The sequence below is a fragment of the Variovorax sp. genome (assembly GCF_035634955.1).
GTDB lineage: Bacteria > Pseudomonadota > Gammaproteobacteria > Burkholderiales > Burkholderiaceae_C > Variovorax.
In genome coordinates this window covers 1-57,671 of the sequence record NZ_DASQBZ010000032.1, presented here as the reverse complement: position 1 = coordinate 57,671, position 57,671 = coordinate 1, and the positions used below count along the sequence as shown (strand labels likewise).

General features: G+C 69.6%; 36 protein-coding genes (1 of these 36 running past the window's edge). 17 read left to right on the top strand and 19 right to left on the bottom strand.

Translation table 11 applies throughout. From position 1 onward, the window contains the following. On the top strand, positions 1–2,327 hold the 3' portion of the coding sequence (locus VES41_RS21130) for a GNAT family N-acetyltransferase (protein WP_324821172.1). Its footprint begins 148 nt before the window's first position; only the last 2,327 of its 2,475 coding nucleotides appear in the window; the start codon falls outside the window, past its left edge; it ends in the stop codon at positions 2,325–2,327. Positions 2,328–2,345: 18 nt separating this feature from the next. On the opposite strand, the gene VES41_RS21125 is transcribed toward VES41_RS21130, so the two are convergent. Genes VES41_RS21125 through VES41_RS21110 form a run of 4 tightly spaced genes read right to left on the bottom strand, consistent with a single transcriptional unit; the run spans position 2,346 to position 7,029 of the window. Beyond that, on the bottom strand, positions 2,346–4,205 hold the full coding sequence (locus tag VES41_RS21125) for a glycoside hydrolase family 15 protein (RefSeq protein ID WP_324821171.1): 1,860 nt from the start codon (positions 4,203–4,205) through the stop codon (positions 2,346–2,348). A gap of 4 nt (positions 4,206–4,209) precedes the next feature. Next, entirely contained in the window at positions 4,210–5,487 is a 1,278-nt protein-coding gene (locus tag VES41_RS21120; RefSeq protein WP_324821169.1) for a TRAP transporter large permease subunit, read from the bottom strand. Further along, on the bottom strand, positions 5,484–6,032 hold the full coding sequence (locus VES41_RS21115; protein ID WP_324821167.1) for a TRAP transporter small permease: 549 nt from the start codon (positions 6,030–6,032) through the stop codon (positions 5,484–5,486). Before VES41_RS21115 ends, VES41_RS21120 begins: the two co-directional genes overlap by 4 nt. Positions 6,033–6,036: 4 nt before the next feature. Next, on the bottom strand, positions 6,037–7,029 hold the full coding sequence (locus tag VES41_RS21110) for a TRAP transporter substrate-binding protein (protein WP_324821165.1): 993 nt from the start codon (positions 7,027–7,029) through the stop codon (positions 6,037–6,039). Between the two features lie 251 nt (positions 7,030–7,280). Here VES41_RS21110 and VES41_RS21105 point away from each other — a divergent pair, with 251 nt between their 5' ends. Continuing rightward, entirely contained in the window at positions 7,281–8,210 is a 930-nt protein-coding gene (locus VES41_RS21105; RefSeq protein WP_324821163.1) for a mechanosensitive ion channel family protein, read from the top strand. A gap of 39 nt (positions 8,211–8,249) precedes the next feature. On the opposite strand, the gene VES41_RS21100 is transcribed toward VES41_RS21105, so the two are convergent. Further along, entirely contained in the window at positions 8,250–9,446 is a 1,197-nt protein-coding gene (locus VES41_RS21100; protein ID WP_324821161.1) for a capsule assembly Wzi family protein, read from the bottom strand. 157 nt (positions 9,447–9,603) lie between these two features. On the opposite strand from VES41_RS21100, the gene VES41_RS21095 reads away from it, so the two are divergent. The 3 genes from VES41_RS21095 to VES41_RS21085 all read left to right on the top strand — a co-directional run bounded on the left by VES41_RS21095 (position 9,604) and on the right by VES41_RS21085 (position 11,282). Then, entirely contained in the window at positions 9,604–9,798 is a 195-nt protein-coding gene (locus VES41_RS21095; RefSeq protein WP_324821160.1) for a hypothetical protein, read from the top strand. A 249-nt stretch (positions 9,799–10,047) separates the two neighbouring features. Further along, complete coding sequence (locus VES41_RS21090) at positions 10,048–10,533, top strand: hypothetical protein (RefSeq protein ID WP_324821158.1); 486 nt, start codon at positions 10,048–10,050, stop codon at positions 10,531–10,533. 251 nt (positions 10,534–10,784) lie between these two features. Continuing rightward, positions 10,785–11,282 (top strand): hypothetical protein, encoded by a 498-nt coding sequence (locus VES41_RS21085; protein WP_324821156.1) that lies wholly within the window; start codon positions 10,785–10,787, stop codon positions 11,280–11,282. Between the two features lie 19 nt (positions 11,283–11,301). Here the strand turns inward: VES41_RS21085 and VES41_RS21080 are convergent, their stop codons facing one another. Both VES41_RS21080 and VES41_RS21075 read right to left on the bottom strand, forming a co-directional pair. Further along, positions 11,302–12,810, bottom strand: coding sequence for a class I adenylate-forming enzyme family protein (locus VES41_RS21080; protein ID WP_324821154.1), 1,509 nt, complete (start codon positions 12,808–12,810; stop codon positions 11,302–11,304). A 7-nt stretch (positions 12,811–12,817) separates the two neighbouring features. Further along, on the bottom strand, positions 12,818–14,470 hold the full coding sequence (locus tag VES41_RS21075; RefSeq protein ID WP_324821152.1) for an acyl-CoA dehydrogenase family protein: 1,653 nt from the start codon (positions 14,468–14,470) through the stop codon (positions 12,818–12,820). Positions 14,471–14,728: 258 nt separating this feature from the next. Between VES41_RS21075 and VES41_RS21070 the strand changes: the two genes are divergently transcribed. Beyond that, positions 14,729–15,601, top strand: a complete 873-nt coding sequence (locus VES41_RS21070; protein ID WP_324821150.1) for a hypothetical protein — start codon at positions 14,729–14,731, stop codon at positions 15,599–15,601. 55 nt (positions 15,602–15,656) lie between these two features. Next, positions 15,657–16,592 (top strand): cation diffusion facilitator family transporter, encoded by a 936-nt coding sequence (locus VES41_RS21065; protein ID WP_324821147.1) that lies wholly within the window; start codon positions 15,657–15,659, stop codon positions 16,590–16,592. Between the two features lie 18 nt (positions 16,593–16,610). Here VES41_RS21065 and VES41_RS21060 read toward each other — a convergent pair whose 3' ends face one another. From VES41_RS21060 to VES41_RS21035, 6 genes are all read right to left on the bottom strand, one after another. After that, positions 16,611–18,719, bottom strand: coding sequence for an HlyD family efflux transporter periplasmic adaptor subunit (locus VES41_RS21060; protein ID WP_324821145.1), 2,109 nt, complete (start codon positions 18,717–18,719; stop codon positions 16,611–16,613). A gap of 13 nt (positions 18,720–18,732) precedes the next feature. Next, a complete protein-coding gene (locus tag VES41_RS21055; RefSeq protein WP_324821143.1) occupies positions 18,733–20,085 on the bottom strand; it encodes an efflux RND transporter periplasmic adaptor subunit in 1,353 nt (450 codons plus the stop codon). After that, positions 20,082–20,861: an efflux RND transporter periplasmic adaptor subunit gene (locus tag VES41_RS21050; protein WP_324821141.1), complete on the bottom strand. Its 780-nt coding sequence runs from the start codon at positions 20,859–20,861 to the stop codon at positions 20,082–20,084. Before VES41_RS21050 ends, VES41_RS21055 begins: the two co-directional genes overlap by 4 nt. Next, on the bottom strand, positions 20,858–22,387 hold the full coding sequence (locus VES41_RS21045; protein ID WP_324821138.1) for a TolC family protein: 1,530 nt from the start codon (positions 22,385–22,387) through the stop codon (positions 20,858–20,860). The genes VES41_RS21050 and VES41_RS21045 overlap by 4 nt, the downstream gene beginning before the upstream one ends. Positions 22,388–22,411: 24 nt before the next feature. After that, positions 22,412–33,292, bottom strand: a complete 10,881-nt coding sequence (locus tag VES41_RS21040; RefSeq protein ID WP_324821135.1) for a VCBS domain-containing protein — start codon at positions 33,290–33,292, stop codon at positions 22,412–22,414. A gap of 211 nt (positions 33,293–33,503) precedes the next feature. Beyond that, on the bottom strand, positions 33,504–34,451 hold the full coding sequence (locus tag VES41_RS21035) for an adenylate/guanylate cyclase domain-containing protein (protein ID WP_324821132.1): 948 nt from the start codon (positions 34,449–34,451) through the stop codon (positions 33,504–33,506). A 360-nt stretch (positions 34,452–34,811) separates the two neighbouring features. On the opposite strand from VES41_RS21035, the gene VES41_RS21030 reads away from it, so the two are divergent. Continuing rightward, positions 34,812–35,054 carry a hypothetical protein gene (locus VES41_RS21030; RefSeq protein WP_324821129.1) on the top strand — a complete coding sequence of 81 codons (243 nt, stop codon included), beginning with the start codon at positions 34,812–34,814 and terminating at the stop codon, positions 35,052–35,054. Positions 35,055–35,155: 101 nt separating this feature from the next. On the opposite strand, the gene VES41_RS21025 is transcribed toward VES41_RS21030, so the two are convergent. The 5 genes from VES41_RS21025 to VES41_RS21005 are packed head-to-tail and all read right to left on the bottom strand — an operon-like array spanning position 35,156 to position 40,716. Then, positions 35,156–36,142 carry an LD-carboxypeptidase gene (locus VES41_RS21025; protein WP_324821126.1) on the bottom strand — a complete coding sequence of 329 codons (987 nt, stop codon included), beginning with the start codon at positions 36,140–36,142 and terminating at the stop codon, positions 35,156–35,158. Beyond that, entirely contained in the window at positions 36,139–37,251 is a 1,113-nt protein-coding gene (gene tadA / locus VES41_RS21020; protein ID WP_324821123.1) for a tRNA adenosine(34) deaminase TadA, read from the bottom strand. The genes VES41_RS21025 and tadA overlap by 4 nt, the downstream gene beginning before the upstream one ends. A 2-nt stretch (positions 37,252–37,253) precedes the next feature. After that, positions 37,254–37,895, bottom strand: coding sequence for an FMN-binding negative transcriptional regulator (locus VES41_RS21015; RefSeq protein ID WP_324821120.1), 642 nt, complete (start codon positions 37,893–37,895; stop codon positions 37,254–37,256). A gap of 45 nt (positions 37,896–37,940) precedes the next feature. Continuing rightward, positions 37,941–40,118: an ATP-binding protein gene (locus VES41_RS21010; RefSeq protein ID WP_324821117.1), complete on the bottom strand. Its 2,178-nt coding sequence runs from the start codon at positions 40,116–40,118 to the stop codon at positions 37,941–37,943. Next, on the bottom strand, positions 40,096–40,716 hold the full coding sequence (locus VES41_RS21005) for a response regulator transcription factor (protein WP_324821113.1): 621 nt from the start codon (positions 40,714–40,716) through the stop codon (positions 40,096–40,098). The genes VES41_RS21010 and VES41_RS21005 overlap by 23 nt, the downstream gene beginning before the upstream one ends. Before the next feature lie 299 nt (positions 40,717–41,015). Between VES41_RS21005 and VES41_RS21000 the strand changes: the two genes are divergently transcribed. Further along, on the top strand, positions 41,016–44,888 hold the full coding sequence (locus tag VES41_RS21000; protein ID WP_324821110.1) for a hypothetical protein: 3,873 nt from the start codon (positions 41,016–41,018) through the stop codon (positions 44,886–44,888). Between the two features lie 8 nt (positions 44,889–44,896). On the opposite strand, the gene VES41_RS20995 is transcribed toward VES41_RS21000, so the two are convergent. Then, on the bottom strand, positions 44,897–47,890 hold the full coding sequence (locus VES41_RS20995) for an ATP-binding protein (RefSeq protein WP_324821107.1): 2,994 nt from the start codon (positions 47,888–47,890) through the stop codon (positions 44,897–44,899). Between the two features lie 283 nt (positions 47,891–48,173). On the opposite strand from VES41_RS20995, the gene VES41_RS20990 reads away from it, so the two are divergent. The 8 genes from VES41_RS20990 to VES41_RS20955 form a co-directional block, all read left to right on the top strand. Then, entirely contained in the window at positions 48,174–49,394 is a 1,221-nt protein-coding gene (locus VES41_RS20990; RefSeq protein ID WP_324821104.1) for a CaiB/BaiF CoA-transferase family protein, read from the top strand. After that, a complete protein-coding gene (locus tag VES41_RS20985; RefSeq protein ID WP_324821101.1) occupies positions 49,391–50,413 on the top strand; it encodes a hydroxymethylglutaryl-CoA lyase in 1,023 nt (340 codons plus the stop codon). The genes VES41_RS20990 and VES41_RS20985 overlap by 4 nt, the downstream gene beginning before the upstream one ends. 52 nt (positions 50,414–50,465) lie before the next feature. After that, positions 50,466–51,929 carry an NAD-dependent succinate-semialdehyde dehydrogenase gene (locus VES41_RS20980; RefSeq protein ID WP_324821098.1) on the top strand — a complete coding sequence of 488 codons (1,464 nt, stop codon included), beginning with the start codon at positions 50,466–50,468 and terminating at the stop codon, positions 51,927–51,929. 64 nt (positions 51,930–51,993) lie between these two features. Beyond that, on the top strand, positions 51,994–53,196 hold the full coding sequence (locus VES41_RS20975; RefSeq protein ID WP_324821096.1) for an ABC transporter substrate-binding protein: 1,203 nt from the start codon (positions 51,994–51,996) through the stop codon (positions 53,194–53,196). 48 nt (positions 53,197–53,244) lie between these two features. Further along, positions 53,245–54,165, top strand: a complete 921-nt coding sequence (locus tag VES41_RS20970; protein WP_324821093.1) for a branched-chain amino acid ABC transporter permease — start codon at positions 53,245–53,247, stop codon at positions 54,163–54,165. Beyond that, positions 54,162–56,009, top strand: a complete 1,848-nt coding sequence (locus tag VES41_RS20965) for a branched-chain amino acid ABC transporter ATP-binding protein/permease (protein WP_324821090.1) — start codon at positions 54,162–54,164, stop codon at positions 56,007–56,009. The genes VES41_RS20970 and VES41_RS20965 overlap by 4 nt, the downstream gene beginning before the upstream one ends. Beyond that, positions 56,006–56,734, top strand: coding sequence for an ABC transporter ATP-binding protein (locus VES41_RS20960; protein WP_324821087.1), 729 nt, complete (start codon positions 56,006–56,008; stop codon positions 56,732–56,734). The genes VES41_RS20965 and VES41_RS20960 overlap by 4 nt, the downstream gene beginning before the upstream one ends. 32 nt (positions 56,735–56,766) lie before the next feature. Beyond that, a partial coding sequence (locus tag VES41_RS20955) for a GMC family oxidoreductase (protein ID WP_324821085.1) occupies positions 56,767–57,671 on the top strand: 905 nt, incomplete at its 3' end.

Sequence of the window (57,671 nt, the reverse complement as noted above, 5' to 3'; positions counted from 1 at the left end):
AGCATGCGCAACTGGACGGCGAGCCGGTGTTCGCCAATGCGAAGGCCCTGCCGGCGGTGCCGCAACTGGCGGTGCTGTGCTCGCCGCCGCGCACCATCGCGCCGCTGGTGGCGCAGCTCGGCGCCATGGGCACGCGCGCGGCCATCATCATGACGCCGGGCCTGGACCCCAGCCAGCGCGATGCCGCCCTGGTGGCTGCGCGCCCGTACGTCATGCGCCTGCTCGGCCCGCGTTCGATCGGCCTGCTCAACCCGCATATCGGGCTCAACGCGAGCCTGGCGAACATCGGCGCCAGGCCGGGCGAGCTGGCTTTCGTCTCGCAGTCGGGGGCGCTCGTCACGGCCTTCCTCGACTGGGCGCGCGGCCGCGGCATCGGCGTGTCCAGCCTGGTCTCGCTGGGCGAGCACTGCGACGTCGATTTCGGCGACGTGCTCGACTGGCTCGCCAGCGACTGGAAGACGCGCGCGATCGTGCTGTACATCGAGGCCGTCACCGCACCGCGCAAGTTCCTGTCGGCGGCGCGGGCGGCGGCGCGCAACAAGCCGGTGATCGTGGTCAAGGCCGGGCGCGCCGGCGCCGGGCTGGCCGCCGCCGTAGGGCGCGCCGGCGGTGGCCCGGTGGCCGACGACCGCGTATACGACGCCGCGATCCGCCGCGCCGGCATGCTGCGCGTGGACACGCTGCAGGACCTTCTCATGGGCGCGCAGACGCTGGCGCGCTTTCGCGGCAATCGCAGCAGCACATTGACCATCATGACCAACGGCGGCGGCGCCGGCGTGGCCAGCGCCGATGCGGCCGCCATGGCCGGCGTGACGCTGGCCGAGCCCGGCCCCGGACTGATCGAGGCCGCCGAACGCCTGAAGATGCCCTGGCTGTGCCACAACCCGGTGGACATCGGCGGCGATGCGCCGGTCGAGGCCTATGCCGCCACGCTGACGGCATTGCTGGCCGAACCGCAGGCCGGCGCCGTGCTGTTCCTCCATGCCCCGAGCGCCAACGTGGCGGCCGAGGACATCGCCCGGGCCTGCCTGCCGTCCCTGCAGGAGCGCGGCGTGCCGCGCGTCATGGCCTGCTGGATGGGCGACGCCGCCATCGCCCCGGCACGCGAGCTGTTCGATCGGGCCGGCGTGCCGTGCTATCTGACGCCCGAGAACGCGGTGCGCGCGTTCGCCATGCTCCAGACCTACCGGCGCAACCAGGAAGCGCTGATGGAAGTGCCCGCCGCGTGCGAGAACGCCAGCCCCGACACAGAGGCTGCCCGGCAGCTGCTGGAGCAGGCCCGCGTCCAGGGCCGCGAATGGCTGGACACGGCGCAGGCCCATGCGCTGCTGCGCGCCTACGGCATCGCGCTGGCGCCCACCGGCCCGGATGCGCAGAGCGAACCGGCGCTGGCGAAGGCGGCGCGGTCGCGCCAGGTCCACGTGGCCAGCCGCATCGACCCGCTGTTCGGGCCGGTCATCCTGTGCGGCCACGGCGGCGGCGGCGAAGAGGACATGGCCGCCGGCCTGCCGCCGCTCAATCGCGTGCTGGCACGCGAACTGGTGCAGCACACGCGCGTGGCCCGCTGGGGCGAGCACGGCGACCGGTTCCGGGTGCAGGTGCGGCTCGACGCGCTGTACGACGTACTGATCGCCATTTCGCAATTGCTGGCCGAGCAGCCGCTGCTCGCGGAACTGGACATCGACCCGCTGTGGCTGGACGACCAGGACGCCCTGGCCGGCACGGTGCGGGTGCGCGTGGCGTCGGCGCCGGTGGCCGGCGCGGCGCGCTTTTCCATCGTGCCCTATCCCGACGGCTGGACGCGGCGCCTCGAGTGGCAGGGGCGGCAGATCACCCTGCGCCCCATCCGCCCGGAGGACGAGCCGCAGCATGCGGCCTTCGTGCAGCAGGCCACCATGGAGGACATGCGGCTGCGCTTCTTTTCGCCGCGCAAGGACCTGCCGCACAGCGAGCTGGCGCGCATGACGCAGATCGACTACGACCGCGAGATGGCCTTCATCGCCGAGGGCATCGATGCCAATGGCCAACCCGAGACGCTGGGCGTGGGCCGCACCGTGGCCGACCCCGACCTGTCGCAGGCCGAGTTCGCGCTGCTGGTGCGCTCCGACCTCAAGGGCAAGGGCCTGGGGCGGATACTGCTCAGCGAGCTCATCGCGCATGCGCGCGCACGCGGCTACGAGCGGCTCTACGCCATCATGCTGCGCGAGAACACCGGCATGCTGGGACTGTCCCGGGCGCTGGGCTTCGTGCCCGAGCACGGCCCGGACGACGAGCCGGACACGCGCCGCGTGGTGCTGCACCTGCGCCAGTCGGCCGCGGCCGCCTGAGAAGCCGCCCGGCGCGCGTCAGCCCGCGGCCTTGCGCGCGCCCTGGCGCCGGGCGGCGGCGGATGGCGCCGCAGCCGGGCGCTCGCCTTCGCGCCCGGAGCGCTGGATGCGCTGGCGCGACAGGCCCAGCACGCGCACCGTGTTGACCAGCGCCATGTGGCTGAACGCCTGCGGAAAGTTGCCGAGCATGCGCCCGCTGTCCGCGTCGATCTCCTCGGCCAGCAGCCCCACGTCGTTGCGCAGCGCGATCACGCGCTTGAACAGCGCCTCGGCCTCGGCATGGCGGCCAATCAGGGCCAGCGCGTCGACCAGCCAGAAGCTGCATGGCAGGAAGCTGCCCTCGCCCGGCGGCAGGTTGTCGATGCCGGTGTGGGTCTGGTAGCGCCACACCAGCGGACCGCGCGTCAGTTCTCGCTGCACCGCCTCCACGGTGCCGATCACGCGTGGATCGTCGGGCGGCAGGAAGCCCAGCTGCGGCAGCAGCAGCAGGCTGGCGTCCAGCTCGGCCCCGCCCAGGCATTGCACGAAGGCGTTGCGGCGCCGGTTGAAGCCCTGGCGGCACACGCGTCCGTGGATGGTGCTGCGCAGCGCGCGCCACCGAGCCACCGGCCCGTCCAGCCCGAATTGCTCGACCGACTTGATGGCCCGGTCGAATGCGACCCAGGCCATGACCTTCGAATGGGTGAACTGCCGGCGCGGGCCACGGATCTCCCAGATGCCCTCGTCCGGTTCTTCCCACCGGCGCTCGAGATAGTCGAGCAGCTTGCGCTGGATCTGCCAGGCGTGCGGCTGCGGCGGCACGCCGGCATGGCGCGCCAGGTGCAGCGTGTCCATCAGCTCGCCGTAGATGTCCAGCTGCAGCTGCCGCGCCGCGGCGTTGCCGACCCGCACCGGCCGGGCGCCGTCGTAGCCGGGCAGCCAGTCGAGCTCGTATTCGTCCAGCCGCCGCTCACCGGTGACGCTGTAGAGCGTCTGCATGTCGGCCGGCCGACCGGCCACCGCGCGCAGCAGCCACTCGCGCCAGGCCACCGCCTCGTCGGTGTAGCCGGCCAGCAGCAATGCATTGAGGGTGAAGGTGGCGTCGCGCAGCCAGCAGTAGCGGTAGTCCCAGTTGCGCACGCCGCCGAACTGTTCGGGCAGCGACGTGGTGGCCGCCGCAACGATGCCGCCGGTCGGCAGGTACGTAAGCGCCTTGAGCGTGATCAGCGAACGCTGCACGTCCGCGCGGCGCGGGCCGCGGTAGGTGCAGCGGCCGGACCAGTCGCGCCAGTACTTCTCGGTGTCGGCCAGCAGGCGCTCGGGATCCTGCGGCTCTGGCGCCGGCAGGTGCGACGGGCGATGCGCCAGGTGCAGCGGAATGCGTTCGCCCTTGCCCACCTCGAACTCGGCAAAGGTGCGCATGTGGCGCCCGCGCAATTGCAGTGGCGTGCGCAGCTGCATCGCGTCGGGCCCGGCGGTGGCCAGCAGCCCGCCGTCGACCCGCCGCACCCAGGGCACGATCGAGCCGTAGTCCGGCCGCATGACCAGTTCCATGCGCATGGCTACGCGCCCGCGCACGCCGACCACGAAGCGCAGCACGTCGGAGCGTCCATTGGCGATGGGCATGCAATCGACCAGGCGCACCACGCCGTGGCTCGTCTCGAACTCGGTCTCCAGGATCAGGGTGCCGGGCCGGTAGCGGCGCCGGACCTTGCGCACCGGCACCGCGGGGGCCACCAGCCAGTGACCATGCCGCGCGTCGCCCAGCAGGGCTGCGAAGCAGGCCGCCGAATCGAAACGGGGCAGGCAGAGCCAGTCGATGGACCCATTGCGGCCCACCAGGGCCGCGGTATGGCAATCGCCGATCAGCGCATAGTCTTCGATGGGTTGCGAAGGCACGCCGTCAGAATAGCAGCCTCGGCAGCCACAGGCTGATGGCCGGCAAATAGGTGACCATCACGAGAAACACCAGCAGCACCGCCAGCCATGGCATGGCTGCGCGCACCACCCGCGTTACCGGCATGCCGGTGATACCCGACGTGACGAACAGGTTCAGGCCGACCGGCGGCGTGACCATGCCGATCTCGAGGTTGACCACCATGATGATGCCCAGGTGCACCGGGTCGATGCCCAGCTGCGTGGCGATGGGGAACAGGATCGGCGCCAGGATCAGCACGATGCCGGTCGGCTCCATGAAGGCCCCGGCCACCAACAGCAGGACGTTGACCACGATCAGGAACTGCCAGGGCGCCAGCCCCATGCCCACGATCTGCTCGGCGATGGCCTGCGGAATGCGCTCGGTGGTGAGCACGTGGGCGAAGAGCAGCGCGTTCGCGATGATGAACATCAGCATCACCGTCACCCGCCCGGCGTCGACCAGCACGCGCGGCACGTCCTTCAGGCCGATGTCGCGGTAGACGAACACGGCGATCACGAAGGCATACACCGCCGCCACCCCCGCCGCCTCGGTGGGTGTGAACACCCCGCCGTAGATGCCGCCGAGGATGATCACGAGCAGCAGCATGCCCCAGAGGGAATCGCGCCCTGCGCGCCACAGCTCGGCGCGGCTCGCGCGCGGCTGGCGCGGCAGGTCGATGGCGCGCGCGCGCAGGTAGATGGCGAGCATGAGCATGCAGCCGAGGAGGATGCCCGGGATCACGCCGGCGATGAACAGTTGCCCGACCGAGGTCTCGGTGGCCGCGCCGTACACCACCATCACGATGGACGGCGGGATGAGGATGCCGAGCGTGCCGGCGTTGCAGATCACGCCGGCGGCGAACTCCTGGCTGTAGCCGGCGCGCACCATGCCGGCGATGGCGATCGAGCCTACGGCCACCACCGTCGCCGGCGACGAACCCGACACCGCCGCGAACAGCATGCAGGCCAACACCGCCGCGATGGCCAGTCCCCCCCGCAAGTGGCCGACGCAGGCGACGGCAAAGGCGATCATGCGCCGCGCCACGCCGCCGGTGGTCATGAACGCCCCCGCCAGCAGGAAGAACGGGATCGCCATCAGCGTGTAGTGCTCCGAAGTCTCGAACAGCTTGAGCGACAGCGAGGCCAGGGAATCGCGGCCGAGCACCAGGATGGTCAGCAGCGACGACATGCCCAGCGCAACCGCCACCGGCATGCCGATGAACATGAAGGCGAACAGCAGCACGAAAAGGACGGCGGTGGTCACGGGCGCGCCTCCGGAGCATCGGCCGCGCCGGGCGTGTCGGTGCGCAGTTTCAGCGCATCCTGCGCCTCGTCGCCCAGCAGCGTGGTGGCCTGCCCGCGCAGCACGCGCCACATCAGCTCGGCGAATCGCAGCGTCAGCAGCGCGAAGCCCAGCGGCAGGACGATGCGCGGGATCCATTGCGGCACGGGAATGTCCTGCATCAGGATGCCGACCGCGTACATCTTTTGCAGATAGACGATGCCGCCCCAGGTAAGGATCAGCGCGTAGGCCAGGCACAGGGCGCAGGCAGCGGCAGCAACCACGCGCGCATTGCGCGGCCCGAGCCGTCGCACCAGGAGGTCCACGCCGATGTGCGCACCGACCCGCACGCCGTACGACATGCCTACGAAGATCAGCCAGGCGAAGAACACCGTGTTGAGTTCCAGCGCCCAGGTGAAGCTGTAGTTGAATCCGTAGCGCGCGACCACCTGGCCGAAGGTGACCAGCGTCATGGCGGCCAGCAGGAAGGCGATCACGCCCTCCTCCAGTCGGTGCAGCCAACGCATGGCGCTACTTGCTGTTCGACTTCAGGGCCGCGTCGATCAGGTCCTTGCCGATGTCGCCCTCGAACTTCTTCCACACCGGCTCCATCGCCTTGCGCCACGCGGCGACGTCTTCCTTGGACAGCGTCACCACCTTGGCCTTGCCGCCTTCGGCAATGCGCTTGCGGTCGCGCTCGTTGAATTCGTTGGCGATGCCGTTGCCGTAGGCCGTGGCTTCGGCCATCGCCTCGGACAGACCCTTGCGCACGTCCGCCGGCAGGCCGTCCCACCACTTGGCGTTGGTCACGACCATGTAGTCGATCACGCCGTGGTTGGTGGTGGCGATGGTCTTCTGGACCTCGAAGAACTTCTGCGAATAGATGTTCGACCAGGTGTTCTCCTGGCCGTCCACCACGCCGGTCTGGAGCGCCTGGTAGACCTCGCTGAAGGCCATCTTCTGCGGATTGGCGCCCAGCGCCCGGAACTGAGCCTCGAGCACGTCGGACGCCTGGATGCGGAACTTCAGCCCCTTGACGTCCTCGGGACGCTGCAGCTTGTCCTTGTTGGTCGACAGTTCCTTCATGCCGTTGTGCCAGTAGGCCAGGCCCAGCAGGCCCTTGCCCTTCATCGCGGTCAGCAGGCCCTGCCCCGCCGCGCTGGCCTGGAAGCGGTCCACCGCGGCCACGTCGTCGAACAGGAACGGCAGGTCGAACAGCTGGATCTTCTTGGTGTAGCGGTCGAACTTCGACAACGACGGCGCGATGAATTGCACGTCCCCGAGCAGCAGCGCCTCCAGCTCCTTGGCGTCGCCGAACAACTGCGAATTGGGAAACACCTCGACCTTCACCTTGCCGGGCAGCTTCTTCTCGGCCAGTTCCTTGAACTTGATGGCGGCCTGGCCCTTGGGCGTGTTGTCGGCCACCACGTGGCTGAACTTGATGATGATCGGATCGGCCTGCGCGGGCCCCGACAGCAGCGCGGAAGCGGCGAGCACGAATGTCGCCAACAGCGGTTTGAGCATGGATGTCTCCTGTAGTCTTGCGGCCGGCGGGCCGGGTACCGGCATTATTGAATCTTGCGCTGCACGTAAGATACTTCACGGCCTGCTCGATTTCCCGGACTCGTTTTCCCGGATGACGATCGGGAACTTGCACCATGCGTGCAGGTCTCAGGCCACTGCTTCCCCGAGCCTTTTCGGGCCGGCGCCGCACCTCGTGCAGGCCGTCCGGGCTGCGCGCCATCGGCCTCGACAAACCCAACAAACCTGAACACATGAACCTGATCAACAACATCGACTGGGACCGCTGGGGCGCACCTGCCCTGACGGGATTGCGCATCCTGCTGATCGTCGTGCTGGCCTGGGTTGCCACGCACATGCTCCATCGCATGGTGAGCCTGGTGCGCATGCGCGCCGAACGCCACATGGACTCTGCCGACGCCAGCCGCGCCGCCACGCTGGCGCGCGTCATGCGCTACCTCATCGCCGTGATCGTCGGCGCGGTGGCCTTCATGCTGGTCCTTGGGCAGGTCGGCATCTCGCTGGCGCCCATCCTTGGTGCGGCCGGCGTGGTCGGCCTGGCCATCGGCTTCGGCGCGCAGAGCCTGGTCAAGGACTACTTCACCGGATTCTTCATCCTGTTCGAGGATCAGATCCGCACCGGCGACGTGGTGCGGGTCGCGAACATCAGCGGCGCGGTCGAGGACATCACCCTGCGCCACGTGCGCCTGCGCGACTACGACGGCACCGTGCATTTCATTCCCAACAACCTGATCGACACGGTGTCGAACATGACGCGCAACTTCTCGAACGCCGTGTTCGACGTGCGCGTCGCCTATCGCGAGGAAGTGGACACGGTCATCGCCGTCATGCATGAAGTGGCCGGGCAGATGCGGCAGGACCCCGACTGGAAGGACGTCATCCTCGACGACCTCGAAATGGCCGGCCTGGACCAGCTCGGCGAAAGTGCGGTGATGCTCAAGGCGCGCCTGCGCACCGCCGCCTCGAAGCAATGGGGCGTGCGGCGCGAGTACCTGCGCCGCATGAAGGCCGCCTTCGACGCCAAGGGCATCCAGATGCCCTTCCCGCACGTGACGGTGTATGCCGGCATCGACAAGTCGGGCGATGCGCCTGCGCTGCCCCTGCGCGTGGCGAACGTTGCGCGCGACGGCGACACACCGAAGCCCGGGCAGCAGGCAGACTGAACGCACCACGGGTGGGCCGCCGCCGGTGGCGCGGCGGCCTCAGAACCGCGTCTTGACGAACAACCCTGCACCCACGTCATAGGGCCGCCCGCGCCCACCCAGCGCACTCATGGCGACGCCCAGGTCCGTCTTGCCGTAGCGCCACGAGATCGCCATGCGCCCACCCTGGAAGCTGCCCGGCGCGTGGACGCGGGCGCCCCGCCAGCCGGCCCCGGCGTCGGCGGCGACGTGAAAGACCCTGAAGCCATACCTGAAGTCCAGCGCGCCGCCGGCCGCGACGTTCAGCCCCGCCGAATACATACGCGCATCGCCGTCGATCCAGGCGCCGATGGGCAGGCCGTCGTGCCGAAGCCCGTCCCGAAAGAAGCTGTGCTCGTACGCCACGTGCGGCTCGCCACGGGCCCCTGCCCTGAACGCGCGATTGACCTTGGTGTCGGCCGCCTCGACGTACCAGTGCAGCCGCGCTGAACTCCACCCATGCCTGTACTCGGCACCCAGCAGGCCGATGTACTTGGCGGGCCAGGACCCGGCCTCGTCCTCGCCGACGGCCTGCCCATAGAAAGCCATCGCACTGTCGCCGAACGCCATGCCGTAGCGCAGGTCGAAGCCGGCGATCTCGTTGTTGGCCGGTCGGTCCGGCGAATTGGCGCGGCCGACCAGCGCATCGCCCAGCGACGCCAGGCCCCCTCCATCGCCCCCGCCCCACTGGATGAAGCGCGAGGCGCCGATCTCCAGGCCGCGCATGGGCCGCGCGTAGAGGCGCATGCCGAGGATCCGGGTGCCGGGGTTCGAACGGTAGTGCCGCAACGTGCCGACGGACAGGTCGTAGCCCCACGGGCCGATCCACGAGAGCCAGGGGGAGTCCGGCGCGGTTTCCCTGCCGCGCCGCAGCCCGACGGTCGCAATGGCTTCGGCCGAGTCGGACCAGATGAGGCTCTGGTCCTGGCCCGGCCCCCACCAGCGCGCCAGTTGGCCGGCATAGACGATCTGCCCCAGGAATGCGCCGCTGACATAGCTGCCTTCGAGGTTGGTGTTCGAGTGGGCGGCGCCGCTCGGGTCGGCCATGCCATTGGCCTGCAGCCGGCCGGCCAGGTTGCCCATTTCGCCCCGCGCATAGACGCCCAGCCGGCCACGGGAGCGCCCGTCTTCACCGTCGGCGAGCGCCGGATGCGCACGCGAGACGGCGCCCAGCTCGACGCCGAAAGCTTCCCGCTCGAGTTGCAACAAGCGTTGCACGGAGCGCAGGGCCTCGTGGTCGGCATGCGTCAATTCGACGGGAAACTTGTGAGCAATTGCAAATTCAAGCGCATCAATTGAAACAGGCCAGCTCGATGCGGAAAATTCGATGATCCCGCGGTCGATCAGCCATTGAATGTCCTGCCGGAGTTGCCGATTGTCGGCGTCGATCAATGCGGCCGACGACGCCGCGGCCTCGTTTGCGGCGCAAAGGGCAGCTGCGACCGAGGCCAAGCGGATGAATTTCGTTGCGTCGCCCAAGCGGCGGCGCGCAAATAGTGCAAATGACATTGTTGAATTTCTCCCTGTTCGCACCGCCTTTTATCGGCGGTTGCGCGATCGATCTTATTGACCGAAAAGGGAGAACTCGGCGCCACTTCATTGCAGCCGGACAGCGCGCCACGGAAATATTGAACAGATTATTTTTTTAGAATTTGAATCAATTGCGACTTCAATTCGCTTCACAATCTGTCAGGCCCACGGACGGTCCGGCATGCCGACTACGGATGGCGCCGGCACCCGGACGCCTTGTTGACCGTTGTGAACACTAAAGTCATACTTTTGCTCATCTGTCCTTGAGGGTCATGCCATGTCCCTTGCCTTGCAACTCCCCCCTCGCGATCCGGCGACCGATGCTGCCGCGCGACCACGGCGCGCGGCTTGGCGCCCGGTTCGCCTTGCCGCCCTGGCCATCGCCTTCGCGGCGCCCGCGATCGGATTCGGCGCCGACGACTCGGTGCGCCTGGCCAGCATGAGCGACACCGAACTGCAGACCGGCATGCAAAGTGGTGTGCAGGCCGTGCTGCAGCACGTGCCGATGCGCATGGAAGACCAGTCCGTCCTGGTGGGCGCCGAGTACTCGCCCGAGACCCGCACGGCCACCTACCACTACGTCCGGGTGGCGCGGGTCGATCCCGAGTTGCTGCGCGCGCACCTGACGGCCAAGAACTGCGGCACGCCCAACACGCGCGCGATGATGGCGCGCGGCATCCGGTTCGTTCACCTCTACACCGTCGGGGACGATGTCTACGGCGTGACCATCAGCGGCGACGCCTGCGGCGGCCCCGAGCGCGCACCCGCCAGCTGAGCGGCGCGGCTCCGCCACGCGCGCGCCCCATCGCACGGCGCGGTGCACGGTTGCGCCGTTTTTTTTGCGCCGGGCGCTTCCTGTGCTTCTATAGTGGCGGCTGGCCGCCCGCCAGCGGCTTCCTCGTCACGGCGCCGGCGGCGCCGCGGGATCGGCGGGCGGGACATAACAAGAAGACCTGCTCGCGCATGAAACATGGCTTCCTAACGATCCGGGGCCCGGGCGGCTCGCCCTACGCGCTCGGACAACCGATGCACGTCTACAACCGCGGCGAGTTCCTGGCAGTGCTCGACCCGGTACCCCTGCTGCGCGACGGCACCGAAATCCATCTCGAGGCCTTCGACCCGCAACCGATCGTCAAGGCGGAAGGCCGCCACGTGGGCCGCTTCATCTTCCTGGAGGTCTGCGCCTTCGTGACCGAGAACTTCCCGCAGGTGCAGGCCATCAGCGTCACGTTCTCCCGCCAGATCGACCTGTTCGGCGGCGCGGCCCAGCTGGCGGCGGCGCGCGCGCAGACCCTGCTGCGCATCGGCGCCACCGACGTGCACATCTCGTCCCAGGTCGACGGCCATGCCGGCCGCTTCGTCGTCAACGGACTGTGGCACTACAACCAGCAGAACCTGGAGGCGCTGCACCAGGTGCTGGAAGAGGAGCGCGCCACGTTCCGCGCTCGGCCGATCGGGTCGATTCTCAAGGACAGGCGCACCATGATGGATCGATTCAGGCACGTGGTGCTGGGGCGACGGTAGGCAGTGCCCCCGGCGCCGCTCAGTGGCGCAGCATGAACTTCTGCAGCTTGCCGGTCGGCGTGCGCGGCAGCGACTGCACGAACTCCCATTCGCGAGGAATCTTGTACTTGGCGAGCTTGTCGGCCAGGTAGCTGCGCAACACATCGCCGTCCAGTGCCGCGGCGCCGGCGACAACCACGTGCGCCACGACGGTTTCGCCCCATTCCGGATGCGGCTTGCCCACCACCGCCACGTCGGCGATGCCAGGATGCCCCGAAAGCACGTCCTCCACTTCCTTGGAATACACGTTCTCGCCGCCGGTGACGATCATGTCCTTCATGCGGTCGACGATGAACAGATAGCCATCCTCGTCCATGCGGGCGACGTCGCCGGTCCTGTACCAGCCGTCGTCGGTGAGCGCCTTGGCGGTGGCCTGCGGGTCGTCCAGGTAGCCGCGCATGGTGGAGCCGGCGCGCAGCCAGATCTCGCCCACCTCGCCGGGCCGGGCGTCGCGGCCGTCGTCGCGTACAACGCGCATGTCGACGCCGGGCAAGGCGACGCGGCCGACGGAGCCGGCCTTGGCGACCTGCTCGTCAGGATACAGGGTGGTGCCGGTCGGCCCGGTCTCGGTCATCCCGTAGACCTGGTAGAAGGCGTCGCTGCGGTAGGCCGCGGCCAGCTTGCGCGCGAGGTCCGGCCCGATCGGTCCACCGCCGTAGATCCATGCGCGCACGCTCGACAGGTCGAATTCGGCGAAGCCGGGCACGGCCTGCAGCGGCGCCGCGAACGACACCGGCGCCCCGAAGTACAGGGTGACGCGCTCGCCCTGCACTGCCTGCAGGAAATGCAGCGGGTGGTATTCGCGCAGGAGCACCACGGTGCCGCCCATGTACAAGGTGCCGGCCAGCCAGTTGTTGAGCGGCGAGGCATGCCACACGGGCATGGCGATCAGGGTGACCTCGTCGCGCGTGATGGACAGCCCCAGCGCGGAGGTGATGCCCGACAGGGTGACCGTGCGATGGGTGTGCACGCAACCCTTGGGCCGCCCGGTCGTCCCCGACGTGTACAGGATCTCGGCGACTTCGTCCTCGTGAGGCGGCGCCTCTTCCTGCGGCGCATCGCCGCGAGCGGCGTCGCGCAAGCCGTCGAGATGCCGCCAGCCCGGCACTGTGCCTTCGGTCGACAGCAGGGCCACGCGGCCCGCCAGCGGCTGCAGCACCGTCGCCAGGGCGGCGTCCGCAACACAGACCTGCGCGCCGCTGTGCGACAGGATGAAGTCGACCTCGGGCGTCTGCAGCTTGTGGTTGATCGGCACCACGGCCGCGCCGATGCGCCAGGCGCCCAGCAGCACGTCGACGAAGGCGGGGGTGTTCAAGCACATCAACCCCACGCGATCGCCGCGCCGCACGCCAAGCTCCACCAGGACACGCGCGGCCTGGCGCGAGCGCCGCTGCATCTGCGCATAGCTGATGCCCTGGCCGTCGAAACGCACGAACGCCTTGTCCGGCGTCTTGCGCACGTAGCTGTCGAAGATCGAGACGAGGTTCATGGTCAGCTCAGGCCGGCAGTGCGCGCTGAAGCAGCTTGGAAACGTCGATGGCCCGCGTGTCCAGCGCACCCACCACGCGGCCCCATTGCGGATCCAGGCGCGATGCGATGAAGGCGTCGGCGACGGCCGCCGGCGCATGCTTGCGCAGCAGGACGGCCTGCGCCGTGAGCACCAGGCGTTGCGCGAAGCGGCGGCCCAGGCCCTCGAGTTCATCCGGCTTGGTGGCGAGCATGCCGCGCAATGCCTCGACCTCGGCCTGCACAGCGGCGTCGCCATTGGCGTCGGCGCCGAGCTGGTCCAGCAGCTCGAAGGCCGCCTGCGGCTCGCGGCCGATGGCGCGCATCACGTCCAGGCACATGACGTTGCCCGAACCTTCCCAGATGGAGTTGACCGGCGCCTCGCGGAACAGGCGGGCCATCGGCCCGTTGTCGACGTAGCCGTTGCCGCCAAAGACCTCCATGGCCTCGCCGGTGGCTTCGACCGCGCGCTTGCAGACCCAGAACTTGGCCGCCGGCGTCATCACGCGCTTCCAGACGCGCTGGGCCGGGTCGTCGCCCAGTTCGTAGGCCTCGGCCAGGCGCATGGCCAGCACCAGGGCGGCCTCGCTTTCCAGCGCCAGGTCGGCCAGCACGCCGCGCATCAGCGGCTGCTCGGCCAGCACGTTGCCGAACGCCCTGCGCTGGCGCGCATAGGCGATCGCCTGCACGCTCGCCTGGCGCAGCATGGCCGCGCTTCCCAGCACGCAGTGCAGCCGGGTGTAGGTGGCCATCTCGATGATCGTGGGAATGCCGCGGCCTTCCTCGCCCAACAGGATGCCCCAGGCGTCCTGGAACTCGACCTCGCTGCTGGAGTTGCTGCGGTTGCCCACCTTTTCCTTCAGGCGCTGGATGCGCACGGGGTTGCGGGTCCCGTCGGGTTTCCAGCGCGGCACGAAGAAGCACGAAGGGCCACCGTCGGCGGTGCGTGCGACCACCAGGTGGGCGTCGCACATGGGCGCCGAGAAGAACCACTTGTGGCCGCGGATCAGGAACTCGCCGCCGCGCCCGCCCGCGCCGATGGGCGTCGCCGTGGTGGTGTTGGCCCGCACGTCGGAGCCGCCCTGCTTCTCGGTCATGCCCATGCCGATCCAGATGGACGACTTCTGCTCGATGGGCAGGTCGCGCGCATCGTAGGTGTCGCTCATCAGCTTGTCGCCGTACCGGGCCCACAGGCCGGGCTCCTTGCCTAGCACGGGGATGGAGGCCTGCGTCATCGACAACGGGCACATGGAGCCGGCCTCGACCTGGCCTTCCATGTAGAAGTGCGCGGCCCAGGCCGCCCAGCGGCCGCGCCGCGCCGGCTCGCGAAAAGCCATCGACACCGAGCCGGCTTCGCGGTGCATGCGCATCAGTTCGTGCCAGCTGGGATGGAAGTCGACCCGGTCGGTGCGCCGTCCGCGCGCGTCGAAAGCCTCGAACTCGGGAGTGTGGCGGTTGGCATCTGCCGCCCATTGCCAGGTCTGCGCCGCCCCCAGCCTGGCGCCATAGCCGCTCAGGTCTTCGCCTGCCCAGCCGGCGCCGGCGCGCGCCATCGCCTCGCGCAGCGGGGCATCGGTGTCGTAGAGGTTGTAGTTGGTCAGTTCGTCGAACTGATTGCTGATTTCGTGGGTTTGCCAGTCCATGGGCTCTCCTGATTCGTGCGGCGCTCATGGCACAGGCGCCAACCCTGGAGTCTAAGAATTCCGTGCGTCGGGAGTGTTCGGATTTGCCGGGCCGGCCGGCGCGATGCCTTTCCCTGGGGAAGCCGGCTCCGGGACGGCAGGCCGGCTGCGTCGGTGTTCAGGTTTCGCGTGCTGCCCGCGGCTCGTGCGGGGCTGCATTTGCCCCGCGCGCGCCCTTGTGTTTTGATGGCGGCCGGCAATTGCTCCGGGGACATCTCCATGGATCTTCATGAACTGATCAAGCTGTGCCTGCAGGCCAGCGTCATCATCAATGTCTATGCCATCGGCCTGGAGGCAACGCCGGGCGACCTGCTCTACGTGCTGCGCCGCCCGGCACTGCTGGCACGCGGCCTGCTGGCCATGTACCTCGCGATGCCCGTGCTCGCGCTGGTGCTGGTCTGGCTGTTCGATCTGCCCGGCGCGCTGGAAGTCACCCTGGTTTGCCTGGCCATCTCGCCCATTCCCCCGCTGCTGCCGCGGCGCCAGGGCAAGGGCGGCGGCTATGCGCCCTACGCCCTGGGGCTCATGGTGTGCATGGCGCTGCTGTCGCTGCTGCTCATTCCCGTCTGGGTGAAGGTGCTCGGACTCATCTTCGGACAGACCTTCACGCTCGGGTCGGGCGCCATCGCCCTGACCGTGCTCAAGATGATCGTGGCGCCGCTGCTGGTCGGCATGGCCGTGCGCGCGCTTTTGCCGGCAATGGCCGGCCGCATCGCGCGGCCCGCCATCGTGCTGGCCGGATGGCTGCTGCCGCTGGCCGGCCTGGTGGTGGTGTTCGCCATGCACAAGGCGCTGCTGGAGGTGATGGGCCATGGCACCTGGGCGGTGCTGCTGGTGTTCATCGTGGTCGGCCTGGTCGTCGGCCACCTGCTGGGTGGGCCCGACACCGGCGATCGCCTGGTGCTGGCCGTGTCGACCGCGTCGCGCCATCCAGGCGTGGCCTTCACGCTGGCCGCGGCCAACTTCCCGCAGGACCATGCCGTGCCGGCGCTGATCGCGCTGTACCTGCTGCTGGGCCTGGTCGCCACGCTGGTCTACATGAAGTGGCTGGCACGCAGCGCCGGGCCGCAGGCGCAGGCCTCGCCCCGCTGACGCCGGGCGCCGGCCTCCTACACGATGCCCGCCGGCGCGCGTGCATAGTCGCCCGATGGCCGAATCACGCATTGCGATCTACGGCGCCATGGCCGCCAACGTTGCCATCGCGGTGACCAAGTTCGTGGTCGCAGGCATCACGGGCAGCTCCGCCATGCTGTCCGAGGGCATCCACTCCGCGGTCGACACGATCAACGGTGTGCTGCTGCTGGTGGGGTTGCGCCTGAGCAAGCGGCCAGCCACGGCGGAACACCCCTTCGGACACGGCAAGGAGCTGTACTTCTGGAGCCTGATCGTCGCCGTGCTGATCTTCGGCCTGGGCGGGGGCGTGTCCTTCTACGAAGGCATCCAGCACATGCGGCATCCCGAGCCCATGACCGATCCCACATGGAACTACGTCGTCCTGGCGCTGGCGGCGCTGTTCGAGGGCACGAGCTTCGCGATCGCGCTGCGCCAGTTCCTTGGGCAAAGCGGCAAGCGACCGTTCTGGAACGCGCTGCATTCGAGCAAGGACCCGGCCACCTACACGGTGCTGGCCGAGGACGGCGCGGCCCTGGCCGGGCTCCTGATTGCCGCCGGCGGCGTCTACGCCAGCCACCGCTTCGACATGCCCGAGCTCGACGGCGCCGCCTCGGTGCTGATCGGCCTGCTGCTGGCTGGCGTGGCCGTGCTGCTGGTGCGCGAGTCGCGCGGGCTGCTGATCGGCGAAGGCATCCGCCCCGAGACGGCGCGGGCCATCCGCGACATCGCCAGGGCCCAGCCGCATGTGCACGCGGTCGGCCAGGTGCTGTCGATGTACATGGGCCCGGACGAGGTGCTGGCGGTGATCGACCTGGATTTCGACCCCGGCAGCACCACGGCGCAGGCGGACCGGACGATCGCCGCCATCGAGAAGGCGGTCCGCGCCCGGTACCCGGTCATCAGGCGGCTGTACATCGACGCCGGCGCGCACGGCGCGCCCCTGCCCACCGCGCCGGAAGCGGGCGCCTGACCTGTTCGTCCGGACGGCCTAGAAGCCGCCTTCGCGCCGCAGCACCGCCGCCAGCCGGGTCAGCCCTTCGACGAGGACGCTGCGCCGGGCGCCGTCGATCTGCACCTGGCCGCGCGTTTCCTGGTGCGCCGGCGGCGCGGCGTCCAGCTGCACCAGCACGTGGAACAGCGCCGGCGTCGGTGTCAGCGCCTCGCCCTGCTTGGTGGTGGTCAACGGGCCGCCGTAGCGCGACGAGAGCATCGGGCTTTCCAGCTGGCTGGTGCGTGTGCTGCCGATGGCCAGCACGCGGCCCTCGATCGGCTCGAACTGCCCCTCCGGATAGAAGCGCACGCCGGCGCCCGGTTCGATGCGATGCACCTCGTCGGGCTTGATGTAGGCGTCCACCTGCCAGCTGGACGGGTCGTACAGCACGCCCACCGGCTCGCGCGTGCCGACCCACTGGCCGGGCGCCCATTGCGGGTCGACGTCGCGCCACAGTCCGGCAAAGGGCGCCAGCAGACTCAGGCGCTCGATCTCGGAGCGGGCGGCCCGGCCTTCCTCCAGTTCCACACCCAACCGCTGCCGCGTGGCAACGTCTTCGCTCGATCCGGCCGGGTCGGCCAGCAGGCCGAGCAGGCGCGCGTCGTAGCTGCGCGCGCCGGCCTCGCTGCGGCGCACGCGCTCGTCGATGTCCGGCTGCCCGAGCATGACCAGCCGCTGGCCGGCCTGGACGCGGCCGACCGGGTGGATCTCGCGGATCAGCGCCGGATAGGGCGCGAACACGCGCAACTGACGCTCGGCCCGCGCCATGCCCCAGCCGTGCACCTGGGTCTGCCATGGCACGGCCAGCAGCGCGACCATCCCGCCGAGCAGGGCCGCCAGCAGCAGCCGTCGCGACGCCGGCACGCCGCTGCGCGACTGCCACCAGTGCCCGACCTCGCGCCAGACCGGCCGCAGGATGAACCAGGTGATCTCGACCGCGAACAGGAAGATGCCCAGCACCTTGAAGAACAGGAAGTACACCGCCACCGCGATGCCGGCGAAGATGACCAGCCGGTAGATCCAGGTGGTGACGGCGAAGGCGACAAGCAGGCGGCGCTGGCGCGGCGCGAAGTGCTCCGGCCACGGTTCGTCCAGGCCGAGCAGCCCGCGCCGGATGGCCACCCTCGCCTGTGCCTGGCCGCGTTCGTGCAGGTTCGGAAAATCCAGCAGGTCCGACAGGATGAAATAGCCGTCGAATCGCATGAACGGACTGGCATTGAGCGCCAGCGACAGCACCCAGGCGGTGGTGGCCAGGTAGAAGAAGGCGTCGCGCAGGGGCCCCGGCTCGCTCAGCGCCCAGCCGAGCGTGGACAGCCCCGCGACGGACAGCTCGGTGACGATGCCGGCACTGGCAATGGCCAGGCGCGCGCGCGCGCTGCGCAGCTTCCAGGCTTCTCCGGTGTCGGTGTAGAGCATCGGCCAGAGCACGACGAAGGCGATGCCCATGTGCGCGACTTTCAGCCCCAGCCGGGTGGCGGTGAGCGCATGGCCCATCTCGTGCAGCGTCTTGCCCACCACCAGCGCCAGCGCGAACCCGAGCAGACCTTCGGCCGAGAACGATTCGATCACGGCGTTCCTGAACGTGTCCCACTGGTGCGCCACCATCACCAGGCCCAGCAGGCTCAGGGCCAGCACCAGCCAGGCCATGAACGGATGGAACAGCCAGTCCAGCCGGCGCGCCAGTGCCTGCAGCATCCGTTGCGGCCGCACCAGCGGAATGCGGAAGAACAGGTAGTGGTGCAGCCAGCCCTTCCAGGTCAGCCACGGATTGCCTTCGCTGCGCGCACGCAGCTTGTCGACCGCGTCCGGCCCGGGCCGCAGCAACTGGTTCTGTTCGAGGAAGCGGCGAAAGCCCAGCACCTGGTCGGCATCGGGCTTCAAGGCGGTCTGGCTGGCGATCTGCTCGCTGATCAGGCGCGGCGTCTGGCCCCAGCGCAGCAGGCATTCGAACTCGAACCAGCCGATGCGGTAGAACCGGTTGACCACCGTGTCCTGGATCATCCAGCTGGGCTCGCCGTCGGCGCCGGCAGCGGCCTCGCCCAGGCGCAGGTCCTCGCGCAGCGGCGGCACCGGCACGTCGGCAGCCATGGCGGCGGCGTTGAACATCACCTTCGCGCCCTCACCAGCCGAGCCAGGCACGCGCGGTGGCGATCGGCCGGCGCAGCAGGTAGTAGCCGAGCACCACGCGCCCGCCGTACAGCTTGGCGGTGCCGTGCAGGCCCAGGCGGCGCTGGGCTTCCTCGCCGTCGTCGATGCTCACCAGCAGCCGGTAGGCCACCACTCCTTCGTCGGTGGTGCGCGCCTGGTAGCTCGTCTCCAGGATCCTGCCTTGCAGCGGCGTGAGCGGATAGGCCGTGAGGTAGAGGGTGACCGGCGCGCCGGGCTCGAGCGCGATGGCGTCTGCCACCGGCAGCTCCACCCGCATGGCCGGCTTGGCCGGGTCGGCCACCAGCAGGATGCGCTCGCCGGTGCTGACCGGCTTGCCGATCCAGTCGTTCGGATCGCTGTACACGGCCACGCCGGCGCGCGGCGACAGCACCTGCGTGCGCTGCAGCTGGGCCAGCACGCCGGCCAGTTCCGAGCGCCGCTGCTGCGACTTGCCGTTGAGCACCGTGAGCTCGCTCTTGCTCTGCGGATTGTCGAAGGCGCGCTGGCTGGCGGCGATGAGCTCGGCGTCGGCCACGGCCACCTCCTTGCGCAGCACGTCGGCGCGATTGCGCAACGTGGTCTCGTCGAGCATGAAGAGCGGCGCGCCGGCCTCCACCGCCTGGTTGGGCCGCACCTGCATGCGGGCGATCACGCCGTCGATCGGCGAGCTGATGGCCTGTGCCTCGCGCGAGACGATCTCGGCCGGCGCGAGCGCAGTCTGGCGCACGGGCACCAGCAACAGCGCCGCCAGCACGGCGGCCAGCGCGATCCAATGGCGCCGGCGCGGCCGCCAGCGCGCCAGCCTGCCCTGCCCGCTCAATGCGCCCCAGCAATACGCCCAGGTGTTCCACAACCCCTGCAAGGCCGGCTGCAGCGGCTCGGGCGGCGGCGCGTCCTGCAGGAACAGCACCAGTCCCAGCCGCTGCCCGCTGCGCCCGTGCAGCGGCACGCACCAGGCGCCCGCGGGCCACCATTCGGCCCAGCCGTCGGCCACCTCGGCGGGCGGATCGAGCGCGGCGCGCGCCAGCCACACGGGCTGGGTGCCGACGATCTTCGGCCCGAGCCAGCGCATCGTCCGGCGCAGCCACACCAGATAGGGCGAATCCTCCTGCGGCTTGGCCAGGCCCGAGACGCACAGCAGGTTGTATTGCCCGACCGACGGCTGGGCGAACACCAACGCCTGCCGGAACCGCAGCAGCGGATACAGGTCGTTGGCCATGGCGAAGGCGAGCGCATTGAGCGACGCGGCCGCCAGGGCCTTGTCGCGCAGCGCCGCCAGCGTCAGCAGCAGTTGGGGCGGCGGAAGCTGGACGCGGTCGTTCACTGCGCCGCGGGGAAGCGTGCCACCCCGCTCATGCCCGCGATCAGGTCCGGGTAGGCCTTGTCCAGCCGGGCTTCGAGCTCGACCGTCTGGGCCACCGCGTCGACCCGTGCGCTGATGGCGCTCACTCGCGCCGGATAAGTCTTGCCTGTCTCCAGGATGCTAACCTGGAAAGCCTGCCCGGGCTGCACCTGGCGGATCATGTCCGACGGCACGTTCAGCCGCACCTTGAGCGCGCTGTCGCTCACCAGGTCGAACAGCGGCGCGCCGGCCTGCACCGTCTGGTACGGCTTGGCGTAGACCTTGGCGATGCGCGCGTCGAACGGTGCGCGCACCTGGCAGTAGCTCGCCTGCGTGACGGCCAGGCGGCGCTCGCCGATGGCCTTCTGCAATGCCGTGTTGGCCATGGACACCTCGAGGTCGCCCACCGCGTTGAGGTCGCGCAGGCTGCGCTTGGCGGCCAGGTTCTGGCGCGCCTGGGCCAGTTCGGCCTCGGTGATGTTGGCGCGGGCCTGCTGCTCGGCGCATTCGAGCGGCACCAGCAAGTCGCCCTTGGGCACCTTCTGGCCCAGCGACGCCTTGAAGTCGCCGAGCTTGCCGGCCATCTGCGCCGACAGGGTGGTCTCCAGTTCGGACACCAGCAGCACGCGGATGGCGTTGGGGTCGATGGCCGGCGCTGCCGGCGGCGGCATGCCGTTCTGCGCCGCGGCGCCGCCCGTGCCCAGCAGCGCCAGGATGAAGGAAAGCGCGCCTGCGCGCAGGAGTTTCGGTCGCGTCATCGGGCCAGGTTCGGGCTGCCGTCGCCGGGCACCGCGCCGATCAGGCGATAGCTCTCGACATCGGTGGTCATGCGCTCGATCTCGCCGGCGAGCGTCTTGACGTCGTGGCTGTCGATCTGCTGGGGAAACACGTCCAGGCCCACCGAGTTGTAGAGCCGGCCCCAGGCGGCCTCGGCCGACGACTGCGCTGCCTCGCGCTGGTAGCGTGACAGCAGGAAGCGGCCCTCGGCCCGGATGACTTCCAGGTCGGAGCCGACGGACGTCTTCTTGGCCGAGCGGGCGTAGTCGAGCAGCTCGGTGTCGACTTTCAGGCTCTGGTTGGCGAACTGCAGCTCCTGCATGGCCAGCGAGTAGCGCAGTGCGCCGATGCGCACCTGGGTGAGCACGGCCATCGACAGCGCGATGCGCCGCGCGTCGTCGGTCTGCGACTGCGACTCCTGCGCGGCATTGAGCGAAGGCAGCTGCAGTAGCCGCAGCAGGTTGATCGACACGTCGATGCCGGCCGCCCGCCACTGGTCGTTGTAGAGGTACATGTTGGAGTCGTAGCGCGCCCCGAGCGACACGCCGACGTTGGGCCACAGCTGGGCCTTGGCGATGTCCAGGTCACGCTGGTTGACGCGCTTGCGGTACCACTCCTCCTGGATTTCCGGGCGGCGCACCAGCGCGACCTGCTCGAGTTGCGACAGGTCGGCACCGAGCTTGGGCAGCGCCGGGTCGGGCGCGTCCACCAGCTGCATGGGCGCCCCCGGCGGCAGCGACATGAGGGCGCGCAGCTCGGCCTGGGCGAACTCCAGGTCCTGCCGGCGCGCGGTGAGCAGCGACACCGAATCGAGCAGCGCGCGCTGGTACGCCAGGATTTCCTGGCGCGGCAGCAGCCCCTTGTCCTGCGCCTCGCGCGCCTGGCGCAGCGCGTCCTGCGTGCGCGACAGCAGCCCGTCCACCTGCGGCAGCAGGCGCTGCGCGCCGAGCGCACGCCAATAGGCGCTGCGCACGTCCTGCAGGACGTTCTGGGCCACCTTGCGGCGGCGCTCCTCGGCCATGAGGATCTGGTCGGCCTTCTGCGCGGTGCGGTAGTAGCCCACCGCGAAGTCCAGCGTGCTCCAGGACAGGCCCAGGCCGGCGACCGTGTGGTAGCGCTCCTCCGACGTCGACGGGCGCAAGCTCACCTGGCGGTCCTCGATCCCGATCGAGGTGCCGCCGGAATCGTTGCTGCGTCCCGAGCGCCCCGCCGAGGCCACCAGGCGCGGCAGCATCTCGTGGCTGGAGACGTCGCGCAGGTTGGCGGCCAGCGCGCTCTCCATGAGCTTGAGGCGGTAGTCGAGGTTGTACTTGAGCGCCCGGGCCGCCGCTTCGTAGAACGTGATCGGGCCGGTCACCGGCTCCTGCTGCTCGTACATGCGCAACTGGTCGACCTTGGCCCGTTCCTTGTTCTCGTCTTCAGTGAAGGGCTTGGGCTCCTTGACGGCCGCGCAGGCCGTCAGGAGCAAGGCGACGCCAACCGAGACAGGGGTCCTGAGTCTTTGCATTTGCATTTGCATGAGTTGGTCTTGTTATTGGAAGAACTGTGAATGCAGTTGGGCAGCTGCGCGCCTGAGCTGTTCGCTGAAGGCGGAGGCCGTGGCGACCGGGACCGGCTCGGCCAGGGCCAGGGTGTCGCCGGCCGACGGCAGGGCCTGCACGTCGCCGTTGTCCGGAGCCAGCGGCACGGGCGCTGCGTCGGCCACGCGAATGGTGGCGCGCGCCTGCGCGAGCGGGCTGCGCTTGCCGCCTGCTTCTGCGTCCGGCACCTGCCGCTGCGTCGGCCCCACGGTGAGGCTGGCCGCGCTCGACGAGAACAGCGAAGGATCGGCGAGCAGCCCGTCGGCCGTCAGGCTGACACGGCCATGCCGGCCCAGCAGCCGGGCCAGCTCCAGTTGTGCCGCCAGCGCGTTGTTGCGCACCACCTCGCCGACGAACTCGCCGCCCACCGAATTGAGTCCGTAGGTGAACGAGGTCGGCGGCTGCAGCGTGTAGTGGTCGAGCACCAGCGCGATCTCGGTGCCGCTGGCCGACAACCGGTCGGTGTAGTCCTGGAGCTCGCTCTGGCGCACCACCGGCTGCACGAACAGGCCCGGCTCGACCTGCAGGCCGAGCGTGGGCGGCTCGGGCCAGAAGCGGTCGCGGCCGAAATATTCGGGGTTGCCGTTGTCAATGCGCGGCGCCGAGATGTCCAGGTGGATCACCAACTGAGCCTGGTCGGTGGCGCCTGCGCGGTCGACCACCGTGTAGGTGAACACGTCCTGCAGGATCTGCCCGAAGCCGGCCGCGGCCAGCACCTCCGGGTTGGTCAGGTCGATGGCGTAGGTGTAGCTGCCGTCGGCGTTCAGGACCAGCGTGCCGTAGCGCCCGGCCAGCGGCTGGCCCAGTGCACCGGTCGTTCCGGCGCCGCTCTCGGCGCCGGTGCGCACCGCGCCGACATGCAGCGCGTCGCCGCCGTCGACGTCCGAATCGTTGGGCAGCACGTTGCCGCCGGCCTGCGGCGCCACCACCTGGTCGCTGGCGACGTTGCTGTCGTCGCGCGCCACCGGGTTGTCGTTGGCCCCACGCACGACGATCACCAGGTTGGCCTGCGAGACAGCGCCCGCCGCGTCGCGCATGACGTAGCTGAAGGTTTCCGTCAGCGTCTCGCCGCTGGTGCGCAGCGCCTGCACCGCCGGATTCGCGTTGTCGATCACGTAGCGATAGCTTCCGTCGGCATTGATCACGATCTGCCCGTACAAGCCGGCGACGGCACTGCCGGCCTCGCCCTGCGCACCGTTGGCGCCGGCATAGGCCTGCACCTGCTCGGTCTCGCCGTATTGCACGCCGTCGACGTCGTTGTCGTTGTCCAGCACGTTGCCGGTGGCGTCGGTGCCGGGCGTCGCGTTGTCGATGCCGCCCGCCTCCAGCGCCTCGTTACCGTCGTCCTGTGCAATGGGGGTGTCGTTGCTGCCGGCGATGACGATGCGCAGCGTCGCCTGCCGGCTGGCCCCCTGGGGATCGCTGGCGGTGTAGGTGAAGGTTTCCTCCAGCGTCTGGTCGGCGGTGCGCAGTGCTTCCACCGCGGCCAGGCTGTTGTCCACCGTATAGGTCCAGGTGCCGTCCGCGTTGACCAGAAGCGTGCCGTAGGTTCCGCGCAGCGGCTGGCCCACGACGCCATCAGCGCCGGACTCGAGCAGGCCGCCGGTGCGCACCGCGCTGACGGTCAGCGTATCGCGCGGGTCGAGGTCGATGTCGTTGGTCAGCACGTTCCCGCCGGGGTCCACGCCCGGCCGGTCGTTGTTCAGGCCCCCGGCCTCCACCGCGTCGCCGCTGTCGGGCTGCGGGAACGGCAGGTTGTTGCGGCCGAACACGGTGATGACGAGCTCGGCCGTGTCGTTCAGGCCGCCGCGGTCGACCGACTGGTAGGTGAAGCGCTCGATGAGCGATTCGCCGGCCTGCAGGGCCAGCACCTCCTCATTGAGCGGATTGACCACGTATACGTAGCTGCCGTCGGCGCCGATGGTCAATCGGCCGTACTGGCCGACCACCTGCGTGCCGTCCGCACTGGTCGTGCCCGCCGTCACGCCGTCGAAGGCGCCGGGTACCGCCTCTGCACCGGGGCGGATGCCCGCTACGGTGCTCAGGTCCGGCACGTCGACGTCGCTGTCGGCCCCGGCGCCCAATGGGCCGCCGGCAATGACGTTGCCCACGGCATCCCGCCCGGGGCTGTCGATCAGGCGCGGCACGGCATAGTTGCTGTCGTCCACCGCGACCGGCGCGTCCCAGGCGCCGTCGATCGTCACGACCAGTTGCCCGACCGCGCTGCCGAACAACTGGTCGCGCAAGTGATAGGAGAAAGTTTCGGTGAGTGAATCGCCGTCGCGCAGGCGCTGCACCGCATCGAGCGTGTTGTTCACCACGTAGGTGAACGTGCCATCGCCGCGAATGGTGAGCGTGCCGTACTGGCCGTCGACGCTGGTGTCGCCGACCACCAGCGTCACGGGGCCGCCGTCGTCCCGGGTGCCGGCGCGAATGCCGTTGACCACCAGCTGGTCGCCCGTGTCCGGATCCGAATCGTTGCTCAGCACGTTGCCTTGCGGGTCGATGCCGGCCGTCTGGTTGAAGGTGCCGCCGGCCTCAAGCGCCACGGCGGTGTCGTCCACCGGCAGCGGCGCGTCGTTGGCCCCGACGATGGTGATGGTCAGGTTGGCCACCGCCGTCAGGTTGCCGGTGTCGCTGAGCTGGTAGCTGAACACGTCCTCCAGCGTCGCGCCGGCCGGCAGCGAATTGACCGCATCCTCATCCACCACGTAGGTGTAGGCGCCGCTCGCGCCGATGGTGAGCGTGCCGTACTGGCCGGCGATGACCGTGTCGCCCGCACTGCCGTCCACGCCGGTGAAGCCGCCCGCGCCGGCCTTGTCTCCAGTGCGGATGCCGCTCACGCGCTGGGTCTCGCCGTTGGCCACGCTGTCGACGTCGGTGTCGGCCACGCCGCCGGTGCTGTCGCCCAGAACCACGTTGCCTGTGGCCGGCGTGCCGGGCGCGCCGTTGACGCCCTCGATGGCGGTGCCGGTGTCGTCGTTGGCCACCGGCGTGTCGTTGGCGCCCTGGATGGTGATGATGATCTGCGCCGTGTCGCTCTGGATGCCCGGCGTGCCCGCGGCGCGGTCGCCGGCGGTGTAGGTGAAGTAGTCCAGCAGCGTGTTGCCCGTGGTCCGCAGCGCCTGCACGGCGGCGTCATCATTGTTCACTTCGTAGACGTAGCTGCCGTCCGCCTGGATGGTCAGCCAGCCGTACTGGCCTTGCAGCCGCGTGCCCACCGTGCCGTCGGTGCCGCTGCCCAGCTCCTCGCCGGTGCGGATCGCCGTGACCGTCAGTTGCGCGGTGTCGCCGGTATCCGGGTCGGTGTCGTTGGCCAGGGCCACGCCTTCTCCGTTCGACCCGGGGGTGGTGTTGTCCAGCCCGCCGGCCTCGAGCGCGGTGGCGCTGTCGTCCGTCGCCAGCGGCGCATCGTTGGCGCCGACGATGGTGATGGTCAGGTTGGCCAGCGTGCTCAGGTTGCCGGTGTCGCTGAGCTCGTAGCTGAACACGTCCTGCAGCGTCGCGCCGGCCGGCAGCGAATTGACCGCATCCTCGTTCACCACGTAGGTATAGGCGCCAGTGGATCCGATGGTGAGCGTGCCGTACTGGCCGGCGATGACGGTGTCGGTGCCTGCCACCACCGCGACCAGGTCGCCCGCCTCGTCCTTGGCGACGTTGCGGATGCCGGTGACGCGCTGAGTCTCCCCGAAATCCACGCTGTCGACGTCGGTGTCGGCCACGCCGCCGGTGCTGTCGCCCAGAACCACGTTGCCCGTGGCTGGCGTGCCGGGCGCGCCGTTGACGCCCTCGACGGCGGTGCCGGTGTCGTCATTGCCTACCGGCGTGTCGTTGGCGCCCTGGATGGTGACGGTCAGCGTGGCCGGGGCCGGGGCGTCCGCGCCGGCGGAATCGGCCAGCGTGTAGGTGAAGGTCTCCTGCCGTATGTCGTCGGCGGTGCGCAGCGCCTGCACGTCCGGGTCGTCGTTGTCCACCACGTAGCGCGCAACCCCATTGGCCCGCACGTACAAGGTTCCGTGGATGCCTTGTATCGCGTGTTCGGTGCTGCTGTCATCGTCGGCGTCGATCAGGACCACGACGGTACCGTCTTCGTTGGTGACGCTCGTCAGGTGCAGCACGTCCGGCACCGGCTGGTCGGCCTTGTCGACGTCGATGTCGTTGTCCAGCAGGTTGCCCGTGGGATCGCGGCCCGGCGTCTGGTTGTTGGTGCCGCCTGCCTCCACCGCGATGGCCGCGTCATTCACGCCCTCGGGGATGTCGTTGACGGCCTGGACGTTGATGTCGACCGTGTCCTCGTCCGTCAGTTCGTCGGCCAACTGGCCGGGGATGCCGTCGCCAAGCGCGGGATCGGGGTTGTCGCCGAAGCTGCCGCGGTCCTTGGTGGTGATCCTGAGGACGTCGCTGCCGTTGTAGTTCGCCACGCCCTGGTAGGTCAGCCGCAGCAGTGCGTCATTGATCTGCGCCGCGGTGCCGCTCAGGGTGATGGTGGCGCCGCCCAGCGTGCCGGCGGTGATGAGGTCGGTCGGCGGCGCGCCGGAGAAGTTCAGCATGCCGTGCGTGACGGTGAGCGTCACGTCCAGCACGCCGGCTGAGGGCCCGTTGTCCAGGTCCACGTCGCCGACGCTGATGATGTTGCCGTTGTCGAAGGCCAGGACCTCGTCCTCCAGCACCTGCTGGGCGCCGGGCACCGTGTTGACCGGCGCGTCGTTGAGCTGCACGTAGCCGAAGTCGGCGGCGTTGGTGCCGCCCTCTTCCACCGCCGCGTCCACCTGGCCCAGTGCGTTGGCATCGGTGTCGTAGCGCACCCGCACGGCGCCGAGGTCCGGGGTGTCGATGGTCACCGGCGTCGGCGCCTGCACCTGGTAGCCGCCGGCGGCAAGGCCGCTGAACTGGAAGAACCCTGCGCTGTCCGTGATGGTGGTGAAAGTCACGTCGTCGCCGCCCGTGCCGACCACGCCGTCCGCGCCGCCCCAGACCAGCGTGACGGTCTGGTCGGCCAACAGCGCCTCGCCCGCGCCGATGCTGCCGTCCGGCCCCAGCGAGTCGTCCCACAACTGGCCCCTGATCAGGCCCAGGCCGGCGCCTTCGCGCAGCACGTACGTATTGGGCCCGACCTCGCTGCCGTCGCGTTCGCCGTCGACGGCGCCGTCGACGCCCACGTCAGTGCCGACGAGGTTCTGGAAGCTCTCCGGCAGGCTGCTCCAGGTCAGCACGGCGTCGGTATTGGCATAGGCGGTGTTGGCATCCACCGCCACCGTGTAGTACACGATGACCTCGGTGTTCTGGTCGATCCTGTCGAAGGTGACGGTGATGCCCGTGCCGTCGCCGTTGGCAGTGAACGCGACCCCATCCGGCAAGGTATCGACGCCGATGACGTATTCGGTACCGCCGATGCTGATGCGGCTTGGCGTGTACCTGCCTGCGCCGACCAGGCCGGCAAAGCTGTCGACGAGCGTCACGTCATAGGCCGGCGCACCGCCGCTTTGCGTGAAGCGCACCGAGATGTCGGCCGTGCTTCCATCTCCGTCGGTCGTGACCGGGTCGAAGGTGTCGACCTGCTTGACCATGCCGCTGAAAGCCGGCTCGACCACGATCTCGGTGGCGCTGTCCGACGCCCCGACCACACCGCCCTCGCGGATGAAACTGGCGGTGACCCCCAGCGCCGCACCCGCGGTGTTGCTGGCGATGTTGGCGACGCGGGCGTTGAACTCGATCACCACCCCTTCCAGGTTGTCGTCGCCATCCGAGTTGGTGATGGTGCCGAGGTCGAAGGTGACGATGCGGCTGTCGGTCGGGTCGACGATCACCCGGCCCACGGCGATCAGGGCCGTCGGCGCCGGGCCGTCCAGGTCGTCCGGGATCGGTTGGGCGATGGCGCTGGTGCGGTCACCCGTCACGTACAGCGTGCCATCCGCGCTCAGCAGCAGCGTACTCGTCACGCTGGCGGCGCCGCCGTCCGACACGATGGCGATCCTGATGGTGCCGTCGTTCGCGAAGGTCAGGCCCTCGTCCAGCACGACCCGAATCTGGTAGTTGTTGGTCGTGCCTTCGCCGATGGCCGACACCACCCGGTAGCGCACGATCTCGCCCACGGCCACCTGCTCGTTGTCGCCCGCGGTGCCGCCATCGGCGGGCGGCGTGTCCACCATGCCGCCGATGCGCGACAACTGCAAGCCGCTCAGCACCGGCACCCTGATGACCGATTCGGCCTGGTAGTCGTTGAGCACACCGGTGTCGAGCAGCCCGTCCGCACCGGTGCGCTCGCCGCCGGCAGACGTCACCGGCACGGTGTCGTCCAGGCTGGTCCAGCTCACGTTGGCGGTGCTGTCGATGGTCTGTGAATTGTCGGCCTCGGCGGTGACCGTTCCGCTGACCAGGATGACGATCGTCCCGCCGTCGGGCAGGTCGATGTCGGCAGTGCCCAGGCTGCTCAGGACACCGTCGACGAGCTGAAAACTCGCGGTGATGTCGGTGGTCGCGCCGCCGGGCGCCGTGTAGGTGACGCTGGTCAGCGTCATGCCCGAGATCAGCGCGGTCGGGAAGGTCTCCTGGAAGGCGAGGTCGAACGCGTCCGTGCCGCTGGTATTGCCGATCGTGATCGTGTAGTTGACGGTATCGCCCTCGTCCACGCCGAACTGCGGCAACGGGTCCGCGGTCTGCGTCACCGTCAGCGTCGGCTCCACCACCACCACGGAGGGTGTGCCGCTGCTCAATGCCACGGTGCGGTCGCCGGCGGTGCCTCCGGCCACGTCGCCGTCCGGGTCCTCGTAAACCAGTTGCGCGCTGTTGCCGAGCGACCGGCCCTGCTGGTTCTCGGGCGAGTTGCTGGCCACCAGGCGAACGCGGATCACGAAGCTGTTGTTGCCCGTGTCGTTGTCGGCGCTGTTGACGCTGGCGGTGAAGCTCAGGCGTGCATCCGCTCCGTCCGTGCCGACCGCGTCGCCGCTGGCCGTCTGCCCGGCAATGGTGCCGGCGAAGTCGGCACTCAAGGCACCGCTTTGCGATTGCAGCAGGATGATCTCGTAGCCCGCCCCGCCACCGAAGCTCATGTCCAGCGCCAGCCCGGATGGGATCAGGTCGTCGATGCGCAGATTGGTGGTCGTGCCCTCGGGCAACGTGACGACGATGTCGTAGTCCATCGTCTCGCCGATCACCAGGTTGGCGCCGGTGGTGTGGGTGGCGCTGGAGTCGTCGTCGGTGAGCGAGCCGTCGCGGTAGACCTTGGTGATGCCCGGCGCGGCAACCTGCTCGCCGGCCAGTTCGATCAGGTCGACCGGCGTGAAGTCCTGGCCTTCGTCGACCGCCGCATAGTTCGTCAGGGTCGCGGTGGTCTGCAGCGTGCTGCTCGCGGCAATGGTGTCCGACACGCGCACGTCGTACACCAGGACGACCAGGTTCTGCCCGGTGTTGTCCGGATCCGTGTCCGGGCGGCCGGCCAGCAGCGAGCCGTGCGCCTCGACCGGGTCAAGGAAGGTCACGACGTTGTCGACCACCTCGTAGTCGGTCCCCGCCACCAGGAGCGTGCCGTCGCCCCGGTAGATGCGCAGCGTGTCGGCCAGCCCGGCGCCGACGAAGGCCAGCCCGGGCGGCAGGTCGATCCGGGTGCTGACGTCATAGGCGTCGCCCCCGCCGCTGTTCTCGATGGCGGTGGCCATGCGCAGCGTGTCGCCGCCATCGATGCCGCTCACGTCGCCATTGACGTCGGTGATCTCCGTCACCGGCGCGGTGAACGGGATGTCGGTCGTGTTGTCCGGCGTCGTCCAGCCGTTGTCTCCAGCTCCCGTGACGGTGCCGTTGCTGCTGGAGACAACGCCGTGCGAGATGTTCAGCACCGGCTCGGCAATGGAATCGATCACCGCCGCATCCTGCGAGATGATGTGCGTGTCGCCGAGCGTGGTGACCTGATCGGACTGCGCGATCACCGTCACCTTGCGCTGGTCGCCGAACGGCGTGTCGCTCACCGTCATGGTGAAGCGCAGTTCGACTCGCGAGCCTTCGTTGATCAGCGAACTGTGGTCGCCGAAGTCGAACACGATGTAGTTGCCGTCGGCGACGCTGGTGACCGATTGCACCGTGTCAAGCAGCGTGTGGTCCGGCCCGGTAAACCACTGGTTGTTGCCCTCGCCCACCGTCCAGGTGATGCCGTTGACGTCGAACAACGGCAGCGGCATGTACACGCGCAGGCTGAAGTTCTGGTAGTCGCCGGTCACCAGGTCGTAGCTGACCTGGAAGGTCACCACGTTTCCGGGGCGAAGCTCCACTGAAGGATCAGCGCTCACGTCGACGTCGTCGACCTCCAGCACTTCGATGTCGACCTGGCTCGGCGTGATCGTCACGGTCGACGTGTCGTTGTCCGAGGCGGTTTCGCCGGTGGTGACAGGGTCGACCAGCACCGTGCCGCTGACCGTGGCGTCGTTGCCGACGGTGTCGCCCTCGTTGATGGCCGATTGGGCGTTGGGCGGGCCGTAGAACTGGTCGATCGTCGTCTGGTAGGTGATGGTCGCCGTGGTGGCCCCGTCGTTCGCGTCATCGAAGGCCAGGTCGCCAACCAGCGCCGCCAGGGCCTGGCCGTTGTCGCGCATGGTCTGGGCGAGATCGAGCGTCATCGTGGTCACGCCGGTGACCGGGTCCACCGTGATGCTGGCGGGCGCGATCGCGACGTCTATCTGCACGCCGTTGATCGTGGCGACGAACCGGCCCGAGTCGGCCACCACTGTCTGCCCGTCCGAGGCCGCGTCGGTGATGACCAGGGTGCCCTGGTTGAGCACGTTGCGACCGAAGGCGAAGTAGTCGGAGATGTCGACCTGCAGCGTGTAGGTCAGCGTGTCGCCCGGCGACGCGCCTGGCGTGCCCGTGTCGTCGGTGATGGTCGGGGTCTTGTAGACCACGATCGACAGCACCTGGAACGACACCGGGTCGCCGCTGCCGCTGAGCACGGCGTCGGGGTCGAGCAGCGTGTCGCGCGTGTCCAGCGGCGTCCATTGCGCCGTCGCCTCCGGCCCGTCGATGGTGATGGTGCGCGGCGCGCCGGTGGTCGGGTCGAGCACAGGCGTGCCGTCGGAATCGACCTCGGGCACGTAGAAGTTGACTGTCGTGTCGACCGAGCCCGTCAGGCTGGCATAGGTGACCTCGTAGTGCTTCAGGTAGGCGCCGGCAGCCAGCGTGGTGGCGATGGCCCCGGTGTCGGTGATGACGGTGCCGTCCTGCAGGGTGATCGACGTGACCGTGCCTCCGGTGCCCGGCACGATGCTGGTGACGATGATGTCGTTGGGCAGGTCCTGGCCGACCACCACGTCGTCCAGCGACTGGTCGCTGGCGGTGCTGGCCGTCACCGTGATGCTGCGCGGGTAGTTCGGGCCGGTGACGGTCTGCCCCTCCGGCACGTTGGCGGTCATGGTCAGGTCGACCATGGTGGGGTGCACCACGAAATCGTGCGGAACAGCCTCGATCAACGTCGGATCCGCGGTCGGATCGTCGGCCGACGTGTTGCCGAACTGGAAGCCGCCGCGCGCCTTGATCGTCAGGTCCGGCGCGGTATCGGTCAGGTTCGTGTCGGCCAGGTTGCTCAGTTGCAGCGTGACGACGATGTCGATGGCCGGCTGCCCCTGCGTGATGCTGGCATTGGGCAGTTGCAGCACCCAGAGCGTGTCACCGGCGCGCATGCCGAATTGGGCCGCGTTGATCACGAGCGGCTGGCCGTCGGGGCCCTTGGCCAGCGGGTGCGTCGCCAGGCCGCTGGGATCGAACACCACCTCGTAGGCCTGGATCTGCACGCCCTGGAACGTCGCCGACAGCAGGGTTACGCCGTCATCGATCTCTGCGCCAGCGCCGTCCTTCCCGGTGGTCGGCACGAACACGTCGATGTAGGGCGCATAGCCCACCTGCTCCGAGCCGTTGGTGAACGACGCAGTGAAGGTGAACGTATCGCCCAGCAGCACGTTGTCGCCGCCCGCGGACAGGCTCACCTGCGGCATGGCGTCGGCCAGCAGGCCGTCGAAAGTGGCGAGCGTCTCGGCGCCCAGTACCAGCGGCTTGTCGACGTCGCCGGCGCGGGTCTCCAGCGTCCAGTTGCCGCCGTCGGCGGCCGCGCCGGTCGCGTCCGACGATGCGCCGACGTCGGCGCCGGTCCAGCGCGCCAGTTCATCGACCAGCGTCTGCCCGGCAACGCCGGCGCCCACGCTGCAACCGTACAACTGGATGTCGGCATCGGCCGTCAGGTGCGGCTGCCAGCCCTGCAGCTGCGCGCCGAGCTGATCGATGTTGTCCGCGCTGAAGTTGCGACTGCCCAGGGTGAACTGGCCGGCACCGCCGTGCGACAGGATCTGGATCGAATCGACTTGCCCCATCTGCGCCAGCGCGTCGGAGATGGCAGCCAGGCCGTCCTGCGAGTTGTCGACCACCAGCACCTTCACGTCGGGGCCGGTCTGTGCCTGCAGCTGCTCGCGTTGTTCCACGCGGCTGTCGATCACCAGCAGATGTTGCGGCGCAGCACTCGGCGCGGGGGCCGCGACCGCGGCCGGCGCGGCTTCCGCCGTCGCACTGGGCTCGCGCGCCGTGACGCCGCTGGCCTGCGCGGTGGGCGCGGCGCTGCGCTCGGCGCTCGGTGCCTCGGGTGGACGGGTCGTGTCGCCGCCGTTCTGGTGATCGACCGCGGAGGCGGCGGCGCCATCGAACATGACCCGCGGCTCCAGGGCCAACGCATGTCCGTGCGGGCGCAGGACTTTGATGCGGGGAACGGGCTTCGACTGCTCGCCGGATGCAGGCTGGTCTTCGACCAGCGCCTTGCTGCCACCATGTCTCCACACGCTGTTCAGCACCGCGAACAATCCCATGCTGGCTTCCTCCTGCGTTCAGGCCGCCAGTCGTCCGGCGGTCGAAGGTGACGGTCGGCCCACTATCGGATCCACGCAGCCGCATCACCGGCGACAGCTCACTGTGTGGACACAAATGTGAGATGAGGCCGCAAGGATAAACGCTTAAACAACACAAGTGTGCAAATCACACTTGAGAGGAAATTTATGCCTTCCCTCGGGGCAAGACGCATCAACGCACGCCGGGACGTGCCAATTGAAGGTTGCCACCCATCGTGGTGAAGGCGATGGTGGGCGCGCTGAAGTCGGAAAGCGGAGCGCCCAGTCCGATCTCGCCGCTGCCATGCAGCACGCACTCCTCGCGCCGCAGCGCGATCTCGGTGCTGGCGCCGGCACCGTTGCGAAACCTCACCCAGGTGCCGTAGGTGCTGACGTCCACCAGGACGCAGGTGCCGTTGCGCGACTCGATGCGCGCATGCAGACGCGACACGCGCGGGTCGTTGACGACGAACTGCGCCTCGTCCACCCGGCCGAGATGGATGGGCAGGTCCTCGACGCGAAACAACCCGCGCACGTCGAGCCAGGTCAGTTCGATCTGCCCGAACCCCGAATCGACGGTGCGCGAAGGCGGCATCAGCGTTGCCGGCATGGTCAGGAATTCGGTGACCTCGTCCTGCCAGTCGATGCGGTAGACCACCGGCATCTCGTTCTTGCCGCGGATGTTGATGGGCCCGAGGTTGCGGTGCCGCACTTCGCCGCCGTGCAACTGCTCGATCACCGACTCGGTGGCCCAGATCTGGCTCGGGCCGGCCAGGTCGCTCAGGCGGGATGCCAGATTGACGGCGTCGCCATAACAGTCGCCGTCGACCTCGACGACCTCACCCGCGGCAACGCCGATCTGCAATTCCATGCGCAGTTGCGCCGGCCAGGACTGGAGGCGCTTCTGATGGTTGCGTTGCAGTTCGAGCACGGCCATGGTCGCCGCCGCGCCGTCGGGGAAGACGGCAAAGACGCCATCGCCCAGTGACTTGACCACTCGGCCCCCGTGCGTCTGGCAGACGCCGCCGATCCACTGGGTCAGGCGTGTGACGATGTCTGTTGCCCGGGTATTGCCCATGGCCTCGAACACACGCGTGCTTCCCGTCAGATCCGCGAAAACAACCGTGGTGTTGGCTCCCATGTAATCAGTGTGTATTGAAGCCGGGAAGGCATTTTGATTATGGCAAATAGGTTCCCGGCTGTAGGAACATTCCGTCAATTCCGGGCCAATCGGCTCGGATACCGAGACTGCAATTAATACTAAGGTTACCGTTCCTGGAAATCCGGTGAGCAAACTCGTGAAATATGTTGTTTTCAAACAAGTTTCGGAGCATCTCCTTCTTGTGGATGACACTTGCAACCATTAAGGTACCTCTGCAACAAACAGTCACGCGCCTTCCGCATCATCATGATCCTGCGAAAGCTTCTTCGCCTTCTGCCTCAGCCCGTCAGGGGTTCGCGCCGTACAGAGGAACACCGCGCCGTGGAGATCCGCGCGGCTATGCTCCAGATGCTGCGCACCCACGGCAGTGACCACGGCATCATCGGGCGGGTGGCGCAGAAGGTGCAGTTCGCCGGCGATCTGGAGGCGCTGTGGTACCTGCGCCAGGACGTCATGACGGTGCTCAGCGATTTCGACGGCGAAGGCGCGGCGCGCCGGCAGATGCGCCAGATCAACAGCATGTTCAAGGGCCGCCTGCCCGACGCCATGGGCCCCCGCACGCATCGCCGACTGGGCGCCTGACGCCGCGCTGACGCCAGCCGCGTTTCCCCAACCTCTCTCGAAGAACGCCAACGCGCGCGCCCGACCCTGTCGCGCGATCGGCTCCGGTTCAGCGCGCCGGGTCAGTGTGCATGCCCATGGTCGTGATCGTGGCCGGGCGCATGCCGGTGCCCGAGCGGGCCATGCCCCCACACCATGAACAGCTCGCGCCCGTCGCCCGCCAGTTCCACCTGCGCCCCGACCGGCAGCAGCACCTTGGTCTGCACGTGCCCGAACGGCAGCCCGGTCAGCACCGGCACCTTGATCTGGCTGCGCAGGCGCTCGATCACGCTGGGCAGCCCGAATCCGCGGTCGTAGCCCGGCACCTTGCGCATGCCGGTGAACTGGCCGAACACGACGGCCTTCTGCCGGGCCAGCACGCCCGCCGTGCGCAACTGCTCGAGCATCCGTTCGATACGGTACGGATGCTCGTTGATGTCCTCGATGAACAGCACGCCCTTGTCCACCGACGGGAAGTACGGGGTGCCCAGCAGCGACATCAGCACGCACAGGTTGCCGCCCCACAGCGTGGCGCCATGGATGGAACGGGGCAGCAGAGGACCGTCGCCGGCGTCGCGCGCGGGCACGCGCCAGCCGGTGCCCTCGCCCTGCCCCTCGAGCAGGTCGTCGAAGCAGGCCTGCATGATTTCGTCGGCACCGCCTTCGGCGCCGAAATCCTCGCCCACCGCCGGCCCGGCCCAGGTCACGGCGCCGGTCTTGGCGAGCAAGGCGTTCTGCAGCGCGGTGAAGTCGCTCACGCCAACGAACGACGTGCCGCGCTCGCACGCCTTGGCCAGGGCCTTGTAGGGCAGCTGGTCGAGGATGCGGGTGAGTCCGTAGCCGCCCCGGCTGATGAGCGCGACGTCCGCCCCGCTGGCGGCCGCCCGGCCGATCGCCGCAAGGCGCGTGGCGTCGTCGCCGGCAAACCGCTGGTGGACGGCCAGCGCGGCCTCGTCGATCTCGACCTCGTGGCCCAGTGCGCGCAGCCGCGACACGCCGCGCCGGAAGGCGGCCTTGTCGCGCACTGCACTGGAGGGGGAATAGATGTAGATGTGGCGGTTCTTCTTCACGGTGCGGAGTATCCCATCGCCTCGCGGGCAGCCCGGGCCGCTTCGGCGGCACCGATCCGCCGTGCCGGGCGCGACGGCCCGAAGGCGCGCAGGGCAGCCTCGTGGCCGCGGTCCGGGAACGGAGCGCGGGCAGCCGCCTCGAGTTCGGGCGCGTTCTCCTCGGCCACCAGCACCAGCGCGCGGCAGTCCTGCGCCAGCGTTGCCGCCAGTGCCTCGGCCAGTTCGCGCATGCTCTGGCAGGCCAGCAGAACCTTGGGGCCCGGCGCCTCGCGCGCCAGCCATTGGGCCAGCGCGTCCCGGTGCCAGCCGATCGCGTGCGCGGCGACACGCTTGGGCTTGTCGCTGCGGCCGAAGCCGATCAGGTCCGGCGCCAACACGCGCGGGCAGCCCGCGGCCACCAGTGCCTCGACCAGCGGCACCGTCTGGCGCGACCATTGCCCCGCGCCGTGAACGCACACGCACACCGGCGAGCCGGCCGCGCCGGGCGCGGTGTCCAGCCAGGCCATGCGCAGGCCCGAAAGCGCGGGCAGGTCGCTCGCGAAGCGCGGCGGCCAGGGCAGCGCGGCTTCGGCGAACCGGGATTCGGCCGTGCGCAGCGCATCGTCGCGCAGCGGCTGCGCCACCATGCGCGCGGCCTCGCGCCGGCCGTGGAAGAACGATTGCAGCAACTGCCCGCACGCCGGCGCCATCACGCCGCCCTGCACCTTCGTGTGGTGGTTCAGGCGCGGGTCGGCAAACAGGTCGACCACCGAGCCGGCCGCGCCGGTGCGCGGGTCGGGTGCGCCGAACACGAGCCGGTCCAGCCGGGCATGCAGCATGGCCCCGGCGCACATGGCGCAGGGTTCGAGCGTGACGTAGAGCGTGCAGCCTTCGAGGCGGTAGTTGTCCAGGGCGCGCGCGCCGCGGCGAAGCGCGGCGATCTCCGCGTGCGAGGTGGGGTCGCGCCGGGCCAGCGGCGCGTTGCGCCCGCGGGCGACCTCCGCGCCGTCCTTGACCAGCACGGCGCCGACCGGCACCTCGCCGGCGGCCATCGCCGCGCGGGCTTCGTCGAGGGCGACCGCCATCCAGGCGGCGTCATCGGCAGCGCCCGAGGCGGGACCTGCAGGCATGCTCACCGCGCCCCGTCGGCGTCAGCGGGCGCGATGCCCAGGCGCTGCATCCACACCGCCAGTGCCTGTTCGTCGGGGCTGCCCGCGGCGTAGGCGGCATGGAGCGCGGCGTGCGATTCGGGTCGGTGCTGGTTCAGCTTGACCTTGCATTGCAGCTGCGTGACGCGCAGTTCCATGCCCATGATGCCGGCCAGCATCTTGCGCTGGAATTCCTCGCCCAGGTCGATCCATTGGCGGGCGTAGGCCGGCTCGTGCTGTGCGATCAGGCGCTTGAGCAGCGCGTCCTTTTCTTGCGGCTCGTCGACCAGGCGCGCCTCGACCACGCAGTGCACGGCCAGGTAGTTCCAGGTGGGCACGCGCGCCAGGTCGGGATAGACGGAGGGCGACATGTAGGCATGCGGCCCCTGGAAGACGAGCCGGGCGCGGGGCCGCGCCTGCAGGTGCCGCCACTGCGGATTGGGCCGCGCGCAATGGCACCATGCGACCAGTTCCACCGGGCCGCGCTCCTCGACCACCACCGGCAGGTGGGTGACGAAAGGCAGGCCGTCGTCGTCCACCGAGACCAGGCTGGCGAAAGGATGCTCGCGCATCACGGCCAGTGCGGTGGCGCGGTCGCGTGCGTCGAACTGTGCAGGCAGGTACATGGCAGCAATGCGAAAAGGGGACGCAGCGGCTGCCGCGACAGCCCGCTAGTTTGCCAGCGTGCCGTAGCTTTCCAAGTGCCGCGCCATGGCGGCGTCGAACTCGGCCAGGCTCCGACGCAGCGCTTCGAGCGCCCGTGCCGAGGCGGCTGCATCCTCGCCGCGGGCGGCGGCTTCCAGGCTTGCGCAGTCGTCCACGACCCGGTCGGCGCGGACGATACGGGCCGCGCCCCGGATCCTGTGCGCGGTCGATGCCGCGCCGGCATGGTCGCCCTGCCCGACCTGCCGCGCCAGCGCCTCCAGGTCGGCGGCATTGGACTGCATCAGCACTTGCAGGAAGCCGATCTCCATTCTCGTGTCGCCGGCCGAGAAATCGTGCAGCAGTTGCGCGTCGAACGCTGCATCCACGGCCCGGCCGTCCGCCGGGTCGCCGCCGCCGGCCGATGCTGCGGGAGGGTCTGCGTCGGGCAGGTGGCGGCCCAGAGCCTCCTGCAACTGGTCGACGCCCAGCGGCTTCAGGAGGCATTCGTCCATGCCGACGTCCAGCGCGTGCCGAAGTTCGCGCTCCTGGACGTGCGCGGTGCAACCGAGCACCGGCATGCGGTGCAGGCCGGCGTCGTGCTCGGCCTTGCGGATCGCCTGTGTCAAGGCATGGCCGTCCAGGACGGGCATGGACAGGTCGGTGATCACGGCGTCGATGCCGCCCTGACGCCAGCGCGCCAGCGCCGTCGCGCCGTCGTCGGCCCATTCGCTGCGGTAACCCAGGAAAGCCAGCTGGCGTTCCAGCAGCAGCCGGTTCGCCGGATGGTCGTCCACCACCAGGACGTTGTAGCGACCGCGTGTCGCGACGTGGGCGGCCGGCCGCGCCTGTTCGTCGGCCGGCAGGCTTGCGTCGGCGTCCTCGGGGGCGTCCACCACGGGCAGGCGCAGCGCCACGTGCACGCTGGTGCCGACGCCGCACTGGCTGTCCACCCAGATGTCGCCGCCCATGCGCGTGCACAGCCGCTGCACGATCGGCAGGCCCAGGCCGGTCCCGCCGACGGCGCGCGGTCCGGCGGCCTCGGCCTGGAAGAAGGGCCTGAACAGATGCTTGGCATCCTCCGGCGCGATGCCGATGCCGGTGTCGATCACTTCCAGCTCGATGGCTTCGCGCCCGGCGTCGACGCCGTGGCCGGCGAGCATGACGCGCACGCCGCCATGGTCGGTGTACTTGATCGCGTTGCTCACCAGGTTGTTGACGATCTGGCGAAAGCGCGCGGGATCGACCAGGTGCCATGCCGCCAGGCCGGGATCGACGTCGACCTCGATGCCCAGGCCCTTCTGGCGCGCCAGGCTGTCGAACACGTGGGCCACCTCGCGCACGATCGCGGGCAGCTGGGCCGGCCTGGGCACGATCTCGAACGCGCCGGCCTCTATCTTGGAGATGTCCAGCAGGTCGTCGATCAGGCCCAGAAGACTGCCGGCCGACTGGCGCGCGAGCGCCGCCTGCGCCTGGTCGGACGGAGTCAACCGGCCCTCGCGCAGCAGCAGCTCGAGCACGCCCGTGACCGCGTTCATCGGTGTGCGGATCTCATGGCTCATGGCGGCCAGGAAATTCGTCTTGGCCCGGTTCGCCGCCTCGGCCTTGGCACGCGCCGATTCGATGAGCTCCATCAGCTGCTGACGCTCGGTCATGTCCACGGCGCCGGAGACCAGCGCCTCGCGCGGCGCCTCGCCCCCCAGCGAGATCGGCGCTGCCCAGTGCAGCAGCCGACGGGGGACCCCGTTGAGCGTGACGTCGAGATCCTCGTTGATGGCGGTACCCGTGGCCAGCAGTGTGAGGTAGCTGCGGTGCAGGGCCTCTGCCTGCAGCCACGCTTCGGGTGGGTCGTCCGCCCGTGGGGATTGCGCGATCGTCCTGCCGATCAACTCGTCGCGCGGACGGTCGAAAAGTTGCTCGAAGGCTGGATTGCAATACGTCAGCCGGGCCTGTGCGTCGCGCACGCCGATCGCATGCGGCATGCCGTCGAGCATCGCGCGCTGGAACTCGAGCTGATGGCGCAATTGCGCTTCTGCGGCCTCGCGCCGGCGCACCTGCTTGCGCAGCGAGCGGGCCCAGAGGGCGAACAAGGCCATGCCCACCACCAGCGCGGCCAGCGCGATGGCCACGAAGACGAGAACGTTATGGCCGGCCAGGTGGAAGTGTTGGACCGTGCCGAGCGCCTCAGGTAATGAGGTTGTTGGCACGCGCGAAGTCCACCAGCTCGACCAGGGTGGAAATATTGAGCTTCTCGAACAGGCGCGTCTTGTAGCTGCTGACGGTCTTGTTGCTGATCAGCAGCGCGTCGCCGATCTCCTTGTTGCTCATGCCGCGGGCCAGTTGCTGCAGCACGGTGAGCTCGCGGTCGGACAGGGTCTTGACCAGGTCGGCGCCGCTGGCGCCCGTCGGGCCGGCCAGCGCCGCATTCGGAAAGACGGCGTAGCCGCTGAGCACCGCCTGCGTTGCCTGGACGATCGAGCTCATGCCTTCGGACTTGCTCAGGAAGCCGTTGGCGCCGGCCTGCAGCGCACGGGTGGCGAAGATGCCCTCCTGCTGGGCCGACAACACGAGCAGCTTGACCGCGGGTTGCGTCGCCTTGACGCGTTCGATCAGTTCCAGGCCGGTCATCTTGGGCAGATCGAGGTCGAGCACGACCAGGGCGGGCTGCAGTTCGCGGATGAGGGCCAGCGCGGACGGGCCGTTGTCGGCTTCGCCGATCACCTGGTACTGGCCGCTGCCCTCCAGGACGGAGCGCACCGCAAGTCGGATGGCTGGATGGTCGTCGACTATGACAATGCTGTGCATGCGGTTTTTGCTCCTTGGGTGCCTGTAGGCGTTCTTTCTTTTTAGCTCGCCACGAGCCGCATGTGCACGCTTTCCGAGGAAGCTGCGTCCGCTGCCTCGTGACGCGCCGGCCGATTCTAGGCCGGTGTACCCACCCGGCGTGGCATCTTCCCGACGGCAAGCCGCATTCCGGCAAAAAGTGCCGCTTGCAGCCTTCTTTGAGGAGGCCAAGGGCCCCGCGATGTCCTAAGCTCCCGCCCCGCAGGGAGTGGAGCAGGCAGACCGGAACAACCGGCGCGTCCTGGTGGCAGGAGATGGTTTTGCAACGCGAACTCACCGTCAAAGGCAAGAGCCTTACGGGCACCAGCGATCTGACGCTGCTGGCCCCCATCATTCCCGGCTTCGTTCCCTCGCTCGACGCGTTGACCTACAAGACCCGCGCCAAGCGACTGATGAAGTCGCTCACCGGCGGACGCGCCTCGCTGCACGAATATGCGCTGTACCGGCCCATTTCCGACTCGGTCGAACGGGTGGCGGTGATCCAGTCGTTCCGCGTCACGGTGGTCGAGCCGGAAGACAAGATCCTGCTGGCCGTCACCTTCGACGGCACCTGGGAGTCGTACATCCGCATCCTGTGGCAGAAGGTCGGCACGCTGCTGGACATCATCTTCTGCAATACCGAGGGCTACGTGAACTCGCAGTCCGCCGGCTTCGAGGCCTGGGCGGGCTGGGTCCGCCGGGTGCAGATCGAGACCGACTTCTACTACAACACCCACGGCCTGACGGTGCCCGACGTGGCGTACCTGCGCGGCGAGGAAGCCATCCACCGGCTGGCGCCGGACGCGGCATCGCGGGACCTGCTGGCCACCCGCCAGCACGTGCGCACCGCCGAGCAACTGGCCTGGGCCGCCAGCCGCGGCTCGACGAACGCGCGGCTGGAGACGTTGCGCCAGGGTCTGCAATCGCTGGCCGTGCTGTTCCGCATGACCGACATGTACCTTCCCGGCACCGCAGACGGCGACGTGCTCAAGCGCGCGGCCTGTGACCTGCTGCTGGAGTTTCGCGCGGTGCTCGCAGAGATGCCGCGCGAGATCGTCGAGAAAATGAGACAGCGCTTTGCCCGCCAGATGGATTGGCTGGCGTCGGGCGACGAGGCCAGTCCGCCGCCGCGGCCCAGCCCGCAACTGCCCGACGTGGCACCGACCGACATGCTGGACAACATCCAGGTCGGCATCCTGCGCTCGCTCGAAGGCATGACGCACGGCTGCATGCTGCTGATCGCCATCGACGACGCCGCCTCGGGCGCCGCGTTTCTCGAGACGCTGCTCGAGCGCGTCACCACCGAGGCCGGCCGGCCGGGCCCCGGCCAGCGCGTCACCGTCTTCGCCTTCAGCTACGAGGGCCTGCGGGCCCTGGGTCTGTCCGAGGACCAGCTCGCCCTGCTGCCGCAGGAGTTTCGCGAGGGCATGGAGGCACGTTCGAGCGTGCTGGGCGACTTCCGCAACAACCACCCGCGCCGCTGGCGCCTGCCGCAGGCCAACTGGAGCCCGGCCGGCCAGCCCTCGATGCAGCGGGTGCAGATGTCCGCCGTGCACCTGGTGGTGCAGATGCGCGTCGGCTCGCCCTCGCCGCAGCACGATCCGCTGCAGGCCGACCATCCCCTGCACGAGGCGATCAAGACGCTGATGTGCCAGCCCGGCAGCGACCTGCCGCGCAAGGGCGTGCGCCTGCTGGCGGTCGAGGCGATGCGCAAGCACACGCTGGCCGATGGCCGCGCGACCGAGCACTTCGGTTTCGTCGACGGGTTCAGCGACCCGGTGTTCAACAAGGCGGAAGGCGGTTCGGTCTACCCCAATCACCTGCCGGTCGGCGAGTTCCTGTGGGGACGCGACACCGCCGCCGACGTGGCTCCGCCGTCCGGCACGCCACAGGAGCGCGAGCGCATGAAGCTGCTGGGCGACGCGAGCTTCCTGGCGGTGCGCAAGCTCAAGCAGAACGTCGACGTGCTGCACAACGTGGTGCGCCAGGCGGCCAAGGACACGGGGCTCGGGCACGAGCTCATCCTGGCCAAGATGATGGGCCGGGGCCGCGACGGCAAGTCGCTCGTCGATGAACGGACCGCCAACGACTTCGACTACAGCGGCGACACCCAAGGAAAGCTGTGCCCGTTCCACGCCCACGTGCGCCGTGCCAATCCGCGCGCAGGCGCGGCCAGCCCGGTCGGCGTGCCCGAGCGCGACGGCCCGCCCGAACCCGCCGGCGGGCGGCCGCCGCGCATCCTGCGGCGCGGCATGTCGTACGGCCCGCTCTACCAGGCGCCGGGGCCGGACGAGGAAGCGAAACCCGACGGCGTCGAGCGCGGCATGATGTTCATTGCCTATTGCTCGAGCCTGTCCGAACAGTTCGAGACCGTGCAGCGCTGGCTGACCGGCGGCAACAGTGCCGGCGGCTACTCGCGCCATAGCGACCCGTTCATGGGCGTGCCCGAGGTGCGCGGCCCGGCGAACCAGGGCGAGCCTTTCGACGAGCGGCGCGGGCTTCGCTTCGAGCACGAGGATCAGGTCCACCGGATCGGGCTGGACGAGGCGCCGGCGCTGGACGCGCAACCACGGCCCGTCGTCCAGCTGGAATGGGGCATCTACCTTCTCGCCCCTTCGATCACGAGCGCGCGCCACGTGCTGGAGATTGCGCGCCATGCCAGGCCGCGGCCGGTCTGGTCGGCGGCCGAGGGGGAGAAGCTGCTGCAGGCCTTGCTCGCGCGCGAGAAGTCACTCGGCAAGGATGACGCCAGACTCGCCTGGAAGGAGCTGCTGGAAGATCCGGAGGCCCAGGAGAAATACCGCAGCGCCGGCGTCTGGGCCGCCATCCGCGAGCACCACGGCGGCGTGCTGCGCACCGCCTACGGGTTGATCGTTGCCGATCGCGAAAAGGTCATGGAGGTGCTGGGCGACGACAAGCGCTTCTCGGTCGCGGGCTACCTGCCGCGCATGACGCCGTCGATCGGCCAGATCTACCTCGGCCTGGACGACGGTCCAGCCTACCGCCGGCAGTCCGGCCCGGCCAACGCCGCCATCGGCGCGCTGGCCGAGAAGGACGTCTTCCAGGCGACGCTGGGCTACACCCGCGCCGTGCTGGCCGCGTACGTCAAGGGCGAAAAGGCCTTGGCACAGCTCAAGGGAACCACGCGCTGGGAGCTCAACCTCGACGCCAAGGAAGTGAGCGACCAGGTGCTGGCCATGCTGTGCCAGGACTGGTTCGGGCTGCCCGACGACAAGAACCACACGGTGATCCAGCCGGGCAGCTGGCGCTGGGACTGGAAACCCGACCAGCCGCCGATCTACCCGCCGCAATTCACGGCGCCGTCGCGCTACATCTTCCAGCCGTGGCCCAACCAGAACGTGGAAGACTATGCGACGCGCATGGGCCGCGCGCTCACGGCGGCGCTGGGTGTCTTCATCGCGCCGCACCGCGCGGCCGGCAGCGTGCCGCAGAACCGCTTCGGACACGACGCCCCGCTCACCCGCGCGGTGCTCGCGGCCTTCCCGCGGCGCAAGGACGACGACCTGGTGGCGCGAACCCTCAGCGGCATGCTCATGGGCTTCCTGCCGACCGTGGACGGGAACTTCCGCCTGTCGCTCAACGAATGGCTGCGCGACGGCACCTTCTGGTCGTTGCGGGCGGCCTGGGCCGCCGCGCCCTCCACCGCCTACCCCGACCTGCTGTCGAAGGCGCATGCGGTGCTGCTGCCGGCGCTGTCGCAGGCGATGCAGCTGCGCCCTGCGCCTGAAGTGGTCTGGCGCACCGCCAGGAAGGGCGGCTTTGCCATCGGCGGCGAGAAAGTCAGGCGCGGCGACGTCGTGGTCGCATCGCTGGTTTCGGCGGCACACCAGTGCCTGGCCGAGAACACGACGGACCTGAGCATCGTCTTCGGCGGCCGCCGTTGCCCCATGCACGGCGCCGGGCCCGCCCAGGCGCCGGCCAGCCCCGCGCCGACCCACGCCTGCCCCGGCTACGACGCCGGGATGGGCGTGCTGCTCGGGCTGCTGGCCGGACTGATCGACCAGGGCGACTTCACCCGCCCGAGCCCGGCACCGCTGTCGTTCACCTTCGAGGGGGTGGTGGAACTGCCGCCGCCGGCGGCGCCGCCGTCCGCCGCGCCTGCGGCAGAGGGTGCGCCGGTGGCTGCGGGCTGAGCCGCCGGCTACAGCCGCAGCGCCCGCTCGGCCCGGTCCGCGTGCCAGGCCATGTTCATGGCCGAGAACGCGTCGCGCGCCTGTGCCAGCAATGCCCTGCCGGCCGCGCCCTGGTCGCGCATCAGTTCGATCTGCCCTTCGCACATCTGCGTGACCGCCCGCTCGTGCGCCGACCCGCGCGCGTCGGCGCTGCGATAGGCCTGGCGCAGATAGCGGTGGGCGGCGTTGAAGTCGTGCGTGCGGGCCGCCGCCTGCGCCAGCGCCCGGCAGGCCAGCGCCTCGCCGATGCGGTCGTCCTGGCGCACGCGCACGAACATGCGCGCGGCATGTCGGCGCGCGGCCTCGACGTCGGCGAGCGCGAGCGAACCTTCGACCAGCCAGCCATGGTTGAGCGACGTGGCCAATCCGCCCTGGCGCGCATCGATCCAGGCCGTGGCCTCGCGCACCGCACGCATGCTCTCCGGGGCGCGGGTCTGCATCCAGCGGGCGTAGCCGGCCAGGGCGCGGCCCATGGCGTATTGCTGCCGGCTCTTGACGCGGCCGGCAATGTCGGTCGCCTCCTCGCCGCTGCGCAGCGCGTCGCTCCAGCGTCCCTGCCACAGGGCGACGACGCTGTGCCAGTGGCGCACCGACGCCGCCACCTGGTGCACCGTGTCGCCGAGCAGCGCCAGGGCTTCGTCGAAGCAGGCCTGCGCGTCATCGAAGAGGCCGCGGTCGCCGAGCAGGTAGCCCTTGCACGCCAGCGTGTAGGCTGAACCGACCGCCATGCTGCCGCCGGGGCGGCTCTGACGCCGCTTGCTGTCGAGCGCATCGTCGAGCAGGCCCAGCGCGCGCTCGTAGCCGCAACTCGACAGCAAGGCCTGGCCGAGCGTGGCGCGCACCTGGGCAGCCAGGCGGTCCATGCCGTGGTGCTGCGCGAGCGCCAGCGCCGCTTCGCAGTGCGCGACCGATTGGCGCGCCAGCCCCTTGGCGTAGCAGACGTAGCCCATCCAGTACTCGGCGTGCGCCATCGCATCGACGTCGCCGGTCTGCCTGGCGATGTCCAGATGGCGGCGGAAGATGGTCATCGCGTCCGCCAGGCCGAGCGGGTCGAACACGCAGGCCACGCCCAGGCGCTGCGCAATGGCGCACCAGCGCAGTTGCTGGGGCCGCTCCAGCGGCGCCAGCGCATCGAGCGAGCGCAGCGCCGCCACGTACTGGTCGCGCGCGCGGTCGAGTGCCGACACCGCCAGCGCCTTGTTGCCGGCGGCCTCGGCATGCCGTGCGGCCTGCTCGTGCAGTTCGCCGGCGGCGCAGTGGTAGGCCAGGGCCTCGTTCCAGTCTTCGGGCGTGCCCTCTTCCGGCGGGCCGGATTCGAGCGCGCCGACGATGCGCCGGTGCAGCTCCCGGCGCCAGTGAAGGCCGACGGAGTCGTAGACGACCTCGCGTGTGATGCCGTGCTTGAAGCGCAGGTTGCCGGCCTTGTCGTCCGGATAGATCAGGTCCTGCGCGGCCAGGGCATTGAGCATGTCCGGCGCCAGGTCGTCGCCGGCGACGCGGGCCAGCAGCCAGGACGGGAACACGTTGCCGATGATCGCGGCCGCGCGCACCAGCTCGGCCTGCGCGGGGGGCAGCCGCTCCACGCGCGAGCCGATCAGGGTCTGCAGCCAGGCGCCGCTGCCCGGGCGGCCGGCGCCGGAGATATCGCTTCCCGCGCTCGCGGAATGGCACAGTTCCTCGAGGTACAGCGGCACGCCGCCGGCATGGCGCCGGATCTCGGCGGCCATGAACGGGTCGCATCCCGGCAGCATGTGCGCCAGGGCGTCGCCGGCCTCGCTGTCGTCCAGCGGCAGCAGCTCGATGTGGCCGCTGTGCCGGGCCAGCAACTCGTTGCCGGCGCGCTCGCGCGTCGCCAGCACCACCAGGATGCGGCGCGCACCCGGCAAGGCGAGCACGGCGTCGAGCAGCTGCTGGCTGCCGTCATCTGCCCACTGCCAGTCGTCGATCACCAGCAGCAGCGGCCGCCGGTGCGACAGCGCGTCGACCAGCTGGGGGAAGGCCGCCACGCCGCGCCCCGCGAGTTCACCTTGTTCCTGCAGCAGTTGCGCCACCACGGCGTCGCCCGAGTCGGCCAGCGCGCGCAGCATCTGCGCGAACGGCTGCATCGGTTCGGCGCGGAAGTAGCTTTCGCAGTAGCCCTTGAGGAACAGGCATTCGTCGGCCGCGGCGTAGCGGCGCAGCTCGTCGACCAGGCGCGTCTTGCCGACCCCCGGGTCGCCCTGCACGGTGACGCACTGCGGCGTACCGGCCATCGCCCGGCGCAGGTGGTCGCGCAGTTGCCGCAAGGGGCCCTGGCGCCCGACGAAGGGATACAGTGCCCGGCGCATCGCGGCCGAGGCGTCCTGCCCCGGCACGGCGCGGCCGAGCACCCGATAGATGGAGATCGACGCGGTGCGCCCCTTGACCCGGGTCTCCAGGTGCTCGCCGATGTGAAAGTAGCGCGCATGCGGGCCCAGCGTCTCCTCGCTGATCAGGATGTCGTCCCGCTCCGCCAGGCTCGACAGGCGGGCCGCGATGTTGGGCACGTTGCCCACCAGGTCGAAGCGCCCGCGTTCGATGTCGCCGCCGGCCAGCAGCACGGTGCCGCCATGGATGCCGGTGTGCAGCGTCAACGGCGCCAGGCTCGCGGCAGGACCAGTCACGGGAATCCGGCTGACCGCCAGGTGCAGCTCGATCGCCGCCTCGAGCGCGCGGCGCGCGTCGTCCTCGGCCGGCAGCGGATGGCCGAAGAAAGCCAGCACCCCGTCGCCCTGGATGCGCGCGATCTCGCCGCGGTGGCGCGCCACCACCTGCTGGAACAGCGCGCGCAACTGCGCGAGCAGGTCCGCATAGTCCTCGGCCTCCATCAGCTCGCCCAGGCGGGTCGAGTCGGACAGGTCGCAGAAAAGCAGCGTCAGGTTGCGACGCTGGGCGCCGCCATGTCCCTCCCAGGCATTGGCGGTGGACGGTTCGTCGATGGGCATGGGAGCAAACGGAACGCGTGAAAACGGTTGTGAACGGACGCAGGCGACGGCATGCGGCCTGCCGCGGCCGGGCGCACATGCGCAGCCGACCCACAGTCGACATTGTGTAACAAACCGGGCGGCAGCAACCAGCCGCCGAGACCATTGGAAATGCGGCAAATAAAGGGTTAACCCTGTCTTGCTTTCGCAAACCGCGAAAGCTCGCATCGCCGCGTGGTGGCTTCCGCCCGCCTGCGCGCCGGGACAAACTCCCCGGGCATATCCAATCGATTTCGCAGCAGGCATGCAACAAACAAATTTCCCCGGATCACCGCCAGCGCACGCCCTCCAGGGGCTGCGGGTGGTCGAGATGGGCCAGCTCATTGCCGGCCCGTTCGCCGGCAAGACGCTTGGCGACTTCGGCGCCGACGTGATCAAGATCGAGCCGCCGGAATCCGGCGACCCGCTGCGCAACTGGCGCCTGATGCAGGACGGCACGTCCGTGTGGTGGCAGGTGCAGTCGCGCAACAAGCGCTCCATCGCCCTGGACCTGCGCAGCGCCGAAGGCCAGGACGTTGCGCGCCGACTGATCGCCGAGGCCGACGTGCTGATCGAGAACTTCCGGCCCGGCACGCTGGAGAACTGGGGCCTGTCGTACGAGGCGCTGAGCGCGCTCAACCCCGGGCTGATCATGCTGCGCATCTCCGGCTACGGGCAGACCGGGCCGTACCGCGACCTGCCGGGCTTCGGCGCCATCGGCGAGGCCATGGGCGGCCTACGCCACCTCACGGGCGAGCCGGCGCGCGTGCCGGTGCGCTGCGGCATCTCGATCGGCGACACGCTCGCGGCGCTGCACGGCACCATCGGCGTACTGGTCGCGCTGCACCATCGGCAGGCCCACGGCGGGCGCGGACAGGTCATCGACGTGGCGCTGCACGAGGCGGTGTTCAACGTCATGGAGAGCCTGATCCCGGAATACAGCGCCTTCGGCGTGGTGCGCGAAGCCGCGGGCAGCGCGCTGCCGGGCATCGCGCCGTCGAACGCCTATCGCTGCAGCGACGGCTACGTGCTCGTGGCCGGCAACGGCGACAGCATCTTCAAGCGCCTGATGACCGCCATCGGCCGCGACGACCTGGGCTCGGACCCGACGCTCGCGGACAACGCCGGACGCGTCAGGCGCGTGGCCGAGCTCGACCAGGCCATCGAGGCCTGGACCTGCGAGCGCCCCATGGCCGACGTGCTGGAAGCGCTCAACGCCGCCCGCGTGCCGGTGGGCAAGGTCTACACCGCCAGGGACATCGCCGAAGACCCGCACTACCAGGCGCGCGACATGCTGCTGACGCAGACCACCCGCGCCGGCCATCAGGTGCTGGTGCCCGGCGTGGTCCCCAAGCTGCTGGGCACGCCCGGCGGCGTCCGCTCGCCGGCACCGGGGCTGGGCGACGACACCGACGCCGTGCTGCGCGAGATCGGCCTCACGGCCGGACAGATCGACGAACTGCGCGCGCGCAAGGTGATCGCATGAGCCCGCACCCGACGAGCGGCGCGGCCCACACGCCCGACGTGTGGAACGGCGCCGGCCGACGCATCCATATGCAGGAAGTCGGCACGCGCGACGGCCTGCAGGTCGAACAGGCGTTCGTGCCGACAGCCGACAAGATCGCGCTGGTCGATGCGCTGTCGCGCGCGGGCATGGCCAAGATCGAGGTGACCGCGTTCGTCTCGCCGCAGGCCATTCCGGCCCTGCGGGATGCCGAACAGGTGCTGCGCGAGATCGAGCGGGTGCCGGGCGTCGTCTACAGCGCGCTGGTACCCAACGTGCGGGGCGCCGAGCGCGCCATCGAGGCCCGCGCCGATGAGCTCAACCTGGTGATGTCCGCCAGCGAAAGCCACAACCTGGCCAACCTGCGCATGACGCGCGGGCAGTCCTTCCGGGCGCTGGCGGCGGTGGCCGCCATTGCACGCCAGGCCGGCACGGCGGTGAACGTGTCCCTGTCGTGCAGCTTCGGCTGCCCCATGGAAGGCGACGTGCCGCAGGCCACGGTGCTCGACTGGTGCGCGCGCTACGTCGACGAGCTGGGCGCGCGCGGCGTGACGCTGTGCGACACCACCGGCATGGCCTATCCCACGCAGGTGGTGCAACTGGTCCGCGCGTTTCGTGCGCGCTGGCCGGGGACCGAGCTGACGCTGCACTTCCACAACACGCGCGGCATGGGCCTGGCCAACGTGCTGGCGTCCGTAGCCGCCGGCGCAGACCGCTTCGACGCCTCGCTCGGCGGCCTGGGCGGCTGCCCGTACGCGCCGGGCGCCACCGGCAACGTATGCAGCGAGGAGATCGTCCACGCGCTCGCCCTCATGGGCTACGACACCGGCGTCGACCTGCCAGCACTGATGGACGCCGCGCGCCGGTTGCCGGCACTCGTCGGCCACGACATCCCCAGCCAGATCGTCAAGGCCGGCCGGCGGCTGGACCTGCATCCGCTGCCGGCCGATTTCGACGCGATCCGCCAACGGGCCCTGGCCCGCGACAACCCCGGCTCCTGAAAAGCCCCGGCATGGCCGCGACCCCGGCCGCCAGAGAGACAGACGAATCCCGATGCAACTGACCGACCCCACCCTGCTGCGCGACAAGGCGCTGATCGGCGCCCAATGGTGCGCTGCCGACGACGGCGCCACGCTCGACGTGAACGACCCCGCCACCGGCGAACGCCTGGGCAGCGTGCCCGACCTGGGCGGCGCGCAGACGCGCCGCGCCATCGCCGCGGCCGAAGCCGCCCTGCCCGCCTGGCGCGCGCTGACCGGCAAGGCACGCGGCGCGGTGCTGCGCCGCTGGCACGACCTGATCGCCGAGAACGCCGAAGACCTGGCCCTGCTCATGACGCGCGAGAACGGCAAGCCGCTGGCCGAGGCGCGCGGCGAAATGCAATACGCGCTGAGCTTCGTCGAGTGGTTCTCGGAAGAGGCCAAGCGCGTCTACGGCGACGTGCTGCCGTCCACCCGCAGCGACCAGCGCCTGCTGGCCGTGCGCCAGCCCATCGGCGTGTGCGCGGCCATCACCGCGTGGAACTTCCCATCGGCGCTGGTGACGCGCAAGGTGTCGCCGGCCTTGGCGGCGGGCTGCACGGTCGTGCTCAAGCCGGCCGAGGCCACGCCGTTGTCGGCACTCGCCCTGGCCGAGCTGGCCCTGCGCGCCGGCCTGCCGGCCGGCGTGCTCAACGTCGTCACCGGGCGGCCGGCGCCGATCGGCGAGGAGCTGTGCGCCAACCCGACGGTGCGCAAGCTGACCTTCACCGGCTCGACCGCGACCGGCCGGCTGCTCATGCAGCAATCGGCGGCAAACATCAAGAAGCTCTCGCTCGAACTCGGCGGCAATGCGCCGTTCATCGTCTTCGACGACGCCGACCTGGACCAGGCGGTCGAGGGGCTGATGCAGTCCAAGTTCCGCAACGCGGGACAGACCTGCGTGTGCGCCAACCGGGTGCTGGTGCAGGCCGGCATTGCCGACGCCTTCGCCGCCCGGCTCGCCGAGCGCGTCGCCGCACTGAAGGTCGGCCGCGGCATCGACGACAATGTCGAGCAGGGCCCGCTGATCAACCGGCAGGCCCTGCAGAAGGTGGACGCGCTGGTGCGCGACGCCGTCGCCCAGGGCGCCTCGGCGCTGGTGGGCGGCACGCCGCATGCGCTCGGAGGCTCGTTCTACGCGCCCACGCTGCTGACCGGCATCACCGACGCGATGCAGATCGCACACGAGGAAATCTTCGGCCCGGTGGTCGCCCTGGCCACCTTCGAGGAAGAAGCCGACGCGGTGCGCATCGCCAACGCCAGCAGCGCCGGACTGGCCGCCTACTTCTACGCGGGCTCGCTCGACCGGGTCTGGCGCGTGATGGAAGCGCTGGAGTACGGCATGGTCGGCGTCAACACCGGCCAGATCTCGAACGAGGTCGGGCCGTTCGGCGGCATCAAGGAATCCGGCCTGGGACGCGAAGGCTCGCGCTACGGCATGGAGGAATTCCTGGAGCTCAAGTACGCGTGCCTGGCCGGCCGGTTCGCCGCCCTCTGACCGCGGTCGCACGACCGCCTTTCGCCCTTTCTTCCCGACATCCACAACCAAGGAGGCTTCACCCATGTTCAACAAACTGATCGGCCGCTACCGGCTGCTTTCCCTCGCCCTCGCCGCCGGCCTGTGCGCCGCGGCGCCGGCGTCGGCCCAGGACATCAAGATCGGCTACATCAGCGACATGTCCGCCAGCGGCTCGGCCGAGTTCGGCCTGTCCGCCCTGTGGGGCGCCGAGCAGGCCGCCGAGGACCTCAATGCAGCCGGCGGCGTGCTCGGCCGCAAGGTGGCCATCGTCGCGCGCGACGACCAAGCCCAGCCGCCCAAGGCCATCCAGGGCGTGAGTGAGCTGCTAGAGAGCGAGAAGGTGTCGGCCGTGCTCGGCTCGGCCAACTCGGGCAACGTGCTGGCCTGGATGCACCTGGCGCAGAACAAGAAGGTGCCGGTGATCTCGCCGATTGCGACCGCGACCGACATCACGAAGCGCTACGAGAAGTCCGGCGCGAACTACATCTTCCGCGTCTCGATGATCGACCGCGACCAGATCGCGCTGCTGGTGGCCTACGCCGCCAAGGCGTCGAAGAACAAGAAGATCGGCCTGATCGTGGACTCCACCGGCTACGGCCAGCAGGGCCTGAAGGACCTGCAGGCCATCCTCAAGCTCCATGGCCTGGAGGCGGCGGCCGAGGAGAAGTTCGGCGCCAAGGACACCGACATGACTTCGCAGCTGAGCAAGATCAAGGCGTCGGGGGCGGACACGCTGATCATCTACGGCCTGGCCGACGCCAACGCCTACGTGCTGCGCAGCATGGAGAAGATCAACTACTTCCCGCTGACGCTGGGCTCGTGGGCCAACGTCAACACGCCGGTGGTGCAACTGGCCGGCGCCGAGCTGGCGGGCAAGCTGATCTTCACCGCGTCGACGACCGAGAACAGCACGCCGAAGGCCACCGCCCTGAACACGGCGCTGCTGAAGAAGCATCCGAAGATGACCGCCTTCGTGACGGCCGCGCAGTCGTACGACTCGGTGATGCTGCTGGCCGCGGCGATGAAGTCCGCCGGCACGACCGACGGCGAGAAGGTGCAGAAGGCGCTGGAGAACCTGCCCAAGGTCGAAGGCGTCATCAAGACCTACCAGCAGCCGTTCACCAAGACCAACCACGAGGCCTTGTCCGTGTCCGACTTCTACCTCGCGCAGTGGAAGGACGGCCGCATCGTGACCTATCAGGACGCGGTCACCAAGGCCCTGACCCCGGCCGACCTCAAGAAGTAGCGGCGACTGCCCGGCCTCGCGCGCCGGGCGCATGACGGAGATCTGGACATGACCGAAGCATTGCTGCAGGCGCTGATCAGCGGCCTCGCGATCGGCGGGGCCTACGCGCTGGTGGCGCTGGGCTTCAGCATCACATTCACCACCACGAAGACGCTGAACTTCGCCCACGGGGACTTCGTTTCCGCGGGGTCGTTCATCGGCCTGTCGTCGCTGCTGCTGCTCAGCGGCGCGCCCCTGGGCAGCGCGATCGACGCGCTGGCCGTGCGCGGCGTCGACCAGGTGGTGGCCGTACTCGTGGCCGTGGCTGTCATGGGCGCGCTCGGCGCCCTGCTCTACCTGAGCGCGGTGCGGCCGTTCGCGGGCAAGCCCGGCATGGCGTGGGTGATGAGCACGATCGGCTTCGGCATCATCGTCCAGAGCCTGGGCCTGGCGATCTGGGGCCCGGCGCCGCTGAAGGTGCCCGCGCCTTTCGGCGAGGACGTGATCCGCGTCGCCGGCGTCGGCTTCCGCTCGCAGGAGATCCTGCTGATCGTCACCACGCTGGTGGTGATGGCGGTCTTCGACTGGGTGATGCGCCGCACCATGATCGGCAAGGCCATGCGCGCCGTGGCGCACGACCGCAAGGTCGCCAGCCTGATGGGCATCAACGTGTCCGCGGTGATGGTGGGCGCCTTCTTCGTCAGCACGGGGCTGGCCGGGCTGGCCGGCTACCTCATCGCGCCGATCGCCTCGGCCTCGCTGTTCATCGGGCTGGGCATCGCGCTCAAGGGCTTCTCTGGCGCCATCCTCGGCGGCCTGACGAATCCGCGCGGCTGCGTCGTCGGCGGCTTCGTGCTGGGCATTCTCGAATCGCTCATCAACCTGTGGCAGGCGCAGTGGCGCGAGGTGCTGCTGTTCGCGCTGGTGATCCTGGTGCTTGCGGTGCGGCCCAACGGCCTGTTCGGACGGGCCATGGTGGAGAAGGTATGAAGGCGGCAACCGGTACTTTTCAGGGCGCGGCATCCGGCGCCCCTCGCGCCGCGCCTGCGGCGGGCGGCTCGCGCCACGCGCTGGCCGTGCTCGTGATCGCGCTCGCCGCCGCCGGCGGCGCGTGGCTGGTTTCCGGCAACGGCTACTACCTGCGCGTGCTGTTCATGATCACCGTGTACCTGATGTGCGCGCTGGGCATGAACGTGCTGGTGGGTTATGCGGGTCAGAAGTCGCTCGGCCAGGCCGGGCTGTTTGCCGCCGGCGCCTACACGGCGGCGCTGCTGACGGCCCGCTACGAATGGTCGCCCTGGCTAGCGCTGGTCGCCGCGGCGGTGGTGGCCGGCGGCTTCGGCGTGGTGGTTGCGCTGGCGTCGCTGCGGGCCAAGGGCCCGTACCTGGCGATGGTCACGCTGGCCTTCGGCACGGTGATCGAGAAGCTGGTGTCGGAGTGGGACGACGTCTTCGGCGGCTCCGCCGGCATCTTCGGCATCCAGCCGCTGTCGCTGGGCGACACGCCGTTCGGCAACCTGCAATGGGTGTGGTTCGGCATCGCGCTGTGCGCGGCCACGCACCTGCTGCTGCGCAACCTGCTCAAGGGGCGCCTGGGCCGCGCCCTCCTGTCGCTGCAGGCCGACGAGATCGCGGCCGGCTCGGTGGGCATCAAGGTCTACCGGACCAAGGTGCTGGCGTTCGTGATCGCGGCCGTGACCTGCGGCATCGCCGGCGCCATGGTGGCGCAGCAGAACCAGTACCTGAACTCGGACTTCATCAACTTCAACCTGTCGGTCTTCATCCTGCTGCTGGTGCTCTTCGGCGGTGCCGGCTCGACGCTGGGCCCGCTGCTCGGCGCCGTGCTGCTGACGGTGATCGACGCCGTACTGGCGCAGTGGCCCTCGGCCCAGCATTTCGTCTACGGCGCGCTGCTGCTGTTCGCGCTGTATGCCATGCCCAAGGGCGTGGCCGGCTTGCTGGCATCGTGGTTCGGCCGCTTTGCGCCGGCCCGCGCGGCGGCCACGCCCGGCGGGACCGGCGCGGCCATGCCGATCGCGCCGCACGGCACCTCGTCCGACGCGCTGCTGGTGGCCGACCACGTGACCAAGCGGTACGGCGGCGTCACCCCGGCGCAGGACGTGAGCTTTGCGCTGCAGCATGGCCACATCCATGCGCTGATCGGCCCGAACGGCGCCGGCAAGAGCACGATGATCAACATGCTCACCGGCGTGGTCGTGCCCAACGAGGGCACGGTCACCTTCCGTGGCCGGCGCATCGACCAGTCCCCGGGGCATGCCATCTGCGCGCTCGGCATGGGCCGCACCTTTCAGAACCTGCGCCTGTTCGGCGACCTGTCCGTGCTGGACAACGTGATGGTCGGCCGCCACAGCCGCATGCGCAACGGCTTCTGGACGTCGCTGCTCGGCCTGCCCGGCGCGCGGCGCGAGGAACGCCTGGCGCACGAGCGCGCGCTGGCGATCCTGTCGTTCATGGACCTCGGGCCGCATGCCGCGCTGCCGGCCGGCAGCCTGCCCTACGGCCTGCAGCGCCGGGTCGAGCTGGCGCGCGCGCTGGCCTCCGAGCCGCAGCTGCTGCTGCTCGACGAACCGGCCGCCGGGCTCAATCCGCAGGAGACGGCCGAACTGGGCCAACTGCTGCTGAAGGTACGCGACCTGGGCATCACCATGCTGATGGTGGAACACCACATGGACCTGGTGATGAGCATTTCGGACCACGTCATCGTGCTGGACTACGGCGTCAAGATCGCCGAGGGCCAGCCGGCGCAGGTGCAGCAGGATCCGCGCGTCATCGAGGCCTACCTCGGCGCGCCTGACGAGGAGACCACGGCATGACCACACCGACCACGCTCAAGCTCGAACGCCTCTCGGTGCGCTACGGCGCGATCGAGGCCGTGCGCGACGTCTCGATCGACGTGCGCCAGGGCGAAATCGTCACCATCATCGGCGCCAACGGCGCCGGCAAGAGCAGCCTGCTCAAGTGCATCGCCGGCCTGGAGCCGGCGGCTTCCGGGCGCGTGCTCGTGCAGGGCCAGGACGTCACGGGGCTGCCGGCGCACAAGCGCCTTCGCCTGGGCACCACGCTCTCACCGGAAGGCCGCGGCGTGTTTTCCGACCAGTCCGTTCTGGACAACCTGCTGCTGGGCGCCTACAGCCTGAAGGCCACGCCGGCCGAGATCGACCGCCTGGTCGACAACGGCTTCGAGCTCTTTCCCCGGCTGCGCGAGCGCAAGGACCAGATGGCCGGGACGCTGTCCGGCGGCGAACAGCAGATGCTGGCGATGGCCCGCGCGCTGATGAGCCGCCCGCGCCTGCTGCTGCTCGACGAGCCGTCGCTCGGCCTGGCGCCGCTGATCATCCGCGACATCTTCCGCAGCATCCGCGCGCTGCGCGAGGCCGGCCTGACGATCCTGCTGGTCGAGCAGATGGCGAACCAGGCACTGGCCATCTCCGACCGCGCGTACGTGCTCGAGACCGGGCGCATCACCCTCGAAGGCAGCGGCGCGGAACTGCTGGCAAGCCCCGCGATCCGCGCCTCGTATCTCGGCGTCGCCCTCTGACCGACAGGGCGCCGCCCGCTACCGAACCATCCATGTCCGAAACCCTTTCCAATGACGCCGGCCGCTTCGACTACGTGGTCGTCGGCGCCGGCGCGGCCGGCGCGATCCTGGCCAACCGGCTGTCCGCGCAGGGGCGCTACAGCGTCTGCCTGCTCGAGGCCGGCCCGCCGGACTGGCATCCGTTCCTGCACATTCCCGCAGGCTTCATCAAGACGCTGTTCAACCCGGCATTCACCTGGCCGTTCCAGACCGAGGCCACGCCGTGGACCAACGGGCGGCGCATTCCGGTACCGCAGGGCCGCACGCTGGGCGGCTCGACCGCCATCAACGGCCTGGTCTACAACCGCGGCCTGGCGTCCGACTACGACCGTTGGGCCGAGCTCGGCAACGCCGGCTGGAGCTATGCCGACGTGCTGCCGTACTTCAAGCGCATGGAGCGCTTCACCGAGGGCGGAGACGACGCCTTCCGCGGGCGCGATGGCGAATTGCCGGTCACGCGCAACGACTGGCAGCATCCGCTGTGCGAGGCCTTCATCGAGGGCGCCGGCGAACTCGGCCTGCCGCGCAACGAGGACTACAACGGCGTCACCCAGGCTGGCGCGGGCTACTTCCAGCGCACGATCTCGCGCGGCTGGCGCCAGAGCACGGCGCGCGCCTTCCTGCGGCCGGTGCGCAGCCGTGCCAACCTGGAGGTGCGCACCAATGCCCAAGCCACCCGCATCCTGTTCGAGGGCACGGCCGCGCGCGGCGTCGAGTACATGCGCAAGGGCGACGGGGCGCGGCGACTGCGGGTGCATGCCGAGCGCGAAGTCATCGTGTGCAGCGGGGCCATCAACACGCCCAAGCTGCTGCAGTTGTCCGGACTTGGCGACGGCGAGCGTCTGCGCGCGCTGGGCATTCCGGTGGTGCGGCACCTGCCGGGCGTGGGCGAGCACCT

Excerpts from the sequence above, each read along its gene's own strand:
- VES41_RS21115 (WP_324821167.1), bottom strand. The coding sequence starts at position 6,032 with ATGCGTTGGCTGCACCGACTGGAGGAGGGCGTGATCGCCTTCCTGCTG.
- VES41_RS21110 (WP_324821165.1), bottom strand. The coding sequence starts at position 7,029 with ATGCTCAAACCGCTGTTGGCGACATTCGTGCTCGCCGCTTCCGCGCTG.
- VES41_RS21105 (WP_324821163.1), top strand. The coding sequence starts at position 7,281 with ATGAACCTGATCAACAACATCGACTGGGACCGCTGGGGCGCACCTGCC.
- VES41_RS21085 (WP_324821156.1), top strand. The coding sequence starts at position 10,785 with ATGCACGTCTACAACCGCGGCGAGTTCCTGGCAGTGCTCGACCCGGTA.
- VES41_RS21080 (WP_324821154.1), bottom strand. The coding sequence starts at position 12,810 with ATGAACCTCGTCTCGATCTTCGACAGCTACGTGCGCAAGACGCCGGAC.
- VES41_RS21075 (WP_324821152.1), bottom strand. The coding sequence starts at position 14,470 with ATGGACTGGCAAACCCACGAAATCAGCAATCAGTTCGACGAACTGACC.
- VES41_RS21070 (WP_324821150.1), top strand. The coding sequence starts at position 14,729 with ATGGATCTTCATGAACTGATCAAGCTGTGCCTGCAGGCCAGCGTCATC.
- VES41_RS21065 (WP_324821147.1), top strand. The coding sequence starts at position 15,657 with ATGGCCGAATCACGCATTGCGATCTACGGCGCCATGGCCGCCAACGTT.
- VES41_RS21060 (WP_324821145.1), bottom strand. The coding sequence starts at position 18,719 with ATGTTCAACGCCGCCGCCATGGCTGCCGACGTGCCGGTGCCGCCGCTG.
- VES41_RS21050 (WP_324821141.1), bottom strand. The coding sequence starts at position 20,861 with ATGACGCGACCGAAACTCCTGCGCGCAGGCGCGCTTTCCTTCATCCTG.
- VES41_RS21045 (WP_324821138.1), bottom strand. The coding sequence starts at position 22,387 with ATGCAAAGACTCAGGACCCCTGTCTCGGTTGGCGTCGCCTTGCTCCTG.
- VES41_RS21040 (WP_324821135.1), bottom strand. The coding sequence starts at position 33,292 with ATGGGATTGTTCGCGGTGCTGAACAGCGTGTGGAGACATGGTGGCAGC.
- VES41_RS21035 (WP_324821132.1), bottom strand. The coding sequence starts at position 34,451 with ATGGGAGCCAACACCACGGTTGTTTTCGCGGATCTGACGGGAAGCACG.
- VES41_RS21030 (WP_324821129.1), top strand. The coding sequence starts at position 34,812 with ATGCTCCAGATGCTGCGCACCCACGGCAGTGACCACGGCATCATCGGG.
- tadA (WP_324821123.1), bottom strand. The coding sequence starts at position 37,251 with ATGCCTGCAGGTCCCGCCTCGGGCGCTGCCGATGACGCCGCCTGGATG.
- VES41_RS21015 (WP_324821120.1), bottom strand. The coding sequence starts at position 37,895 with ATGTACCTGCCTGCACAGTTCGACGCACGCGACCGCGCCACCGCACTG.
- VES41_RS21005 (WP_324821113.1), bottom strand. The coding sequence starts at position 40,716 with ATGCACAGCATTGTCATAGTCGACGACCATCCAGCCATCCGACTTGCG.
- VES41_RS20995 (WP_324821107.1), bottom strand. The coding sequence starts at position 47,890 with ATGCCCATCGACGAACCGTCCACCGCCAATGCCTGGGAGGGACATGGC.
- VES41_RS20990 (WP_324821104.1), top strand. The coding sequence starts at position 48,174 with ATGCAACAAACAAATTTCCCCGGATCACCGCCAGCGCACGCCCTCCAG.
- VES41_RS20985 (WP_324821101.1), top strand. The coding sequence starts at position 49,391 with ATGAGCCCGCACCCGACGAGCGGCGCGGCCCACACGCCCGACGTGTGG.
- VES41_RS20980 (WP_324821098.1), top strand. The coding sequence starts at position 50,466 with ATGCAACTGACCGACCCCACCCTGCTGCGCGACAAGGCGCTGATCGGC.
- VES41_RS20975 (WP_324821096.1), top strand. The coding sequence starts at position 51,994 with ATGTTCAACAAACTGATCGGCCGCTACCGGCTGCTTTCCCTCGCCCTC.
- VES41_RS20970 (WP_324821093.1), top strand. The coding sequence starts at position 53,245 with ATGACCGAAGCATTGCTGCAGGCGCTGATCAGCGGCCTCGCGATCGGC.
- VES41_RS20965 (WP_324821090.1), top strand. The coding sequence starts at position 54,162 with ATGAAGGCGGCAACCGGTACTTTTCAGGGCGCGGCATCCGGCGCCCCT.
- VES41_RS20960 (WP_324821087.1), top strand. The coding sequence starts at position 56,006 with ATGACCACACCGACCACGCTCAAGCTCGAACGCCTCTCGGTGCGCTAC.